The 56404-nt window shown below is 61.4% G+C and carries 53 protein-coding genes (1 of these 53 cut by a window edge); 32 read left to right on the top strand and 21 right to left on the bottom strand.

Features of this window, described 5'->3' with window-relative positions; all coding sequences use genetic code 11:
- Both BFP96_RS14120 and BFP96_RS14115 read right to left on the bottom strand, forming a co-directional pair.
- Positions 1 to 272: the 5' portion of an amidase gene (locus tag BFP96_RS14120; protein ID WP_065893436.1), read on the bottom strand. The gene continues 43 nt to the left of window position 1, outside the view; only the first 272 of its 315 coding nucleotides appear in the window; it begins with the start codon at positions 270 to 272; its stop codon lies off the left edge, out of view.
- On the bottom strand, positions 269 to 1342 hold the full coding sequence (locus tag BFP96_RS14115) for a serine hydrolase domain-containing protein (protein ID WP_065893435.1): 1074 nt from the start codon (positions 1340 to 1342) through the stop codon (positions 269 to 271). The genes BFP96_RS14120 and BFP96_RS14115 overlap by 4 nt, the downstream gene beginning before the upstream one ends.
- Before the next feature lie 185 nt (positions 1343 to 1527).
- Between BFP96_RS14115 and olsB the strand changes: the two genes are divergently transcribed.
- A complete protein-coding gene (gene olsB / locus BFP96_RS14110) occupies positions 1528 to 2283 on the top strand; it encodes an L-ornithine N(alpha)-acyltransferase (RefSeq protein ID WP_065886188.1) in 756 nt (251 codons plus the stop codon).
- Positions 2283 to 3074, top strand: coding sequence for a lysophospholipid acyltransferase family protein (locus tag BFP96_RS14105; protein ID WP_065886187.1), 792 nt, complete (start codon positions 2283 to 2285; stop codon positions 3072 to 3074). Before olsB ends, BFP96_RS14105 begins: the two co-directional genes overlap by 1 nt.
- Positions 3075 to 3186: 112 nt before the next feature.
- Here the strand turns inward: BFP96_RS14105 and BFP96_RS14100 are convergent, their stop codons facing one another.
- Complete coding sequence (locus BFP96_RS14100; RefSeq protein ID WP_065936439.1) at positions 3187 to 3771, bottom strand: acyl carrier protein phosphodiesterase; 585 nt, start codon at positions 3769 to 3771, stop codon at positions 3187 to 3189.
- A 154-nt stretch (positions 3772 to 3925) separates the two neighbouring features.
- Between BFP96_RS14100 and BFP96_RS14095 the strand changes: the two genes are divergently transcribed.
- Together BFP96_RS14095 and BFP96_RS14090 are read left to right on the top strand one after the other, a co-directional pair.
- Complete coding sequence (locus BFP96_RS14095) at positions 3926 to 4246, top strand: ArsR/SmtB family transcription factor (RefSeq protein ID WP_065897035.1); 321 nt, start codon at positions 3926 to 3928, stop codon at positions 4244 to 4246.
- A gap of 132 nt (positions 4247 to 4378) precedes the next feature.
- Positions 4379 to 5434, top strand: a complete 1056-nt coding sequence (locus BFP96_RS14090) for an alkene reductase (protein ID WP_065897033.1) — start codon at positions 4379 to 4381, stop codon at positions 5432 to 5434.
- A gap of 304 nt (positions 5435 to 5738) precedes the next feature.
- Here the strand turns inward: BFP96_RS14090 and BFP96_RS14085 are convergent, their stop codons facing one another.
- Positions 5739 to 6371 (bottom strand): TetR family transcriptional regulator, encoded by a 633-nt coding sequence (locus tag BFP96_RS14085; protein ID WP_065886175.1) that lies wholly within the window; start codon positions 6369 to 6371, stop codon positions 5739 to 5741.
- Between the two features lie 286 nt (positions 6372 to 6657).
- On the opposite strand from BFP96_RS14085, the gene BFP96_RS14080 reads away from it, so the two are divergent.
- From BFP96_RS14080 to BFP96_RS14050, 7 genes are all read left to right on the top strand, one after another.
- Positions 6658 to 7803 (top strand): efflux RND transporter periplasmic adaptor subunit, encoded by a 1146-nt coding sequence (locus tag BFP96_RS14080; RefSeq protein ID WP_065893430.1) that lies wholly within the window; start codon positions 6658 to 6660, stop codon positions 7801 to 7803.
- A gap of 3 nt (positions 7804 to 7806) precedes the next feature.
- Positions 7807 to 10968: an efflux RND transporter permease subunit gene (locus BFP96_RS14075; RefSeq protein ID WP_065886173.1), complete on the top strand. Its 3162-nt coding sequence runs from the start codon at positions 7807 to 7809 to the stop codon at positions 10966 to 10968.
- Complete coding sequence (gene adeC, locus BFP96_RS14070) at positions 10965 to 12422, top strand: AdeC/AdeK/OprM family multidrug efflux complex outer membrane factor (protein WP_065893429.1); 1458 nt, start codon at positions 10965 to 10967, stop codon at positions 12420 to 12422. The genes BFP96_RS14075 and adeC overlap by 4 nt, the downstream gene beginning before the upstream one ends.
- Before the next feature lie 164 nt (positions 12423 to 12586).
- Positions 12587 to 14284 carry a molecular chaperone HscC gene (locus tag BFP96_RS14065; protein WP_065886171.1) on the top strand — a complete coding sequence of 566 codons (1698 nt, stop codon included), beginning with the start codon at positions 12587 to 12589 and terminating at the stop codon, positions 14282 to 14284.
- Positions 14285 to 14295: 11 nt separating this feature from the next.
- A complete protein-coding gene (locus BFP96_RS14060; RefSeq protein ID WP_065936438.1) occupies positions 14296 to 15903 on the top strand; it encodes a J domain-containing protein in 1608 nt (535 codons plus the stop codon).
- 150 nt (positions 15904 to 16053) lie between these two features.
- Positions 16054 to 17304 (top strand): OprD family porin, encoded by a 1251-nt coding sequence (locus BFP96_RS14055; protein ID WP_065893427.1) that lies wholly within the window; start codon positions 16054 to 16056, stop codon positions 17302 to 17304.
- Between the two features lie 84 nt (positions 17305 to 17388).
- Complete coding sequence (locus BFP96_RS14050) at positions 17389 to 18288, top strand: polysaccharide deacetylase family protein (protein WP_065936437.1); 900 nt, start codon at positions 17389 to 17391, stop codon at positions 18286 to 18288.
- Positions 18289 to 18456: 168 nt separating this feature from the next.
- Here BFP96_RS14050 and pcaC read toward each other — a convergent pair whose 3' ends face one another.
- The 11 genes from pcaC to pcaR all read right to left on the bottom strand — a co-directional run bounded on the left by pcaC (position 18457) and on the right by pcaR (position 29246).
- Positions 18457 to 18852 (bottom strand): 4-carboxymuconolactone decarboxylase, encoded by a 396-nt coding sequence (gene pcaC, locus BFP96_RS14045; protein ID WP_065893425.1) that lies wholly within the window; start codon positions 18850 to 18852, stop codon positions 18457 to 18459.
- A 10-nt stretch (positions 18853 to 18862) separates the two neighbouring features.
- A complete protein-coding gene (pcaD, locus tag BFP96_RS14040) occupies positions 18863 to 19654 on the bottom strand; it encodes a 3-oxoadipate enol-lactonase (RefSeq protein ID WP_065893424.1) in 792 nt (263 codons plus the stop codon).
- Positions 19655 to 19664: 10 nt separating this feature from the next.
- Entirely contained in the window at positions 19665 to 21029 is a 1365-nt protein-coding gene (locus tag BFP96_RS14035) for a 3-carboxy-cis,cis-muconate cycloisomerase (protein WP_065897023.1), read from the bottom strand.
- A gap of 10 nt (positions 21030 to 21039) precedes the next feature.
- Entirely contained in the window at positions 21040 to 22335 is a 1296-nt protein-coding gene (locus tag BFP96_RS14030; RefSeq protein ID WP_065886164.1) for an MFS family transporter, read from the bottom strand.
- Between the two features lie 187 nt (positions 22336 to 22522).
- Positions 22523 to 23089 (bottom strand): protocatechuate 3,4-dioxygenase subunit alpha, encoded by a 567-nt coding sequence (gene pcaG / locus BFP96_RS14025; RefSeq protein WP_065936436.1) that lies wholly within the window; start codon positions 23087 to 23089, stop codon positions 22523 to 22525.
- Between the two features lies 1 nt (position 23090).
- Entirely contained in the window at positions 23091 to 23795 is a 705-nt protein-coding gene (gene pcaH, locus BFP96_RS14020; protein ID WP_065886162.1) for a protocatechuate 3,4-dioxygenase subunit beta, read from the bottom strand.
- Positions 23796 to 23812: 17 nt separating this feature from the next.
- Complete coding sequence (gene pcaF / locus BFP96_RS14015) at positions 23813 to 25015, bottom strand: 3-oxoadipyl-CoA thiolase (protein WP_170876010.1); 1203 nt, start codon at positions 25013 to 25015, stop codon at positions 23813 to 23815.
- Positions 25012 to 25791: a CoA-transferase subunit beta gene (locus BFP96_RS14010; protein WP_065936434.1), complete on the bottom strand. Its 780-nt coding sequence runs from the start codon at positions 25789 to 25791 to the stop codon at positions 25012 to 25014. Before BFP96_RS14010 ends, pcaF begins: the two co-directional genes overlap by 4 nt.
- Positions 25791 to 26648, bottom strand: coding sequence for a CoA transferase subunit A (locus BFP96_RS14005; RefSeq protein WP_065936433.1), 858 nt, complete (start codon positions 26646 to 26648; stop codon positions 25791 to 25793). The genes BFP96_RS14010 and BFP96_RS14005 overlap by 1 nt, the downstream gene beginning before the upstream one ends.
- Before the next feature lie 270 nt (positions 26649 to 26918).
- Entirely contained in the window at positions 26919 to 28259 is a 1341-nt protein-coding gene (locus BFP96_RS14000) for an MFS transporter (RefSeq protein ID WP_065936432.1), read from the bottom strand.
- A gap of 144 nt (positions 28260 to 28403) precedes the next feature.
- Positions 28404 to 29246: a pca regulon transcriptional regulator PcaR gene (pcaR, locus tag BFP96_RS13995; RefSeq protein WP_065886157.1), complete on the bottom strand. Its 843-nt coding sequence runs from the start codon at positions 29244 to 29246 to the stop codon at positions 28404 to 28406.
- A 17-nt stretch (positions 29247 to 29263) separates the two neighbouring features.
- On the opposite strand from pcaR, the gene BFP96_RS30365 reads away from it, so the two are divergent.
- The 3 genes from BFP96_RS30365 (at position 29264) to BFP96_RS13985 (ending at position 31758) form a co-directional block, all read left to right on the top strand.
- Positions 29264 to 29500: a D-alanyl-D-alanine carboxypeptidase family protein gene (locus BFP96_RS30365; RefSeq protein ID WP_139113401.1), complete on the top strand. Its 237-nt coding sequence runs from the start codon at positions 29264 to 29266 to the stop codon at positions 29498 to 29500.
- A gap of 255 nt (positions 29501 to 29755) precedes the next feature.
- Positions 29756 to 29956, top strand: a complete 201-nt coding sequence (locus tag BFP96_RS13990) for a hypothetical protein (protein ID WP_003172389.1) — start codon at positions 29756 to 29758, stop codon at positions 29954 to 29956.
- A 326-nt stretch (positions 29957 to 30282) separates the two neighbouring features.
- Positions 30283 to 31758, top strand: a complete 1476-nt coding sequence (locus BFP96_RS13985; protein WP_057723136.1) for an inorganic phosphate transporter — start codon at positions 30283 to 30285, stop codon at positions 31756 to 31758.
- A 187-nt stretch (positions 31759 to 31945) separates the two neighbouring features.
- Here the strand turns inward: BFP96_RS13985 and ccoM are convergent, their stop codons facing one another.
- Together ccoM and BFP96_RS30890 are read right to left on the bottom strand one after the other, a co-directional pair.
- Positions 31946 to 32062, bottom strand: coding sequence for a cytochrome c oxidase subunit CcoM (gene ccoM / locus BFP96_RS31580; RefSeq protein ID WP_017530457.1), 117 nt, complete (start codon positions 32060 to 32062; stop codon positions 31946 to 31948).
- A 143-nt stretch (positions 32063 to 32205) separates the two neighbouring features.
- Positions 32206 to 32367, bottom strand: a complete 162-nt coding sequence (locus BFP96_RS30890) for a hypothetical protein (RefSeq protein ID WP_090408332.1) — start codon at positions 32365 to 32367, stop codon at positions 32206 to 32208.
- Between the two features lie 132 nt (positions 32368 to 32499).
- Here BFP96_RS30890 and BFP96_RS13975 point away from each other — a divergent pair, with 132 nt between their 5' ends.
- From BFP96_RS13975 to BFP96_RS13965, 3 genes are all read left to right on the top strand, one after another.
- A complete protein-coding gene (locus BFP96_RS13975) occupies positions 32500 to 33372 on the top strand; it encodes a LysR substrate-binding domain-containing protein (RefSeq protein ID WP_065936431.1) in 873 nt (290 codons plus the stop codon).
- A gap of 90 nt (positions 33373 to 33462) precedes the next feature.
- Positions 33463 to 33933 carry a RidA family protein gene (locus BFP96_RS13970; protein ID WP_065897017.1) on the top strand — a complete coding sequence of 157 codons (471 nt, stop codon included), beginning with the start codon at positions 33463 to 33465 and terminating at the stop codon, positions 33931 to 33933.
- Positions 33930 to 35111, top strand: a complete 1182-nt coding sequence (locus tag BFP96_RS13965) for an aminotransferase class V-fold PLP-dependent enzyme (RefSeq protein WP_065936430.1) — start codon at positions 33930 to 33932, stop codon at positions 35109 to 35111. The genes BFP96_RS13970 and BFP96_RS13965 overlap by 4 nt, the downstream gene beginning before the upstream one ends.
- Here BFP96_RS13965 and BFP96_RS13960 read toward each other — a convergent pair.
- Positions 35108 to 35449: an aspartate-semialdehyde dehydrogenase gene (locus BFP96_RS13960; RefSeq protein WP_065893415.1), complete on the bottom strand. Its 342-nt coding sequence runs from the start codon at positions 35447 to 35449 to the stop codon at positions 35108 to 35110. The genes BFP96_RS13965 and BFP96_RS13960 overlap by 4 nt on opposite strands.
- 219 nt (positions 35450 to 35668) lie before the next feature.
- On the opposite strand from BFP96_RS13960, the gene rapA reads away from it, so the two are divergent.
- Positions 35669 to 38515, top strand: a complete 2847-nt coding sequence (gene rapA, locus BFP96_RS13955) for an RNA polymerase-associated protein RapA (RefSeq protein ID WP_065886151.1) — start codon at positions 35669 to 35671, stop codon at positions 38513 to 38515.
- 725 nt (positions 38516 to 39240) lie between these two features.
- On the opposite strand, the gene BFP96_RS13950 is transcribed toward rapA, so the two are convergent.
- Complete coding sequence (locus BFP96_RS13950) at positions 39241 to 40587, bottom strand: spinster family MFS transporter (RefSeq protein ID WP_065893414.1); 1347 nt, start codon at positions 40585 to 40587, stop codon at positions 39241 to 39243.
- 248 nt (positions 40588 to 40835) lie between these two features.
- Here BFP96_RS13950 and BFP96_RS13945 point away from each other — a divergent pair, with 248 nt between their 5' ends.
- The gene (locus BFP96_RS13945) at positions 40836 to 41204 is read left to right on the top strand and encodes a YkgJ family cysteine cluster protein (RefSeq protein ID WP_065886149.1); all 369 of its coding nucleotides are present in this window, start codon (positions 40836 to 40838) and stop codon (positions 41202 to 41204) included.
- A 137-nt stretch (positions 41205 to 41341) separates the two neighbouring features.
- Positions 41342 to 43606 (top strand): putative bifunctional diguanylate cyclase/phosphodiesterase, encoded by a 2265-nt coding sequence (locus tag BFP96_RS13940; RefSeq protein WP_065886148.1) that lies wholly within the window; start codon positions 41342 to 41344, stop codon positions 43604 to 43606.
- 190 nt (positions 43607 to 43796) lie between these two features.
- On the opposite strand, the gene BFP96_RS13935 is transcribed toward BFP96_RS13940, so the two are convergent.
- A complete protein-coding gene (locus BFP96_RS13935; protein ID WP_065936429.1) occupies positions 43797 to 44099 on the bottom strand; it encodes a DUF2288 domain-containing protein in 303 nt (100 codons plus the stop codon).
- Between the two features lie 341 nt (positions 44100 to 44440).
- On the opposite strand from BFP96_RS13935, the gene BFP96_RS13930 reads away from it, so the two are divergent.
- The 9 genes from BFP96_RS13930 to BFP96_RS13890 all read left to right on the top strand — a co-directional run bounded on the left by BFP96_RS13930 (position 44441) and on the right by BFP96_RS13890 (position 52061).
- Positions 44441 to 45568 carry a branched-chain amino acid ABC transporter substrate-binding protein gene (locus BFP96_RS13930; RefSeq protein ID WP_065886146.1) on the top strand — a complete coding sequence of 376 codons (1128 nt, stop codon included), beginning with the start codon at positions 44441 to 44443 and terminating at the stop codon, positions 45566 to 45568.
- A 229-nt stretch (positions 45569 to 45797) separates the two neighbouring features.
- Complete coding sequence (livH, locus tag BFP96_RS13925; protein WP_065886145.1) at positions 45798 to 46721, top strand: high-affinity branched-chain amino acid ABC transporter permease LivH; 924 nt, start codon at positions 45798 to 45800, stop codon at positions 46719 to 46721.
- Positions 46718 to 47971: a high-affinity branched-chain amino acid ABC transporter permease LivM gene (locus BFP96_RS13920; protein ID WP_065886144.1), complete on the top strand. Its 1254-nt coding sequence runs from the start codon at positions 46718 to 46720 to the stop codon at positions 47969 to 47971. Before livH ends, BFP96_RS13920 begins: the two co-directional genes overlap by 4 nt.
- The gene (livG, locus tag BFP96_RS13915; RefSeq protein WP_065893410.1) at positions 47968 to 48735 is read left to right on the top strand and encodes a high-affinity branched-chain amino acid ABC transporter ATP-binding protein LivG; all 768 of its coding nucleotides are present in this window, start codon (positions 47968 to 47970) and stop codon (positions 48733 to 48735) included. Before BFP96_RS13920 ends, livG begins: the two co-directional genes overlap by 4 nt.
- Before the next feature lies 1 nt (position 48736).
- Entirely contained in the window at positions 48737 to 49438 is a 702-nt protein-coding gene (locus tag BFP96_RS13910) for an ABC transporter ATP-binding protein (RefSeq protein WP_010212366.1), read from the top strand.
- A gap of 169 nt (positions 49439 to 49607) precedes the next feature.
- Complete coding sequence (locus BFP96_RS13905) at positions 49608 to 49904, top strand: BufA1 family periplasmic bufferin-type metallophore (protein WP_065893409.1); 297 nt, start codon at positions 49608 to 49610, stop codon at positions 49902 to 49904.
- Between the two features lie 23 nt (positions 49905 to 49927).
- Positions 49928 to 50806 (top strand): MNIO family bufferin maturase, encoded by an 879-nt coding sequence (locus BFP96_RS13900; protein WP_065936428.1) that lies wholly within the window; start codon positions 49928 to 49930, stop codon positions 50804 to 50806.
- Positions 50803 to 51564 carry an HvfC/BufC N-terminal domain-containing protein gene (locus BFP96_RS13895; protein ID WP_065936427.1) on the top strand — a complete coding sequence of 254 codons (762 nt, stop codon included), beginning with the start codon at positions 50803 to 50805 and terminating at the stop codon, positions 51562 to 51564. The genes BFP96_RS13900 and BFP96_RS13895 overlap by 4 nt, the downstream gene beginning before the upstream one ends.
- 11 nt (positions 51565 to 51575) lie before the next feature.
- Positions 51576 to 52061 (top strand): DoxX family protein, encoded by a 486-nt coding sequence (locus tag BFP96_RS13890; RefSeq protein ID WP_065893406.1) that lies wholly within the window; start codon positions 51576 to 51578, stop codon positions 52059 to 52061.
- Here the strand turns inward: BFP96_RS13890 and BFP96_RS13885 are convergent.
- On the bottom strand, positions 52052 to 52966 hold the full coding sequence (locus BFP96_RS13885; protein ID WP_065893405.1) for a LysR family transcriptional regulator: 915 nt from the start codon (positions 52964 to 52966) through the stop codon (positions 52052 to 52054). The genes BFP96_RS13890 and BFP96_RS13885 overlap by 10 nt on opposite strands.
- Before the next feature lie 104 nt (positions 52967 to 53070).
- Here BFP96_RS13885 and BFP96_RS13880 point away from each other — a divergent pair, with 104 nt between their 5' ends.
- The 3 genes from BFP96_RS13880 (at position 53071) to BFP96_RS13870 (ending at position 56157) form a co-directional block, all read left to right on the top strand.
- Complete coding sequence (locus tag BFP96_RS13880) at positions 53071 to 53670, top strand: short chain dehydrogenase (RefSeq protein WP_065886136.1); 600 nt, start codon at positions 53071 to 53073, stop codon at positions 53668 to 53670.
- Between the two features lie 95 nt (positions 53671 to 53765).
- The gene (locus BFP96_RS13875; protein WP_065886135.1) at positions 53766 to 54437 is read left to right on the top strand and encodes a COG3650 family protein; all 672 of its coding nucleotides are present in this window, start codon (positions 53766 to 53768) and stop codon (positions 54435 to 54437) included.
- Between the two features lie 106 nt (positions 54438 to 54543).
- A complete protein-coding gene (locus BFP96_RS13870) occupies positions 54544 to 56157 on the top strand; it encodes an NAD(P)/FAD-dependent oxidoreductase (RefSeq protein ID WP_065893403.1) in 1614 nt (537 codons plus the stop codon).
- Positions 56158 to 56404: the final 247 nt, after the last annotated feature.

Raw genomic sequence — 56404 nt, 5'->3', positions numbered from 1 at the left:
GCCGTGTGCGTACGCCCCAACCCACTCGCCGTCACTTCACTGCGTTCCGGCGTGTCGGTAAACGCACTGGTCGGCACGTACTGCTTCACATACCCCAGGCAATACTGCGCCGGGTTGTTCTGCACGTACCGGCACGAGCAATACTCCTTGGCCGTGTACGCCGCGATGATGTCGGGGAAGGCTTGCAGGTTGACGCGCTCGTGCCAGATCCAGCCCAACACTGCGAGCAGGAGCACCAGCAAAACGCTGACAAACGGATGACGGCGGATCATGACCGCACCGCCGCCAGCACGCGCTTGAGCAGTTCGTTATGCCGGTAGCTGCCGTCGCGGTCATCGCCGTAGCGCACGATCACCAGGTGTTCGTCGGGCAGCACAAACAGTGCCTGGCCCCAATGCCCCAGTGCAGCGAAGGTGTCGGCCGGCGCGTCGGGCCAGGGCTGGGGCGCGCCCTTGTTGAGCCACCATTGGCCGCCGGGCACAGCGTCATCCTGGCCCGCTTTGTATTTGTCGAATGGCTGCCGATTGAAGGCCACCCACGCTTTGGGCAGCAACTGTTGCTCACCCCAGCGTCCGTCCCGGGCCATCAGCAAGCCGACCCGCGCCAGGTCGCGAGCGGTGAGGTAGGCGTAGGACGAGGCGACGAAGGTTTCGTCGGCATCGGTTTCCCACGTCGCGTTGCGAATGCCCAATGGCTTGAACAGCGCATCCCACGGATAGCTCATGTACGCCTTGTGGCCGAGCATCCCTTTAAGCGCAGCGGACAGAATGTTGCTGTCGCCGCTGGAATAGCGAAACGCCTGGCCGGGTTCGGCGGCTGCCTCGGTATCGGCGGCAAATTGCGCCATATCCCCACGCCCACGGGTGTAAAGCATCGCCACGACAGAAGACTTCAACGGGGCGTATTCATAGTCCTCCTGCCAATCCAACCCCGAAGCCCAATGCAGCAAGTCGGCCATGCTGACCTTGGGGTGCTGTTTCATCGGCGAATAGAAGCGCGCGACGGGGTCGGTGAGCTTGAAGCGCCCTTCACCGTAGGCCACGCCGAGCACCGTGGCCATCAGGCTTTTGCTCACCGACCAGGTCAGGTGCGGGGTGCTGACGGTGGTGGGTGCGGCGTAGCGTTCATAGATGATCACGCCGTCACGAATAACCAGCAGCGCGTCGGTGCGAATGCCTTGGCGGGTGGTGTCGTCACGGGGCGGGAAAGCGTAGGCGTTCAGCGCATCGAAGGCGGGACCTGCCAGGGGTGTGCCCAGGGCCCACTCCTTTTCGGGCCAGACTTCGGCGCGGGCAGTAACGGTGACGAACAGCACAACAACGCACAACAGGCCTCGGACCATGGGCACAAACTCAAGGGGGGCATTCAAGCCCGCGAGCCTAGCGCAGGCCCATGACAGATTTGCGACATGAGGCTTGTCACCCAACCGTCACCGTAACTTCATGGAGATGACACCGAGGCTACATAGCCTGACTTTGGACAACAAAGTCGACTGGCCGCAACCTGGCCGGCACTCGGAGACTCGCTATGACTCAGATCGCCCGCATCAGCGACAAAGGCAATGAACGCCGCCTGCAAGCCGAACGCCTGGTAGGCGCACAGGCCTTGCAGGAAGCCCAGGCCCTGCGGTTCAACGTGTTCAGCGGCGAGTTCAACGCCAAGCTGAAAGGCGCGGAACTGGGTCTGGACATGGATGACTATGATGTTCACTGCAGCCACATTGGCGTGCGGGATTTGAACAGCGGTCGGCTCGTCGCTACCACGCGTTTGCTCGACCACCAGGCCGCCAGCACCCTGGGCCGGTTCTACAGCGAGGAAGAGTTCAGCCTGCATGGCTTGCTGCACTTGCAGGGCCCGATCCTGGAAATCGGCCGCACCTGCGTCGACCCGGCCTATCGCAACGGCGGCACCATCGCGGTGTTGTGGGGGGAGTTGGCCGAGGTACTCAACCAGGGTGGCTACAGCTACCTGATGGGCTGCGCGAGCATCCCGATGCACGATGGCGGCATCCAGGCCCACGCGATCATGCAGCGTCTGCGCGAGCGCTACCTGTGCAACGAGCACCTGCGCGCCGAACCGAAGAAACCCCTGCCGGCCCTGGACCTGCCCTCCAACGTCATCGCCGAAATGCCGCCGCTGCTCAAGGCCTATATGCGCCTGGGCGCGAAGATCTGCGGCGAACCGTGCTGGGACGAAGATTTCCAGGTGGCCGATGTGTTCATCCTGCTCAAGCGCGATCAGCTGTGCCCGCGCTACGCGCGCCACTTCAAGGCGGCGATGTGATGGATCGCCTGCGCGTGTACGGGCGCATTGCCCGCGTCCTGCTGGTGGTGGCGCTGGGCCTGAGCATGGCCAGTGTGTTTGGCCTGTTCGAGCGCCTGGGGGTGGCCAACTCAATGGTGCGGCGCCAGCGATGGTCGCGGTTCTTCATGGCCCGGCTGACCAATGCCCTGCCCTTTCGCGTGACGGTGCACGGCGAGCTGCCGCAAACGCCGATGCTGTGGGTGAGCAATCATGTGTCCTGGACGGATATTCCGCTGCTGGGCATGGTCACGCCATTGTCGTTTCTGTCCAAAGCCGAAGTGCGCACCTGGCCGGTGGCCGGCTGGCTGGCGGCCAAGGCCGGCAGCCTGTTCATTCGTCGCGGTTCGGGCGACAGCCAGTTGATCCGCAAGCAGATGACCCGTCATCTGGAACAACGTCACCCGCTGCTGATGTTTCCAGAAGGCACCACCACCGACGGACGCAGCCTGCGCACGTTTCACGGGCGCTTGCTGGCCAGTGCGATCGATGCGGATGTGTCGCTGCAACCGGTGGCGATACGGTATCTGCGCGACGGTCAGGTGGACTCACTGGCGCCGTTCATCGGTGATGATGACTTGCTGTCGCACCTGATGCGGCTGTTCGCCAATGACCAGGGCGATGTGGAGATTCATCTGCTCAAGCCGATTGCCTGCGCCGGGCAGGAGCGCGCCGCACTGGCGTATCAGGCGCAGCAGGCGGTGCAGAAGGCCTTGTTCGGGCCGTTGCCGGAGAGTGAGCAGGCGCATGTGCGACCAGCGTTTGCTGCCTGAACTCTGTGAACACACTCCAAATGTGGGAGGGGGCTTGCCCCCGATAGCAGTGATTCAGTCACTACATACAGTGACTGACACACCGCTATCGGGGGCAAGCCCCCTCCCACATTTAGACCTCAGTGGTCAGCTGGATACGTGCAAAGCTCTGTAATTCAGGGTAGAAAACCCGGAAATCTTCACTCAAAGGCTCATAGAGCTCGCGCAACTCCTGCATCGCAAATCCCAGCGCCTCTGGGTCCGTCAGCCGCCGCGAAATCCCGCGCAGCACCGGCTCCATCACCGCAAACTCACGATAAGACCCCAGCCAGTCATCCGCCGCCATATACGGCGCAATCAGCGCCAGCCGCCCCGGCAACGCAGGTTCTGCGGCGAGCACGCGGTACACCTGTGCGGTGAAGCGTTCCAGCGGCTGATCGGCATACAGCGCCCAATCCCGCGCCAGGCAATGGTCGAAAAACACATCGAGCACGATCCCGGCATAGCGCCTGCGGGTCAGGCTGAAGCGCGACAACGCAGCCCCTACCAACGGGTGGCTGTCCGTGAACCGGTCAATGGAGCGATGCAACTGGATCGCCGCTTCGATTTGCGGGTTGAACTGGCCCTGCAGGCGGCCTTTGACGAAGTCGCCATACAGGCTGCCCAGCAATTGCGCAGGCCGTTGGCCGCCCAGGTGCAGATGTGCGAGATAATTCATGGCGCGCAGTCTACCACTGCGACCAACATATCGTTATAACCCGATATACCGATTCGTGCAGATATCAGATCAAAATCATATTTGTATATCGGGATATGACGATTTAAAGTTCGCCTCATCGCGATATAACGTTTTACGACACCGAGCCCCTGCCATGTCCATCGACCTCGACGAAATAATAAAAGCCCTGGCCCACCCAGTACGACGAGACATCCTTACCTGGCTGAAAGACCCGAAAGTGCAGTTTCCCGAACAACTGCACAACCACGAATACGGCATCTGCGCCGGGCAGATCGACCAGCGCTGCGGCTTGTCCCAGTCGACCGTGTCGGCCCACTTGGCGACCTTGCAACGGGCGGGCCTGATCACCAGCCAGAAAGCCGGACAGTGGCACTTTTTCAGACGCAACGAAGAAACGATCCAAGCCTTCCTCGCAGCGCTCATCAGCGAACTCAGCGCCCCTGCGCCGCAATAAGGAGCCGCAAATGCCGCTCTCATTGCTCATGATTTTCGCGCTGCTGGTGACCCTGATTACTTTCCGCCAGAACGGCAATGCCGACCTGGCCCCCGCGACCAACTGATCAACTTGAAGAGAAGGTACTTTCCCATGACGACTATTTTTGATCCGATAAAACTGGGCGACCTGGAACTGTCGAACCGCATCATCATGGCGCCGCTGACCCGCTGCCGTGCCGACGCCGGCCGCGTGCCCAATGCGCTGATGGCCGAGTATTATGTGCAGCGCGCATCCGCCGGGCTGATCCTCAGCGAAGCCACCTCCGTGACGCCCATGGGCGTGGGTTACCCGGACACGCCGGGCATCTGGTCCAACGACCAGGTGCGCGGCTGGGCCAACATCACCAAGGCCGTGCACGGCGCAGGCGGCAAGATCTTCCTGCAACTGTGGCACGTCGGCCGCATCTCCCATGAGTCATACCTCAATGGCGAGGCCCCGGTGGCACCGAGCGCGGTCCAGGCCAAAGGCCACGTCAGCCTGGTGCGCCCGCTGGCCGACTACCCCACCCCGCGCGCCCTGGAAACCGCTGAAATCGCCGACATCATCGACGCTTACCGCACCGGCGCCGAAAACGCCAAGGCGGCCGGTTTCGACGGCGTGGAAATCCACGGTGCCAACGGCTACCTGCTCGACCAGTTCCTGCAAAGCAGCACCAACCAGCGCACCGACCAATACGGCGGCTCCCTGGAAAACCGTGCGCGCCTGTTGCTGGAAGTGACCGATGCCGCCATCGAAGTGTGGGGCGCCGGCCGCGTGGGCGTGCATCTGGCACCGCGTGCCGACGCCCACGACATGGGCGATGACAACCTGGCGGAAACCTTCACCTACGTCGCCAGCGAACTGGGCAAACGTGGCATCGCCTTCATCTGTTCCCGTGAAAAAGAAGGCGCCGACAGCCTCGGCCCGCAACTGAAAAAAGCCTTCGGCGGCATGTACATCGCCAACGAACGCTTCACCAAAGACAGCGCCAACGCCTGGCTGGCCGCCGGCAAGGCCGATGCGGTGGCCTTCGGCATACCGTTCATTGCCAACCCGGACCTGCCGGCACGCCTGAAGGCCGATGCGCCGCTGAACGAGCCGCACCCGGAAACCTTCTATGGCAAAGGCCCGGTGGGTTATATCGATTATCCAACGCTGCCGATCTAACTGACCGAAACACAAAGCAATGTGGGAGGGGGCTTGCTCCCGATAGCGGAGCTTCAGTCAACACATCAGTGACTGACACACTGCTATCGGGAGCAAGCCCCCTCCTACATTTTTGACCGCATGTTTCGTCTTGGAAACATCACTTCACAGAACCGCAACAATATCGCTACAAAATACTTAGGCGGCTACCTATCAACCGCCCGCCAGCCCGTATATAAAGTCACCCCACAAATCAGGCAAAAGGACGATTGACCGTCCTTGGGCTTTACTGTTGACACAACTGGTCGCAATTACGCATTTTGTCTCAATTGCGCAGGCTCGGACTCAGGCGCAGCATGTCCAGCCCCGCGTCCACCCAGCGCTCGGCGTCCTGATGCAGTTGAAAGCTTTCAGGCACCAGCAGCCACTGGCCGATAAGGCCGTGGATGTAGGCATGAATGCACACCGCAGCACGGTTGGTATCAAGGCTTTCCGGTAATTGCCCGCGATGCACCGCGTTACGCAACGTCAGGCCGATACGCAGGTTGCACTCCAGGCTATGGGCCTGGCGCTGGCGGCGCATGTCACACATTTCATCGGTGAACTCGCACTTATGAAACAGGATCTCGTTGATGCGCCGGGTTTTCGGGTCCAGGGCCACTTGATGATAGAGATGAATCAGCAGTTTGCGCATGCACCCCAACGGATCGACCTCATCCTCGCTTTCACTGGCCCGGGCCAATTCATCCAGGGGTTCGTGCAGCGTGTCGAGCAGGGCTTGCAGCAAATCGGACTTGTTACTGAAATGCCAGTAGATGGCACCGCGCGTCACGCCGGCCAGGGCGGCGATGTCCGCCAGCGTGGTCCGTGCAACGCCACGTTCATAAAAGGCTTGCTCGGCGGCTTGGAGGATCTGGCTGCGCGTTTCCTGAGCTTCCTCTTTGGTGCGACGAACCATGGCAGTAAAACCTCAATCAGAACACTGGGGACTATCGTTAACGCAACGTTAATAGACGTGAACGATCATCTGAATAATTGTGGGACGACACCGTCATGGGCGCCGAACGTACTAAAATCGAGGCTTTGGGCGCTGCTTTGTCAACATTCCGCCCTGCCTGTCAAGAGTTTACAAACAACCATGAACGTAAGTATATTGCGTAGCAAGCTACTTATCTACTCACGGCTTGTTTTTTACCCTTCCACACTTCTTGTGCGCACTCTGCGCGCCTGACCCGAGGATCTTCATGCAACTTAAGCCAGCTGTTACCGCTCTGGTCACTGCCGTCGCCCTGGCATCGCTGCTCAGCGGATGTAAAAAGGAAGAAGCGGCTCCGCCCGCTCAAACCCCTCAGGTCGGCGTGGTCACCATTCAACCGCAAGCCTTTACCCTGACCACCGAGCTGCCGGGCCGCACCACGGCCTTCCGCATTGCCGAAGTGCGCCCGCAGGTGAACGGCATCATTCTCAAGCGCCTGTTCAAGGAAGGCGCCGACGTGAAGGAAGGGCAGCAGCTCTACCAGATCGATCCATCGGTGTATGAAGCCACGCTCAAGAGCGCCCAGGCCAAGCTGACGCAGACCAAATCGATCACCGATCGCTACAAGCAACTGGTCGATGAGCAAGCCGTCAGCCGCCAGGAATACGACACCGCCGTCGCCAACCGCATGACGGCCGAGGCCGACCTGCAGAATGCGCAGATCAATGTGCGCTACACCAAAGTGTTCGCGCCGATCTCCGGGCGCATCGGCCGTTCCGCGGTCACCGAAGGCGCACTGGTCAGCAACGGCCAAGCCGATGCCATGGCTGTGATCCAGCAGTTGGACCCGATCTACGTTGACGTCACCCAGTCCTCGGCCGAAATGCTGAAACTGCGTCGTGACCTGGAAAGCGGCCAACTGCAAAAATCCGGCGACAACGCCGCCATGGTCAAGCTGACCCTGGAAGACGGCAGCGACTACGGCCAGCAAGGCAAACTGGAGTTCTCTGAAGTGTCGGTCGACCAGACCACCGGTTCCGTGACCCTGCGCGCCGTGTTCCCCAACCCCAACCATGTGCTGCTGCCGGGTATGTTCGTGCACGCCCAACTGCAAGCCGGTGTGAACAGCAAGGCCATTCTCGCGCCGCAACAGGGCGTGACCCGTGACCTCAAGGGCACTCCGACGGCCCTGATCGTCAACGCCGACAACAAGGTCGAGCAGCGTGAACTGGTGGCCAACCGTACCGCCGGCGCCTATTGGCTGGTGGAGAAAGGCCTCAACGCGGGCGATCGCGTCATCACCGAAGGCTTGCAGTACGTCAAGCCGGGCGCCGAGGTGAAAGTCACCGAAGCCGGCAACGCCAAGCCCGCCGGTTCTGCCGCTCCTGCTGCCGCTGCCGGCAAAGGGGAGTAATCCATGTCGAAATTTTTTATCGACCGTCCCATTTTCGCCTGGGTAATTGCCCTGGTGATCATGCTGGTCGGGGCACTGTCGATCCTGAAGCTGCCCATCAACCAATACCCGGCCATCGCGCCAACCGCCATTGATATCCAGGTGACCTACCCAGGCGCGTCCGCACAAACCGTGCAGGACACCGTGGTGCAGGTGATCGAGCAACAACTCAATGGTATCGACAACCTGCGCTATGTGGCCTCGGACAGTAACTCCGACGGCAGCATGACTATTACCGCGACGTTCAACCAGGGTACCAACCCGGACATCGCCCAGGTTCAGGTGCAGAACAAGCTGAACCTGGCGACCCCACTGCTGCCGCAGGAAGTGCAGCAGCAGGGTATCCGCGTGACCAAGTCGGTGAAGAACTTCCTGATGGTGATCGGTCTGGTGTCGGAAGACGGCAGCATGACCAAGGACGACCTCTCCAACTACATCGTGTCCAACATCCAGGACCCGATTTCCCGTACCTCGGGTGTGGGTGACTTCCAGGTCTTCGGTTCGCAGTACGCCATGCGTATCTGGCTCGACCCGGCCAAGCTGAACAACTTCCAGCTCACCCCGGTGGATGTCAGCAACGCCATCAAGGCTCAGAACGTGCAGGTGGCCACCGGCCAACTGGGCGGTCTGCCTGCCCTGCCCGGCACTCAATTGAACGCCACCATCATCGGCAAGACGCGTCTGCAAAGCGCCGAAGAATTCGCCAAGATCCTGATGAAAGTGAATCCCGACGGCTCGCAAGTGCGCCTGGGCGACGTTTCGCGTATTGAACTGGGCGGCCAGAACTACAGCATCAGCGCGCAATTCAACGGTAAGCCGGCGTCCGGTATGGCGATCAAGCTGGCCGCCGGGGCGAACGCCCTGGACACCGGTAAAGCGATCCGCGCCACCGTGGCGTCCCTGGAACCGTTCTTCCCGCCCGGCATGAAAGCCGTGGTGCCGTACGACACGACCCCGGTAGTGACCGAATCGATCTCCGGTGTGGTGCACACCCTGGTCGAAGCGATCGTGCTGGTGTTCCTGGTGATGTTCCTGTTCCTGCAGAACTTCCGCGCCACCATCATCACCACCATGACCGTACCGGTGGTATTGCTGGGTACGTTCGGGATCCTGGCGGCGTTCGGTTTCACCATCAACACCCTGACCATGTTCGGCATGATCCTGGCCATCGGCTTGCTGGTGGACGATGCCATCGTCGTGGTGGAAAACGTCGAACGGGTCATGGCCGAGGAGCACCTGTCGCCCAAGGAAGCGACCATCAAGTCCATGGGCCAGATCCAGGGCGCCCTGGTGGGTATTGCCCTGGTACTCTCGGCGGTATTGCTGCCGATGGCCTTCTTCGGCGGCTCCACCGGCGTGATCTACCGGCAGTTCTCCATCACCATCGTGTCGGCGATGGCGTTGTCGGTACTGGTTGCCCTGATCTTCACCCCGGCCCTGTGCGCCACCATGCTCAAGGCGATCGATCCGGAGAAGCACGGCCAACCCAAGCGCGGCTTCTTCGGCTGGTTCAACCGCACTTTCGACAGCGGCGTACTCAAGTACGAGCGCGGCGTGGGCGGGATGATCAAGCACAAGATCCCGGCTTTCATCGTGTATGCGCTGATCCTGGCCGGCATGATCTGGATGTTCACCCGTATCCCGAGCGCGTTCCTGCCTGAAGAAGACCAGGGCGTGATCTTTGCCCAGGTACAGACCCCCGTGGGCGCCTCGGCCGAGCGTACGCAAAAAGTCATCGACGACATGCGCGCCTTCCTGCTGCATGACAAGGAAGGCGAGCCAGGCGAAGGCAAGGCCGTGAAGTCGGTATTTACCGTGAACGGTTTCAACTTCGCCGGTCGCGGCCAGAGCTCGGGCCTTGCATTCGTGATGCTCAAGCCGTGGGACGAGCGTGATTCGTCGCAGTCGGTATTCGAAGTGGCCAAGCGGGCCCAGGGTTACTTCTTCGGGGCCTTCAAGGACGCCATGGTATTTGCCATCGTGCCGCCTTCGGTTCTGGAACTGGGTAACGCCACCGGCTTCGACGTGTTCCTGCAAGACCAGGGTGGTGTCGGCCACGACAAGCTGATGGCAGCGCGTAACCAGTTCCTCGGTGCGGCGGCCCAAAGCAAGATACTGGCAGGCGTGCGCCCCAACGGCGTGAACGATGAGCCGCAGTACGAACTGACCGTCGATGACGAGAAAGCCAGCGCCCAGGGCATCAGCCTGTCGGACATCCAGCAGACCCTGGCCATCGCGCTGGGCGGCAGCTACATCAACGACTTCATCGACCGTGGTCGGGTGAAGAAGGTGTATGTGCAGGGTGATGCGGCCAGCCGTATGTCGCCGGAAGACCTGGACAAATGGTTCGTGCGCGCCGACTCCGGGAAGATGGTGCCACTGTCGGCCATCTCGTCGGGCAAGTGGATCTACGGCTCGCCCAAGCTCTCGCGTTATAACGGTGTAGCGGCCATGGAAATCCTCGGCACCCCGGCGCCTGGCTACAGTACCGGTGACGCGATGGCGGAAGTCGAGCGCATTGCCAAGGAACTGCCGGCCGGCGTCGGCTATGCCTGGACGGGCCTGTCGTACGAAGAACGTCTGTCCGGCTCCCAGGCGCCTGCGTTGTATGCCTTGTCGCTGCTGGTGGTGTTCCTGTGTCTCGCGGCACTGTATGAAAGCTGGTCGATCCCGATTGCGGTGATCCTGGTGGTACCGCTGGGTGTGATCGGTGCACTGATCGCCACCAGCATGCGCGGCTTGTCCAACGACGTGTTCTTCCAGGTGGGCTTGCTGGTCACGGTGGGCCTGGCGGCGAAAAACGCGATCCTGATCGTGGAGTTCGCCAAGGAGTTGCACGAGCAAGGCAAGGGCATTGTCGAGGCGGCCATCGAGGCGTCCCGCATGCGTCTGCGCCCGATCATCATGACGTCCATGGCGTTCGTGCTCGGCGTACTGCCGCTGGCGATTTCCAGCGGCGCAGGCTCGGGCAGCCAGCATGCAATCGGTACCGGTGTGATCGGCGGTATGATCACCGCAACGGTTCTGGCGATCTTCTGGGTGCCGCTGTTCTACGCAACCGTGTCTTCGGCCGGCGAACGCAAAAAGAAACACACCACTGAAACTCCTAAAGAGGCTGGCCAATGAGCAAGTCGCTACTTTCCTTAGCCGTCACCGCCTTCGTGCTCAGTGGCTGCTCGCTTATCCCTGACTACCAGCGCCCCGAAGCGCCGGTAGCGGCGCAGTTCCCGCAGGGGCCGGCGTACTCGTCGGCCCAGGCGCCGGGCCAGGCTGCCGCCGAGCAGGGCTGGAAGCAGTTTTTCCATGACCCTGCCCTGCAGCAACTGATCCAGACCGCGCTGGTGAACAACCGTGACCTGCGCGTCGCGGCCCTGAACATCGACGCTTATGCGGCGCAGTACCAGATCCAGCGTGCCGACCTGTTCCCGGCCGTCTCGGCCACCGGCAGCGGCAGCCGCTCGCGTACTCCGGCGCGGTTGTCGCAGACCGGCGAATCGAGCATCTCCAGCCAATACTCGGCGGGCCTGGGGATCAGCGCTTATGAGCTGGACCTGTTTGGTCGCGTGCGCAGCCTGAGCGAAGAAGCATTGCAGAAGTACTTCGCCACCGAAGAAGCGCGGCGCAGCACCCAGATCAGCCTGGTGGCCAGTGTGGCCAATGCCTACCTGACCTGGCAGGCCGACAAGGAACTGCTCAAGCTGACCCAGGACACGCTCGGCGCGTTCGAGCAAAGCTTCAAGCTGACCTCGCGCAGCAACGAAGTCGGCGTGGCTTCGGCCCTCGACCTCAGCCAGGCGCGCACCTCGGTGGAAAACGCCCGGGTGCAGCTTGCCCGCTATACGCGCCAGGTGGCCCAGGATGAAAACAGCCTGACCCTGCTGCTGGGCACCGGCCTGCCGGCGAATATCGCCAGCAAGCCACTGTCCGATGACCTGCTCAGCGAAGTCCCCGCCGGCCTGCCGTCGGACCTGCTGCAACGGCGTCCCGACATCGTTCAGGCCGAGTACAACCTCAAGGCCGCCAACGCCAATATCGGTGCGGCCCGCGCGGCGTTCTTCCCGAGCATCAGCCTGACCGCCAGCGCCGGTACCGCCAGCCCGAACCTGGGTGGCCTGTTCAAGGGCGGCTCGGGCACCTGGTCGTTCGCACCGCAGATCAACATCCCGATCTTCAACGCCGGTAGCCTGCGCGCCAGCCTGGACTACTCGAAGATCCAGAAAGAGATCAACGTGGCCAACTACGAGAAGGCGATCCAGACCGGCTTCCAGGAAGTCTCCGACGGCCTCGCTGCGCGTCAGACCTACAAGCAGCAACTGGACGCCCAACGTGGCTTCGTCGCCGCCAACCAAGATTACTACCGCCTGGCCGAGCGTCGCTACCGCATTGGTGTCGACAGTAACCTGACCTTCCTGGACGCCCAGCGCCAACTGTTCAGCGCCCAGCAATCGCTGATCACCGACCGCCTGGCGCAGCTGACCAGCGAGGTCAACCTGTACAAGGCCCTCGGCGGTGGCTGGAACGAGCAGACGGCCAAGAACGAGCCGGTGAAAGAAGAAGCACCGGCGCTGAAGTTGTTCTGATCGCGCTGATGCAGATGAAACCGCTTCCCTTACCGGAAGCGGTTTTTTTTTGCCATGTCACTAACCCTTGCGAACCAAAGGTGGGCGCTGGCTTGCCTTCCCTTCAACCTTTCAGGGTAAGATTGGTAACAGATTCTTACAGACCACAGAGGGAGCTTGTCGTAATGATCGTAGGCATTGACCTGGGCACGACCAATAGCCTGGCCGCCGTGTGGCGCGGCGATGCCGCCGAAATGGTGCCCAATGCCCTTGGCCAGTTGCTGACCCCAAGCGTGGTAGGCCTGGATGATCAAGGCCGTATCCTGGTGGGCCAAGCCGCCAAGGAACGCCTGCATACTCACCCGCACCTGACCACGTCGCTGTTCAAGCGCTACATGGGCAGTGCCACCGAAGTGCGCCTGGGCGACCGCTCGTTCCGCCCCGAAGAGCTGTCGGCGCTGGTCCTCAAAAGCCTCAAGGAAGACATCGAGCGCACCTATGGCCAAACCGTCACCGAAGCGGTGATCAGCGTGCCCGCCTACTTTAGCGACGGCCAACGCAAAGCCACGCGCATTGCCGGTGAACTGGCGGGGCTCAATGTTGAAAAACTGATCAACGAACCCACCGCCGCCGCCTTGGCTTATGGCTTGCACCAGCGTGACAAGGAAACCTCGTTCCTGGTTTTCGATCTCGGCGGCGGCACCTTTGACGTGTCGATCATCGAGCTGTTCGACGGTGTGATGGAAGTACGCGCCAGCGCCGGCGACAACTTCCTGGGCGGCGAAGACTTCGACACGTTGTTGCTGGAACACTTCGTCGACAGCCAGCGCAATGCCCAGGGTTTCCCGCCCACCCGCAGTGTGTTGCAAGCCCTGCGTCGCGAAGCCGAGCGCGTGCGCAAAGCCTTGGGCCAGGACGACAGCGCCGAGTTCGCCCTGCGTATCGATGGCCAGCAGTGGGTCACAACCATCACCCAGGCCGAACTCGCCAAGCTCTACACGCCCTTGTTGGAACGCCTGCGCGCACCGATTGAACGCGCCCTGCGAGACGCACGCATTCGGGTCGGTGACCTGGATGAAATCCTGCTGGTCGGCGGCACCACGCGCATGCCGCTGGTGCGCAAACTGGCCGCGGGTTTGTTCGGGCGTTTCCCGTCCATCAGCCTCGACCCGGACCAGGTGGTCGCCCACGGCGCGGCGATCCAGGCCGCGCTCAAGGCCCGCTCGGCGGCACTGGAAGAAATCGTGCTGACCGACGTCTGCCCCTACACCCTCGGTATCGAAACCTCGAACCAGTACGGCGGCCATATCGAAAGCGGGCATTATCTGCCGCTGATCGAACGCAACAGCAGCGTGCCGGTGAGCCGGGTCAAAAGCGTGGTCACGCTCTACGACGACCAGCCCCGCGTGCTGCTGAAAATCTACCAGGGCGAAAGCCGTCTGGTGAAAGACAACATCGAACTGGGCCAGTTGGAAATCCCCGTGCCCAAGCGCAAGGCTGGCGAAGTCTCACTGGACGTGCGCTTCACCTACGACAACAACGGTTTGCTCGAAGCTCAGGTGAACATTCCGCTGACCGGCGAGCAGCACTCGCTGGTGATCGAAAACAATCCTGGCGTGCTCAGCCCGCAAGAGATCCAGCAACGCCTGCAAGCGTTGGCATTGTTGAAAATTCACCCGCGCGACCAGCAGGTCAACACCGTGCTGACCGCCCGCCTCGAACGGCTCTACCAGGAAAGCCTGGGCGAGCTGCGCGAGCAACTCGGACACTGGGCCGCGCAGTTTCAGCAAGTGCTCGACACCCAGGACGAGCGCCGCATCCGTGAGGCCCGCAGCGAACTGACCCGACAACTTGAGCAACTCGATAACGGGTTCTGGCGCTGAAGGAAATCCACATGGACTGTTGGACAGTGTTGCAATTGGCGGACGATGCCGACGAACGGACCATCAAGCGAACCTACGCGCGACTGCTGAAAAGCTGCCGCCCGGACGATGATCCCGAAGGGTTCCAGCGTCTGCGCGAAGGCTATGAGGCTGCATTGGGGTACGCACGCTGGCGTGCAGACAACGAAGAGGAAGAGCGCGCAACTGCCGTTGTCGAACAGACCGACAGCCACCTCAAGGATTTGGCCGAGCTGATAGATGTCCGTCCCTTGAGCCCCGCGCCCTTTGAAGCGCCAAAACCTGACCCGGTCCACGGGTTGCTCACCGGCCTCAACGCCGACAACCTCGATGAACGCTGGGCCCAGGCCCGGCAACAGGACTGCAGCGACGCCTTCCAGGCCGGCCTGCTGCGCCACTGCTTTGAAGCCCCCGGCGAGCGCAGTGCAATTACCCGTTGGGCGATGCAACATCTGGAATGGCTGACACCCTGGCAACGGGTGGCCATGACGCCATGGCAGCACGATGCACTGACCAGTGAGCTGTTGCAGGACTATCGCCTCAACTTGCAGGAACTGCTGGAGCAAAAGGCCGAGCGCGAGTTCATCATCCAACTGACGCACTACAACGAGCAAGCCTGGCTGCGGGTGTTCGATCAGCAGCAACAGTGGCAACACATTATTCTGCAACTGCTGCACGACACCCAATGGAGCGTGCCGCTGTTTGAACGCGTATGCCAGGCCTTTGGCTGGGACGACCAGAAAGGCGTGTTTGCGGAACCCGCGTGGATGTGGCGCAGCCTGGTGTCGCGTTGCGAGCAGGAAAGCTTTTATATCAGCCTCCAAGACAAAGCCCAGGACACCCGGCGCACCTGCGCCGATGCCCTGGCCGCGCGCTTGTTGCTTACGCCCATGACCGCAACCCAACAGATGCGCATCATCGGCAGGTTTGGCCAAAACGAATGGAACGCTTGCCAGCATCTGGGCGAAACCCTGACCTGGCGTTATCCGCAGTTGATCGAACGCCTGCCCCAAAGCGACCTGTTCTTCTGGCGCAAATTCGTCCCACGACCGATTTACGCCCATGTGCTTATCCGGCTCTGGGCGATCTTTGCCTTGGCCGCTGTCCTGAACCTCGTTCACGTTGAAGCCGAAAAGCTGGACTTCGGGGTTGTACTCATCTTAGTGGTATTGGCGATCTTGCCGGCCGCGGTCTTCTTTCGGATCACGCAGATGTGGGCCGGGATGAGTGCGTCCTTTGTAGTTGCGGACGTGTGGCTGAGCCAGTATTTGATCCCTAAACGCGTCAACCCCAACCAGTATTGGCTGGTGTTACGCCACGGCATCCCGCAATTGGCCATGCTCGCGGTGTGCGGGCTGGCACTGGGCATTCTGGGAGCGATTACGTATGCCGGGATGCTGCTGATCAACCTGCTGCACAGCAAACGCATCGGCCACATGGGTGAGAAAAGTCTGAAATTTCCGTGGCTCAATGGCCTGCATTGGGCCTTCTGGAGCCCGCTGCAAGTGGTATTCCTGGTGGTGATGGTGGCGGTGATCATCGCCGCGCAGCATTACCTGCCAGCGGTGCCATGGTCCCATATCGACCTGCCCAAACGGTAACGAGACGCTCGGGCCTGAGCGTATTGCGCAGGCCCGCAACTTGCGTTCGATCATCGCACACAACCCGCTCTCCCCCACTTTCATCGCCCCCGTACCGCCCCGCACCATGGCCCGCACCTGCATAACCCCAATAACAACAGGTCCAACACCATGAGCACGTTCCGCCCGCGCCAGCTATTGCTGGCAACCGCTGTCGCCAGCCTTGCCCTGCCCGTCGTCGCCGAAGAACACGGCTTTCTCGAGGACGCCAGCGCCAACCTCAACCTGCGCAATTTCTTCTTCAACCGCAATTACACCAACCCGACCAAAACCCAGGGCGGCGCGCAGGAGTGGACGCAAAGTTTCATCCTCGACGCCAAGTCCGGGTTCACTCAAGGCACGGTCGGTTTCGGTGTCGACGTGCTGGGTTTGTACTCGCTCAAGCTCGATGGCGGGCGTGGCACCGGTGGCACGCAGTTATTGCCGCTGGACCACGACGGCCGCCCAGCCGATGCGTTCGGTCGCCTGGGCGTGGCCTTCAAGGCGCGGGTTTCCAGGACTGAAGTGAAAGTCGGCGAATGGATGCCGGTGCTGCCGATTTTGCGCTCGGACGATGGTCGCTCATTGCCGCAGACCCTGCGCGGCGGGCAGATCACGTCAAAGGAAATCGATGGCCTGACCCTGTATGGCGGTCAGTTCCGTGCCAACAGCCCGCGGGACGACAGCAGCATGCGCGACATGTCGATGACCGGCAAAACCGCGTTCACGTCCGATCGCTTCAACTTCCAGGGTGCCGAATACGCCTTCAACGACAAACGCACGCAAGTCGGAGTGTGGAATGCCCAGCTCAAGGACATCTACCGCCAGCAGTTCGTCAATCTGATTCACAGCCAGCCCGTGGGCGACTGGACCCTGGGCGCCAACCTGGGGTTCTTCTACGGCAAGGACGACGGCAGCGCCCGGGCAGGTGAGCTGGACAACAAGACCTGGTCAGGCCTGCTCTCCGCCCGTTACGGCGGCAACACCTTCTATGTCGGCCTGCAAAAACTCACCGGCAACAGCGCCTGGATGCGTGTTAACGGCACCAGCGGCGGCACTCTGGCCAACGACAGCTATAACTCGAGCTACGACAACGCCGAGGAAAAATCCTGGCAGGTTCGCCACGACTACAACTTCGCCGCCCTTGGCGTACCGGGCCTTACCCTGATGAACCGCTATATCAGCGGCAGCAACGTGCACACCGGCACGGTGACCGACGGCAAGGAATGGGGGCGCGAAAGCGAATTGGGCTACACCGTACAAAGCGGCAGCCTGAAAAACCTGACCCTGCGCTGGCGCAACTCCAGCATGCGGCGTGACTACAGCAACAATGAGTTCGATGAAAACCGGTTGATCGTCAGCTACCCGATAAGTCTGCTGTAAACCGGCGCCGCAGTTACTGTATGGTGCGCGCCTGCCGCTGCTGATCGCCCCAGCAGCGGCCTCTCATTCGAGCCCGCGCACAGCATGAAAACCTTCGCCTCCGCTATCGCAGTGTTCGCCCTGGCCCTGAGCCTGGGCGGCTGTATCGGCTCGCCCATCGCCCTGACGCCGCAGACCGAGCATCGCCTGCAGGCCCGGGCGCCAATCCGTTTCCTGCTGACCTTCGATGACGGCCCCAGCGCCTCGGGCTACAACAACCCGAGCCGTTCAGTGGTGGCCGATTTGGCCGATAACCCGGTATCGCCAGGGATCAAGGCGGTGTTCTTTCTACAGACCCAAGCCGCCCGTTCAGGTGGCAGCGCGCGGGGCCGCAAGACCATGGTGCGTGAGTATGCCGCCGGCCATGTGCTGGCCTTCCACACGGCGACGACGTTTCATACCAATCATCGCTGGCTCAGTGACGCCGAGCTGGAACGCACCCTGACCCAGGGCGCGGCGGACATCGCCGCCATCACCGGCACGCCGCCCCTGCTGGTGCGACCACCGTTCTGGAACTACGATCACCGCACATTCGCCGCCTACCGACGCCACGGCATGCAGGTGCTGTTGACCGACCTGAGTGCCAACGACGGCAAGATCTGGGGCTTCAACGGCAGCCCACGCCGTCGCGCCAACCTGTACCGCCAGCTGTCAGTGGTGCGTGAGCGCATCGCATTGGGTGAGTTGCCGACGGTGGACGGCGTGATACCGGTGGTGGTGACCTTCCATGACATCAACCGCTACACCGCACGGCATCTGCAGGAGTACCTGCAGATCCTGATGGACAGCGCCCGCATCAACGGCCTGAAGACCGCCGCCGAGCCCTTCTACACCGACACCGCCACCCTGCAACGCGCGGCGCTGGCCCGCACGGTCAGGGAGGTGAACGAGCCGGTGCATCTGCCGGGGGTGTGGAATTGGCTGTGGGATGCCGATACCAACTGACCTCCACAGTCAATGAAGCCCTGTAGGAGCGAGCTTGCTCGCGAAAAACGTCAACGATAACGCGTACTTTCTGAATGAACGCGGTGCCTGTGAGTTTTTCGCGAGCAAGCTCGCTCCTACAGACGGCATCAGGGCAAGCCCCCTCCCACATTTTGAACGCATTTCAACTCAGGGTTGGCGCGACTCGATACCCAACTCATCCCACACCGACTCGGCCAGATGAAACGTCGCATTCGCCGCCGGTATCCCGCAATAAATCGCGCTTTGCATCAGCACTTCCTTGATCTCGGCGCGGGTCACGCCGTTGCTGGCGGCGGCACGTAAATGCAGCTTCAACTCTTCGGTGCGGTTCATGCCGATCAGCATCGCGATGGTGATCAGGCTGCGGGTATGCCGTGGCAAACCCGGGCGGGTCCAGATATCGCCCCACGCATGGCGAGTGATCATCTCCTGAAACTCGCTGTTGAACTCGGTCAGGGCATTGAGGCTGCGCTCCACATGGGCGTCGCCCAGCACTTCACGGCGCACTTGCAGCCCCTCGGCATAACGTTGTTTCTCGTCCACGAAAAGCTCCTCAGCGACCCAGCAGAAATTCAATCACGCGGTCGCTGAACGCAGCGCCGGCTTGTACATTGGACAGATGCGCCGCATAGAACTCGGCGTATTCGGCGCCCTTCACATGGTTCTGGATAAAGTGACCGCCGGCGGGTGGTGTCACCGCGTCTTCCGTGCCGGCAATCACCAGGGTGGGCACTTTGATCGACGCCAACTGATGACGGAAATCCGCATCGCGCACCGCCGCGCAGTTGGCGGCATAGCCTTGGGGCGAGGTGGCCGCGAGCATGTCGGTGATCTGCTCGGCCTGGTGGGGGTTGGCCGCGGCAAAATCGGCGGTGAACCAGCGTGCAATCGAGGCATCACGCAGTGCAACCATCGCCGCCGCGCCATCGCGCAACACCGTTTCGATACGCGGGTTCCACACCTCAGGCGTGCCGATCCTGGCAGCGGTGTTGCAGACCACCAGGCGATCGAGCCGCGTGCCGGCGTTGATGCCCAGCCATTGGCCGATCAGCCCGCCCATGGACAACCCACAGAAATGGGCACGTTGGATGCCCAGCGTATCCAACAGCGCCAGCACATCCTGGCCCAACTGTTCGATGCTGTAGGGCCCCTCGGTGACCAGGGATTTGCCATGGCCGCGGGTATCGAAGCGCAGCACGCGAAAATGCTGGGTGAATGCCGGCACCTGGATGTCCCACATATGCAGGTCAGTACCCAGGGAGTTGGACAGCACCAGTACCGGTGCATCGGCGGGCCCATCGAGTTGGTAATGCAGGTCGCCCTCGGCGAGTTGTACGAAAGCCACAGCGTTCTCCTTACGCAGTCAATGCAAAGTGTTCAGTCACGGCGCGGCTGACCCAGGTAGAGGCCTGCCCCAGGTAGTTGGCCGGGTCGAGCAGACGGTCCAGTTCGGCCGACGACAACTGGGCGGTGACCTGCGGCTGGTCCGCCAGCACGGCACGCAAATGCCGCTGCTCGGCGACCGCGCGTTTGCAGCACTGCTCCAGCAAGTGGTGCGCGGTTTCACGGCCCAGGCGCTGAGCCAGCACGCTGCTGACGGCTTCGGCCAGCACCAGGCCCTGGGTCAGCTCGAGATTGCGGGCCATGCGCTCGGCATCCACCTCCAGCCCTTCGCTGACCAGCAGCGCCTGTTCAAGTGCCCCCGAGACCAATCGGCAGATCTGCGGCAAGGTTTCCCATTCGGCGTGCCACAGTCCCAGGCTACGCTCGTGCTCCTGGGGCATGGCACTGAACATCGTCGCCACCAGGCCGGGCACGCGGGTCGCGGCGCTGATCAGCACGGCGGCGCCGACCGGGTTGCGCTTGTGCGGCATGGTCGAAGAGCCGCCCTTGCCCGGCGCCGAGGGCTCGAACACTTCCGCCTCTTCGGTTTGCATCAACAGGCTGATGTCGCGACCCAGCTTGCCAAGGCTGCCGGCGATCAGGCCAAGCACGCTGGCAAACTCCACCAGACGATCACGTTGGGTGTGCCACGGCTGCTCGGGCAAGTTCAGTTGCAACTCGGCAGCCAAGGCTTGCGCCACCGGCATGGCCTGCTCGCCCAGCGCAGCCAGGGTGCCCGACGCACCGCCAAACTGCAGCACCAGCAAACGCGGTTTCAATTCCACCAGGCGCTGGCGACTGCGCGTCACCGCGCCCAGCCAGCCGGCGATCTTCATGCCCAGGGTGACGGGCGTAGCGTGTTGCAGCCAGGTGCGCCCGACCAGAGGGGTCGATGCATGCCGCTGCGCCTGGGCCGCCAATACATCGCCCAGGCGCGCCAGGTCCGCTTCGATCAGCTCCAGCGCGCGGCGCAATTGCACCACCAGGCCGGTGTCCATCACATCCTGGCTGGTTGCCCCCAGGTGCACATAGCGCTCGGCCCCGGCGTCTTCAGCGGCAATCAACTTGCCCAGCGCCTTGACCACTGGAATCGCCGAATTGCCCGCCGTGGCAATCGCCACACTGAGCGCATCCACGTCATACAGCGACGCCAGGCAGGCCTGGGCAATCGGCGCCACGGCGGCCTGCGGGATCAACCCGACCTGGGCCTCGGCCCGGGCCAGCGCGGCCTCGAAATCCAGCATGCCCTGCAGGCGGCCCTGGTCACAGAACACCTCGGCCATGCTGTCAGCGGTGAAGTAGGCGTCGAACAGTTGGTTGCTCGTGCGCAGTGTCATAACTCATCCCTTACAAATCGTGATGCAGGTACGCCGCCTGTTTCGGCAGGCGCAAGCTGAACAGGAACGCCACGGCCATCATTGCGGTGACGTACCAGTAGAAGGTGTTTTCCATACCGATGGACTTCAGGCTCAACGCAACCACTTCCGCCGAACCGCCGAACACCGCGTTGGCCACGGCATACGCCAGGCCCACGCCCAATGCACGCACCTGGGGTGGGAACATCTCGGCTTTGACCAGGCCACTGATGGAGGTATAGAAGCTGACGATCGCCAGTGCCAGCGTGATCAGCACAAAAGCCAGGAACGGACTGGTGACGGTTTTCAGGGTAAGCAGGATCGGCACCGTGAACAGCGTGCCGAGGCCGGCGAACCAGAGCATGGAATTGCGCCGGCCGATCTTGTCGGCGAGCATGCCGAACAGCGGCTGCATGCACATGTACAGAAACAGCGCGCCGGTCATGATGTAGCTGGAGGTCTTGGCGTGCATGCCGACGGTGTTCACCAGGTATTTCTGCATGTAGGTGGTGAAGGTATAGAAAATCAGCGAGCCGCCGGCGGTGTAGCCCAGCACGGTGATGAAGGCTTTGCCGTGGTCACGGAACAGCGCGACGATACTGCCGGCGTCCTTGTCCTCGCGCATTTCCTTGCTGGTGGTTTCCTTGAGGGTGCGGCGCAGCAACAGGGAGATCACCGCCGCGATGGCGCCGATCACGAACGGAATACGCCAGCCCCAGGCACGCAATTCTTCTTCGGTGAGGATCTGTTGCAGGATCACCACCACCAGCACCGCCAGCAGTTGCCCGCCGATCAGGGTCACGTACTGGAACGAGGCGAAGAAACCGCGCTGGCCCTTGAGCGCAACTTCGCTCATGTAGGTCGCGGTGGTGCCGTATTCGCCCCCCACCGACAACCCCTGGAACAGCCGCGCCACCAGCAGCAACGCCGGGGCCCAGGCGCCGATATCCTTGTAGGTCGGCAGGAAAGCGATGACCAGGGAACCGGCGCACATCATCAGCACCGAGATCATCATGGAATTCTTGCGGCCATGTTTGTCGGCCACCCGGCCAAACAGCCAGCCGCCGATCGGACGCATCAGGAACCCGGCGGCGAACACGCCGGCGGTGTTGAGCAGTTGGACGGTGGGGTCGTCCGAGGGGAAAAAGGCCGGCGCAAAGTAAATGGCGCAGAAGGCATAGACGTAGAAGTCGAACCATTCGACCAGGTTGCCGGAGGAAGCACCGACAATCGCAAAAATCCTTTTGCTGCGTTCTTCTCCGGTGTAGTGACTGGTTTTTGTTGTCATGGTTTTTACTCAGTGGGAACGGTTATAGCCTAGACATACTTTGCAACAACCGTGTCATGCAAGCAGACTTTTGGCTATGGAGTGCTTGTAAGGGCCCCATCAGGGGCAAGCCCCCTCCCACACTTGGACTTGTGAATACATTCAGATATGGGAGGGGGCTTGCCCCCGATAGGGCCCTAAAGCCAGCTCAATAATCGAAAAACACCGTTTCCCTGTCTGTCCCTTGCAAAACCACATCCCACTGATAAACCCCAGCCGTATCCTGCCTGGCAATCAACGTACCGCGACGCTGCGCCGGCACACACGCCAGCAAGGGGTCATCCCCATTCAACGCCTCACCGTCAAAATAAATCCGCGTCAGCAAGTGCTTCACCAACCCGCGCGCAAACACCAGCACCACCAGATGCGGTGCCTGGGTCGTGCCTTGAAGCCCCGGCACACTGCCCGGCTTGATCGTAGTAAAGCGGAAGCGCCCTTGGGCATCCACCGGCACGCGGCCAAAGCCTTCGAAGTTGGGATCCAGCGCTTTGTCCTGTTCGTCTTCCGGGTGGTCGTACTTGCCGGCGGCGTTGGCCTGCCAGACCTCAAGCATGGCGTCGTTGACCACATCGCCGTTGCCGTCCACCACCTGCCCGCTGATCGCCACGCGTTCGCCCAGGGTGGCGGCGACCGTCAGGTCTTCGCGGTTCAGCCAGGTCAGGCCGATGTGGTAATACGGCCCGACGGTGTGGGACGTGGTTGCGTAAAGGCTCATCTCATTTCTCCATCGGCGTGGCGTCGCGGCCGCGCAGGACGATGTCCCAGCGGTAGCCGAGGGCATAGGAAGGAATGGTTTTTTCCAGATCGAAGCTTGCGATCAGGCGTTGCTTGGCACTGGTGTCCGGCACGCAGTTGTAGATCGGGTCGTATTCGAGCAGCGGGTCGCCGGGGAAATACATTTGCGTGACCAGCCGCGTCAGCACGCTGGGTCCGAACAGCGAAAAGTGGATATGCGCCGGGCGCCAGGCGTTGTGGTGATTGCCCCACGGGTAGGCGCCGGGCTTGATGGTCTGGAATTGGTACCAGCCCTCGGCGTCGGTGACGGTGCGCCCGGTGCCGGTGAAGTTCGGGTCCAGCGGCGCATCGTGCAGGTCGCGCTCGTGGTTGTAGCGACCGGCGGCGTTGGCCTGCCAGATCTCCACGAGGATGCCCGGGACCGGCAGGCCGTTCTCGTCCAGCACCCGCCCGTGAATGATGATGCGTTCGCCCTGGGGCTCGCCCTCGTGCTGGGCGGTCAGGTCGTTGTCTTTCTCGCTGACGCGCTCGGCGCCGATGGTCGGGCCGGTGATTTCCGACAACGAATGGGGCAGGAACACCAACGGCTGCGAGGGCGAACGCAAGTTCGTCGACTGGTAGGCCGGGTGCAGGTAGTCAGGTTGAGTGCCCGCGTGCGGGCGCCGGTAACCGGGCTTGTCATTCATGCAGCAATCCTCTCTTATCAGACGCGTTCAATCGCCAGGGCCAGGCCTTGGCCCACGCCCACGCACATGGTCGCCAGGCCTTTGCGCCCGCCGGTTTTTTCCAACTGGTGCAGGGCTGTCAGTACCAGCCGCGCACCGCTCATGCCCAGGGGGTGACCCAGGGCGATGGCGCCGCCGTTGGGGTTGACCTGCGGCGCGTCGTCGGCGATCCCCAACTCGCGCAGCACGGCCAGGCCTTGGCTGGCGAAGGCTTCGTTGAGTTCGATCACGTCAAAATCGGTGACCGCCAGACCGAGGCGCTCCACCAGCTTGCGCACCGCCGGCACCGGGCCGATCCCCATCACGCGCGGGGCGACGCCGGCACTGGCCATGCCCAACACCCTGGCGCGGGCGGTGAGCCCGTGTTTTTTCACCGCGTCGGCCGAGGCCAGAATCAGCGCAGCAGCGCCATCGTTGACGCCCGACGCGTTGCCGGCGGTGACGGTCTTGTCCGGGCCGTTGACCGGCTTGAGTTTGGCCAGGGCCTCAAGGGTGGTGTCCCGTGGATGCTCATCATGCTCCACCACGGTTTCGCCTTTTTTATGGGCCACCCGCACCGGCACAATCTCTTCGGCAAAGAAGCCGGCGGCCTGCGCGGCAGCGGTACGTTGCTGGCTGCGCAGGGCAAAGGCGTCCTGGTCGGCGCGCGAAACATTGTAGTCGTCGGCGACGTTATCGGCGGTCTGCGGCATCGCGTCGACGCCGTATTGGGCTTTCATCAAGGGGTTGATAAAGCGCCAGCCGATGGTGGTGTCTTCAAGCTTCATGGTGCGTGAAAACGCAGCATCAGCCTTGCCCATCACGAACGGCGCGCGGGACATCGACTCGACGCCGCCGGCAATCGCCAGCTCCATTTCGCCGCTGGCAATCGCGCGAAAGGCCGTGCCGATGGCGTCCATCCCCGAAGCGCACAGGCGATTGAGGGTCACGCCGGGAATACTCTCCGGCAGGCCCGCCAGCAGCAGCGCCATGCGTGCCACGTTGCGGTTGTCTTCGCCGGCCTGGTTGGCGCAGCCGAGGAACACTTCATCCACGGCGCTCCACTCCACCGTTGGGTTGCGTTCGATCAACGCCTTGATCGGCAGGGCTGCCAGGTCATCGGCGCGCACCGTAGACAGGCCGCCGCCGAAGCGGCCGATGGGGGTGCGAATGGCGTCACAGATAAAGACATCGCGCATCAGGCTTCTCCCGGTGCTTGGCCATGGGCGGCTGCGGTGCGTGCTTCGAGGTCACGCAGGGCGCTCAGCTCAACCTCAGTCGGTTCGGCGGTCACCTCGACCTGGTCGGCAAAACGAATGGCCCAGCCGGTCGCCGCGACCACTTGCTCGCGGGTCACCCCAGGGTGCAAGGCAGTGACTACGAACTCATGGCTGCCCGCTTCCGGCTCCATGATGCACAGGTCGGTAATGATGCCGACCGGACCGGCGCCCGGCAGGCCCAGGCGTTTGCGTGAATCGCCGCCTTCGCCGTGGCCGACCGAGGTGATGAAATCCAGCTTGTCGACAAACGAACGGGACGACTGTTTAAGGATGATCAACACGCTTTTGGCGGAACCGGCAATTTCCGGCGCTCCGCCGGCACCCGGCAGACGTACCTTGGGCTGGTGATAATCGCCGACCACGGTGGTGTTGATGTTGCCGAAACGGTCGACCTGAGCCGCGCCGAGAAAGCCGACGTCGATGCGCCCGCCTTGCAGCCAGTAACGGAAGATTTCGCCGGTGGGCACCACGGTATCGGCGGTTTCCGCCAACTCACCGTCACCGATGGACAGCGGCAACACCGAGGGCTTGGCGCCAATCGGGCCGGACTCGTAGATCAGCACCACGTCAGGCGAGGAGGTCAGGCGCGCCAGGTTGGCCGCCTTGGACGGCAGGCCGATGCCGACGAAGCACACCGAGCCATTCTTGAGGCGGCGCGCGGCGGCGACGGTCATCATTTCATTGGTGGAGTAGGTCATTACTTGGCCTCCTGCGCGCTGGCCAGCTTGGCCTGGAACTCGCTGAAACCAGCAGTGCCGTGGACGTATTCGTCGATCCAGGCGGTAAAGGTCCCACGGTCGCGGGCAATCGGGTCCCACGCCTGGTAGAAACGGTTATCCCGCTCGTTGTAGCCATGGGCGTAGGACGGATGCGCGCCACCGGGCACATGGCACACGGCGGTCAGGGCCCAGGTCGGCAATACGCAGCTGTTCATCGGCGCGTTCAGGTCGTCGACGATTTCCTCGACGGTGACGATGCAGCGCTTGGCCGCCAGGGCCGCTTCCTTCTGCACGCCAAGAATGCCCCATAGCAGCACGTTGCCCTTGCGGTCGGCCTTCTGCGCATGGATTACCGTCACATCCGGGCGTACCGACGGGACCGCCGCCAGCACTTCGCCAGTAAACGGGCACGTGACGGTCTTGATCAGCGGGTTGACCTTGGGCAAGTCGGAACCGGCGTAGGCCCGCAGCACCGCAAACGGCAGGCCGGAGGCGCCGGCGACGTAGGCGTTGGCCAGGTCGGCATGGCTGTGTTCTTCGATCTCCAGCGGCTGCGGCCACTGTTTTTCCACCGCGTCGCGCAGACGATGCAGGGAACCCACGCCCGGGTTGCCGCCCCAGGAGAAAATCAACTTGCGCGCACAGCCGGCGCCGATCAACTGGTCGTAGATCAGGTCAGGCGTCATACGCACCAACGTCAGGTCTTTCTTGCCCTGACGAATGATTTCATGACCTGCGGCGGTGGGGATCAGGTGAGTGAAGCCTTCGAGGGCGACGGTATCGCCGTCGTTCACGAAGCGCTTGACCGCATCGCGCAGGGTGAGAATTTCAGCCATGGGGTTGGGCTCCCGGTGTTGATCGAAAAAGGCGCTGAGGGGGGCGCCGAAGTGTTTGAAGATTAAGCCGGGGGAATGGGTGGAACAATCCGATAATCGACTCAGCGTTCGATTATCGAACGCATTGTTGCCTGGCTAATTTCTTGACCGCAGATGATCCAATGTGGGAGGGGGCTTGCCCCCGATAGCGGTGTATCAGCCAGCAATTATCAGGCTGACCCACCGCAATCGGGGGCAAGCCCCCTCCCACACTTTTAACCTCGCCAGAGGTCAGGTCGCGTCGGCGTGGCTGACCATGCCCTTGATCAGCACCGCTGCCGTGGCCAACCCCGCCGGAATCACCAGCGCCGTCAGCACCTGCTCGAAGTTCCAGCCCAGGCCCAGCAAGGTAGCGCCCATCCACGCACCGAGAATCGCGCCGAAACGGCCAATGCCGAGCATCCACGACACGCCGGTGGCGCGGCCCTGGGTCGGGTAGAAGCGCGCAGCCAGGGAGGGCATCGCCGATTGCGCACCGTTGACGCACATCCCGGCAATCAGCACCAGGGTCGCCAACAGGGTGATATTGCCCAGGCTCTGCCCGACCGCGTAGGCAAATACTCCCGCCAACAGGTAGAAGGTGCCAATCACCTTGTGCGGGTTGAACCGGTCCATCGCCCAGCCCACGCCGACGGCGCTCAATACGCCGCCAAACTGGAACAAGGCTCCGATAAAGGCGGCCTGCTCCATGCTGGCGCCACTGTCGCGCATCAGGGTTGGCAGCCAACTGGTGAGCAGGTACACAATCACCAGGCCCATGAAATAGGTGAGCCACAGCAGCAGCGTGCCGGCGCTGTAGGTACCGGAAAAAATCACCGCGAACACGTTGCGCGCCTTGACGGTCTTTTGCTCCGGCACGCTGAAGTGAGTGGCCTGGGCGACAATGGCCGGTTCAATCGGGGACAGGGCCCTGCGTACCTTGTCGGTGCCACGGTTGCGCACCACCAGGTAACGCGCCGACTCCGGCAACCACACCAACAGCACCGCGCCCAGGATCAACGGCAGGATGCCACCGATCAGCAACAGGCTGTGCCAGCCGAAAGCCGGGATCAACTTGGCCGAAATAAACCCGCCACCGGCCATGCCCAGGTTGAAGCCACAAAACATGCTGGTCACCAGCAGCGACTTGTGCCGCTCGGGGGTGTATTCGGAGAGCAGCGTGGTGGCGTTGGGCATGCCCGCGCCCAGCCCCAGGCCCGTCAGGAAACGCAACACCAGCAGTTGATCGACATTGCTGCTGTACGCCGAAGCCAGGCTGAAGGCACCGAACACCAGCACCGCGCCCACCAGCACCCCTTTGCGCCCGAAGCGGTCGGCCAGCGGGCCGGAACCCAGCGCGCCGAAGACCATGCCGATCAACGCGGCGCTCATCACCGGGCCGAGGCTCGCGCGGTCGATGCCCCAGTCCTGGGACAGCGCGGGTGCGATAAAGCCCATGGCGGCGGTGTCGAGGCCGTCGAGGAAGACAATCAGGAAGCACAGGATCACCACGCGCCACTGGTAACGTGACAAGGGCTGGGCATTGATGAAGGACTGCACGTCCAGGGTAGAACCGACAGATGGCTGATTCATTATTTTTATTCCACACCGATGGCGGGCCAGCGACCTGGGGTCGCCATTATTATTGGAGCGCGCCCTTAAGCGCTGCCGCACATTAATAAGCCAGGGGAAACAGCGTCAATTGATCACGCCGGGTTCTGTGCGGTCACCGAACACTCAGGCAAACAGTTGCATGCTCAGCTCGCGACTGGCGCTGAGCATGCTCGGCAGGAACCGCTGCTCCAACTCGCTGCGGCTGACTCGTCCGGCATGGGTGCTGACATTGAGCGCGGCCAACACCTGGCCGGATGCGTCGTAAACCGGTACGGCGATCGAACGCAGGCCCTGCTCCAGTTCCTGATCGACGATGCACCAGCCCTGCTGACGCACTTGTTGCAGGCATTCGAACAACGCTTCGGGCGTGGTCAAGGTGCGACTGGTCTTGGTTTGCAGGTCGGCGTGGTCAAGGTAATCCTGCAACGAGGCATCATCCAGGGCGGCCAGCAGGATGCGGCCCATGGAGGTGCAGTACGCCGGCAAGCGCCCGCCCACGGAAAGGTCAACGGAAATCAGGCGCTGAGTGGTGGCCGAGCGGGCGATGTAAAGAATGTCGTCGCCTTCAAGGGTCGCCATGTTGCAGGCCTCGTGAAGCTGTTCGCTCATGCGATCCAGGTAGGGCTGGGCCGACACGGCCAGGGGGGTCGACGATAAATAGGCGTGGCCCAGGGTCAGCACCTTGGGCAGCAACGAGTAGGTACGGCCATCGGTGGTGGCATACCCCAGCTTGATCAAGGTATGCAGGCAGCGGCGCACGGCGGCACGCGGAATTTCGGTGCGATGGCTGATCTGGGCGATGGTCAGGTGACGCTTGCGCTCCTGAAACGCCTGCACCACGGCCAGGCCACGGGCCAGGGAGGTCATGAAGTCCGGATCACCAGTGAACGCCTGGATGCGCTTGGCCGGTGATGCCACGATCGGCGGCGCCACCGACGCGAAGGAGTTGCGCAATTGATCGTTCATTTCAGGGATCCTTTTTCTTGTTTTCAACCACAGAAGGGCTGGCTGCTATTACAAGCCGCACGGTGAGCGATGCACAAGGCAAGGGCGGCAACATTGGGCGATTATCGGACGATGATTCGATTATCGCAATTCTCGGCTGCCGAACCCGCTATAGCGCGTTGCCCGGTAAAAAACGGCTGTCCTGGGGGTATATGTTCAGCCAACACTTACGTTGTGATGTAACAAAACTCGCACATGAAGTTGAGGCTTTTTAAATTTATGCCGATAGCGTTCTTCAAATGCGTCGCTATAATGCAGCGTGTACAGAGGTCAGCCCAATTCGGTTATTGGGATCGGAGCTCGCCCGGCGCCGCATCCCGTGCGCAGGGTCGATTAAAGCAGTGGATTGAAAAAGCGATCTCAGGTCCCTACTTAAACTTGAACAGGGCGTCGGTTCAAGTATGTACACCCGAGGCGCCTTTTGGCATGAAGTTGTACCCTTATTAAACCCAACTCAATTAGGTAACACTGTGACGAAAGATGAACTGCGCGCGGAACTTGAGCGCCAGGAGCAACGTTACAAGGACGTTTACGGCGGGGAAGTCACCACCTACGCCGCCCAGCCTGAGCCGGAACGTAAGCCCTGGCGCAAGCGCGCCAGCCTGCTGGACCAGGCTTTCGCCCAGGAAATCCAGAAGATCGAGCAAGAACTCAAGGCCGAAGAGCCCTAGGGCGAGTTGAGCCTCCAGGCTTTACGGTCGGTGCCGATCTTCACCTGCGAAGGGCAGCGACCTTCAAAACCACTGGTCGGCGCCCTACTGCCGCTAACGAAATTTCATACAAATGTTTCACACATGACATTTTTGTGTCGAAACCGTGTTTTTTCGCGCCCTGGCTTTACAAATCAAGCACTTGCCAAAGCCCCGAAAACCCTGGGATGCGCCTGTGCAGGCCGGTTTTTTTCACGCTAGATTGTTACCGATGAGCAGCTAATGCATCGATTACCGAGGTTTTCTGGCATAATCGCGCCCCCTTACGACCGGGTCAGAAAACCTTCATGATCGATTTATTCAGCGGACTGGATGCTTGGGTTCTAGTGAGCCTGTTGCTCGCCCTGGCCTTTGTCCTCGCCTTCGAGTTCATCAATGGCTTTCATGACACCGCTAACGCGGTGGCCACAGTCATCTATACCAAGGCCATGCCGCCGCACCTGGCGGTGTTCTTCTCCGGGGTGTTCAACTTCCTCGGCGTGTTGCTCGGCGGTGTGGGTGTCGCCTACGCCATCGTGCATCTGCTGCCGGTGGAGTTGCTGATCAATGTGAACACCGGCCATGGTTTGGCGATGGTCTTCTCATTGTTGGCGGCGGCAATCACCTGGAACCTGGGCACCTGGTACTTCGGTATCCCGGCCTCCAGCTCCCACACGCTGATCGGCTCGATCCTCGGTGTGGGCCTGGCCAACGCCCTGATCAACGATATTCCCCTGGCTGACGGTGTGAACTGGCAGAAAGCGATCGATATCGGTGCGTCCCTGGTGTTCTCGCCGATGGCCGGCTTTCTCGTCGCAGCCCTGGTGCTGATTGGCCTGAAGTGGTGGCGCCCGCTGTCGAAGATGCACAAGACCCCGGATCAGCGCCGCAAGCTTGACGACAAGAAGCACCCGCCGTTCTGGAACCGCCTGGTGCTGGTGATTTCGGCCATGGCGGTGAGCTTCGTGCACGGCTCCAACGATGGGCAAAAAGGTATCGGCCTGATCATGCTCGTGCTGATCGGTATCGTGCCGGCGCAGTTCGTGCTCGACCTGGGCAGCACTACCTACCAGATCGAACGTACCCGCGATGCCACCGTGCATTTGAGCCAGTTCTACCAGCGCAACAATGCCACGCTCGGCGAGTTCCTGGCCCTGGGCAAAAGTGTGAAGGACGATCTGCCGGGCAAGTTCCAATGCAACCCGCAGCAGACCGAGCCGACCATCAACGCGCTGGTTGATACGCTCAAAGGTGTTTCCGACTACCACGCGTTGAGTGCCGACCAGCGCATCGAAGTACGTCGTTACCTGCTCTGCCTGGACGATACCGCCAAGAAAGTCGGCAAGCTGCCTGGCCTGGATGCGCGTGAAAAGTCCGACCTCGACAAGCTGCGCAAGGACCTGACCGCCACGACCGAGTACGCGCCGTTCTGGGTGATTCTCGCGGTCGCACTGGCCCTGGGCCTGGGCACCATGGTCGGCTGGAAACGCGTGGTGCTGACCATCGGCGAGAAGATCGGCAAGCAAGGCATGACCTATGCCCAAGGCATGTCGGCGCAGATCACCACCGCCACCATGATCGGCTTCGCCAATATCTTCGCCCTGCCGGTGTCCACCACCCACGTGTTGTCTTCCGGCGTGGCCGGTACCATGGTCGCGAACAAAAGCGGCCTGCAAGGCGGCACGGTCAAGACCATCCTGATGGCCTGGGTGTTGACCTTGCCGGCAACCGTAGGCCTCTCCGCCGGGTTGTTCTGGCTGGCGTCCTGGGCGCTGGGCAGTTGATGATCGTTCCCACGCTCTGCGTGGGAATGCATTCCGTGACGCTCCGCGTCACCCATGCGCGGGCCTCAACAGCGGCACGCGGAGCGGCCGAGGCGGCGTTCCCACGCAGAGCGTGGGAACGATAGGCAAAAAAAAGGGCGACCGAAGTCGCCCAAAATGCCTTGCGTGCCCTGTCATCCGGAAAAACCTAAGGTTTTTTACGCTTGTTTGCGTCTTTCCAGATAAAAAATCCGAATCCAACAAAAAACAGCACCATGAGGCTTACGGTCAGCACTCCGGCAAATACCACATTATCGATAAACATGACCGGCCTCCTGCACTTGCCCTGTTGCGATAGGGCTAAGTTAATGGAGAAGGCGGAATGGAAAATTGACGGGGATCAATGTCGCCCGCGACGGGGCGTAAAGAAGGGCAATAACTGACCTGGATCAATCAAGGCCAGTTGATTCAACGTTTTTTCGGCTTGTTCTTCGACTTCTTCTTGGCTTTACCCAAGGGCATCGCCTGTTCAAACGCCTGGCGCACTTCGTTCAGGCGTTTGTCATTAAGGTCATGCACGCGCTTGGCGCGTTCGGCATTCAGGTCGATCAGCTTGTCGTCGTCACTCATGGCTTGGCTTACGTTATGGCGGGAATGCCCAATAATGCGGTCTCCCGCGCCCGACGGCAAATCAGCGGGCGACAAAATGCAGGGCATCGACCAGAATCGGCACCTTCCTTCCTCCCCAGGAGACGCAACCCGGTGGCACTGCACAAGGACCTTCCTCCGTTGCTGGCCCTGCGCGCCTTTGAGGCTGTGGCGCGGCACTTGAGCTTTATCAAGGCGGCACATGAGTTGTCGGTAACCCAAAGCGCCCTGAGCCACCACGTGCAGAAACTTGAGCAACACTTGGGCAAGCCGCTGTTTATCCGGCGCACACGTGCAATAGATCTGACTGTGGACGGCGAGCATTACTACAACGAAATCCGCCCGGCCCTGGATGCCATTGCAACCGCCACCCGCCACCAGAAAGCAGTACCCGGCCCCAGCCTGCTGCGCGTCGGCTTGCTGGCGTCCTTCGCCACGCTGTGGCTGGCGCCGCGTCTGGCCGAGTTTCTCAATCGCTACCCGCATATCCAGGTTGAATTGCTGCCCGCCATTCAATTGGCCAACGTCGCCGGTGCCGAGGTTGACCTGGCCATCCGTTACGGCAAGGGCGACTGGCCCGACGTGCACGCCACGCGACTGATGACCGAAACCCTGTCACCGGTATGCAGCCCGGCCTTCAAGGCGGGCCAATCGCAGGATAGCCCGTTGTTGATGGCCACCTCACACCGCCCGTTCGAGTGGACGGATTGGTCGCAGCATTATCAGGTCGACCTCGAGCGCCACCCTCGCGTGATGCTGCATGACTACAACATCGTGGTCGAAGCCACCGTGGCCGGCCAGGGAATCGCCATGGGCCGCCATCGCCTGATCCAGCGCAAGCTTCGCGACGGCAGCCTGGTGGAGGCGTTCGACTGGCCGCATTATCACAGTGAGATCGGCTACTGGCTGATCACGCCCCACAGTCCGCCGAGCGAAGCAGCGGCATGTTTTATTCAGTGGCTGCAGGAAACCTGCGCCGACGCATGATTTTTTTCGATGCGTCGGTTGAGATCTATCCGTTTGTCGACCACCCGTGCAGCCAACATGCTGGAACCTCACCCCTCAAGAGGTTGCATCATGAGCGACTCCATCCGTCAACGCGTTCACGCCCTTGGCCTGACACTGCCGACTGCCAGCCAACCGGCGGCCAACTACATCAACCATGTCGTCAGCGGCAACCAACTCTTCATTTCCGGGCAAATTCCCCTGCTCGATGGCACGCCCGCCTACGTCGGCCGCGTGGGCGACACGCTGGATGATCAACAAGGCGCGCAGGCGGCAGAACTCGCGGCACTCGGCCTGCTCGGGCAACTGAGCGATGCCCTCGGCGATGACTTGTCGCGCGTGGTGCGCATCGTGAAGCTGGGGGTATTCATCGCCTGCACCGCCGATTTCCAGCGCCAGAGCGCGGTCGCCAATGGCGCGTCGAACCTGTTGGTCAACGCCCTCGGTGACAAAGGCCAGCATGTGCGCACCGCCGTCGGCGTGAGCAGTTTGCCGGCGGGCGTGGCCGTGGAAGTCGACGCCATTGTCGAGTTGCAACCGTGACCCCGCTGGCCATCCGACAACTGCGAGCGGCCACGCCCGGCTGCCAGGCCGGCACCGTGCACTTCAATCATGCCGGTGCTTCTCTGCCCAGCCAGGCCACCCTCGACGCCATCGTCGCGCAACTGCAACGCGAAGCCCAGGACGGTCCGATGGAGGCTGGCGAACATGGCGCCGTGCTGGTGGAGCAGGCCCGTCACGCCGCCGCGCAATTGCTCAATGCGCCCGCGTCCTCGATTGCCTTCGCCAGCAGTGGCTCGACGGCCTGGAACCTGGCGTTCCAGGCCCTGGGCCCATGGCAGCCAGGTGACCGCATCCTGGTCGGCCGGCATGAATGGGGCGGTAACCTGGCGAGCATGGCAATGGCCGTGCAAGCAGGTGCCCGAATCGACGTCATCCCCTGCGACGCGGCCGGCGCAGTGTGCCCGGTGGCGCTGGAGGCGATGATCGACGCCGACGTGAAGTTGATCAACCTCACTTGGCTGCCGGCCAACGGTGGCCTGATCAACCCTGCCCAGGCCATCGGCGAAGTGGCGCGGCGTCACGCCATCCCCTACTTTATCGACGCTGGCCAAGCGCTTGGCCAGGTGCCTGTGGATGTACAGGCGCTGCACTGCGATGTGCTCAAGTGCGCCGGCCGCAAGCACCTGCGCGGGCCACGGGGCACGGCACTGTTGTATGTAAGGCCGGCGTTTTTGCAGCGCCTGAATCCTGCCCAGCGCGATGTGTTTTCAGCCCCCTGGACCGCCGCAGGTTTCGATGTGCGCAACGACGCGCGGCGCTTCGAAACCAGCGAAGCGTCCTTTGCCTTGCTGGCCGGACTCGGCAATGCCTTGCAGGAGATCAATCAACTGGGGATCGAGCAGGTATGGGAAGGCGTCTCGCGCACCAGCGCGCGAATCCGCGAAGGGCTGCGCCAGATACCGGGGATTTCCTTGCATGACATGGGCACGCTGCAGTCCGGACTGATCGCCTTCAACCTGACCGGTTGGGACGCCTTCGAACTCAAGCAGCGCCTGGGCTTGCAGCGCATCAACATCGGCGCCAATGGTGTTGCCTACACACCACTGGACATGCAGGCGCGCGGGCTGAACAGCATTGCGCGAATCTCCGTCAGCCCACTCAACGACGACCGGGACTGCGCGTTACTGCTGGAGGCCTTGCGAGCACTGCGCGACTAAACCTCGATGTCGACCCACAAGCCCTGGCGTGGCGCGTCTTCAATCAGCGGCGCCACGGGCACGGTGTTGTCGGCGTTGAGCAGATCGCCGGGAATCGGCAGGTGCTGCTCAGGGTCGTCGCCGGCTTCACGCTGACGTTTTTGCTGCTCTTGCTGGCGGCGTTGTTCTTCGCGCAGCAGAAAGGTCGACTGCTCCGCATCGCCCTTTTTCAAGTCGATGGTGCTCTCGTTGGAGCCCGGTTGAACCGGCACGACGGGCGGGATATCCGGCTTCTGGCGCACCGGATCGAGTTGCGACGTGACCGGCACGACACTGACGGGCAGCATGGGTGGCAACATAATCTTGATTCTCCTGATCAACAGGCTGTCGGCGCGCCCCAGGGCGACTTGAGCGCGCGCTCGCCAAGCTGTGACCCAGTCGACAGTTGTGAGTGCCCGCCACCCGTCGATTTAGCCGGCGGGCGTACGCACCAACCCAGTAGTTTTCGTCAGAGTCCTTGGGCGTGGGGCCTTGTTCCGTTAAGATAGTCGGCTTTTTCACGGCGGGAGTCAGGCAGCATGGCGCAGCAGTATCAACCGGGGCAACGCTGGATTAGTGACAGCGAAGCAGAGCTGGGGTTAGGCACCGTTCTGGCACAGGACGGCCGCTTGTTGACCGTGCTCTATCCGGCCACTGGCGACACTCGCCAGTATGCGCTACGGAATGCGCCCCTCACCCGCGTGAGGTTTTCGCCGGGCGACAGCATCACCCATTTCGAAGGCTGGAAAATGACCGTACAGGAAGTCGACGACGTCGACGGCCTGCTGGTCTACCACGGCCTCAACGGGCAGAACGAGCAGGTCACGCTGCCGGAAACCCAACTGTCCAACTTCATCCAGTTCCGCCTTGCCAGCGACCGCCTGTTCGCCGGGCAGATCGACCCGCTGGCCTGGTTCTCGCTGCGCTACCACACCCTGGAACATACCAGCCGCCAACTGCAGTCCTCGCTGTGGGGCCTGGGCGGCGTGCGTGCGCAACCGATCGCGCACCAACTGCACATCGCCCGTGAAGTCGCCGACCGTATCGCGCCACGGGTATTGCTGGCCGACGAAGTGGGCCTGGGCAAGACCATCGAAGCGGGCCTGGTGATCCATCGCCAGTTGCTCTCGGGCCGCGCCAGCCGCGTGTTGATCCTGGTCCCGGAGAACCTGCAGCACCAGTGGCTGGTGGAAATGCGCCGCCGCTTCAACCTGCAGGTTGCACTGTTTGACGAAGAACGCTTTATCGAAAGCGATGCCACCAACCCGTTCGAAGACACTCAGCTGGCGCTGGTCGCCCTGGAATGGCTGGTAGACGACGAGAAGGCCCAGGACGCGCTGTTCGCGGCCGGTTGGGACCTGTTGGTGGTCGACGAAGCCCACCACCTGGTGTGGCATGAAGACAAGGCCAGCGCCGAATATTCACTGGTGGAACAACTCGCCGAAGTGATTCCCGGCGTGCTGCTGCTCACCGCCACCCCGGAACAACTCGGCCAGGACAGCCACTTCGCGCGCCTGCGCCTGCTCGACCCGAACCGTTTCCACGACCTGCACGCCTTCCGCGCCGAGAGCGAGAACTACCGCCCGGTGGCCGAAGCCGTGCAGGAGCTGCTCGACAAGGGCCGCTTGTCGCCTGCCGCGCACAAGACCATCCAGGGTTTCCTTGGTAACGAAGGCGAAGCCTTGCTGACCGCCGTCAACGATGGCGACACCGAAGCCAGCGCGCGCCTGGTGCGTGAGCTGCTCGACCGCCACGGCACCGGCCGCGTGCTGTTTCGCAACACCCGCGCCGCCGTACAAGGCTTCCCGGAGCGCAAACTGCACGCCTACCCGCTGCCGAACCCGGACGAATACATGGAGTTGCCGCTGGGCGAACATGCCGAGCTGTACCCCGAAGTCAGCTTCCAGGCGCAACCGGACATCGAGGAAGAGCACCGCTGGTGGCGCTTCGACCCGCGTGTCGAGTGGCTGATCGACCAACTGAAAATGCTCAAGCGCACCAAGGTCCTGGTGATCTGCGCCCACGCCGAAACCGCCATGGACCTGGAAGACGCCCTGCGCGTACGTTCCGGCATCCCGGCCACGGTGTTCCACGAAGGCATGAACATCCTCGAACGCGACCGCGCCGCAGCGTACTTCGCCGATGAAGAATTTGGCGCCCAGGTGCTGATCTGCTCGGAAATCGGCAGTGAAGGCCGCAACTTCCAGTTCTCCCACCACCTGGTGCTGTTCGACCTGCCGTCCCACCCCGACCTGCTGGAACAGCGCATCGGCCGTCTGGACCGGATCGGCCAGAAACACGTGATCGAACTGCACGTGCCGTACCTGGAAACCAGCCCGCAAGAGCGCCTGTTCCAGTGGTACCACGAAGCGCTGAACGCGTTCCTCAATACCTGCCCGACCGGCAACGCCTTGCAGCATCAGTTCGGCCCACGCCTGCTGCCGCTGCTGGAGAACGCCGACGACGGCGAGTGGCAAGCGCTGATCGACGAGGCCCGTGCCGAGCGTGAGCGTCTGGAACAAGAACTGCACACCGGCCGCGACCGCTTGCTGGAACTCAACTCCGGCGGCGCCGGTGAAGGCGATGCGCTGGTCGAGGACATCCTCGAGCAGGACGACCAGTTCGCCCTGCCGATCTACATGGAAACCCTGTTCGACGCCTTCGGCATCGACAGCGAAGACCATTCGGAAAACGCGCTGATCTTGAAACCCAGCGAAAAGATGCTCGACGCCAGCTTCCCCTTGGGCGACGACGAAGGCGTGACCATCACCTACGACCGCAACCAGGCGCTGTCGCGTGAAGACATGCAGTTCATCACCTGGGAACACCCGATGGTGCAAGGCGGCATGGACCTGGTGCTGTCCGGCTCCATGGGCAACACCGCCGTGGCGCTGATCAAGAACAAGGCGCTCAAGCCGGGCACCGTCTTGCTGGAACTGCTGTATGTCAGCGAAGTGGTTGCCCCGCGCTCGCTGCAACTGGGTCGCTACCTGCCCCCGGCGGCCCTGCGCTGCCTGCTGGATGCCAACGGCAATGACCTGTCCGGCCGCGTGTCGTTCGTGACCTTGAACGACCAGTTGGAAAGCGTGCCGCGTGCCAGCGCCAACAAATTCGTGCAGGCCCAGCGCGACCAGTTGACGCCGCGCATCAACGCCGGCGAAGAGAAAATCGCCCCGCGTCACGCCGAGCGCGTGGCCGAGGCCAAGCGTCGCCTGGCAGCCGACACCGACGAAGAACTGGCGCGCTTGACCGCCCTGCAAGCGGTCAACCCAACCGTACGCGACAGCGAGTTGGTGGCCCTGCGCAACCAGCGCGAGCAAGGCCTGGCCATGCTCGACAAGGCCGCGTTGCGACTGGAAGCGATTCGAGTGCTGGTGGCGGGTTGATCACTGACTGCTGAAAAAGAAAGGCCCGCACACAATGCGTAATGCCGTTCAGTTAAGGCTTTTTGTAGGAGCGAGGGGGCGCCTAGCTCTTGCTCGCGAAAAACCACAGGCGCCGCGTTCAATCAGGAAACACGCGTTATCGTTGACGTTTTTCGCGAGCAAGCTCGCTCCTACAGAGGGCGATGTACGCTTAACTGAACACGGGGTTTTTTTATAAGCCTTCAGCGCCTCATCGGGGCATCTACACAACTTTGTAGGCTATAGAAGCCTGCAGTAACCACGATGCGAAGCGAGCCGCTCTTGCTCTTGATCTGCTTTTGATCTTGATCTTAGGCGCCCCGTTAAACCACGCTGGCCGAACGCAGGCTTGAATCCGTGGGCAACCCGGCAGGACGCCGGGTTAGCCGCACTGGGCCATGGATGGCCCATTGCGGCGGCCCACGGATTCAAGCCGGAGAGAGGGCACACCGAGCCTAGGCGAGGTGCCGAGTGGTGGGGCAAGAGCGTTTTGCTTACTTTTGCGCTTTTCAAAAGTGAGCCGCTGTAAAAGCGGAACCATTAGCAGCCGTGACCGCAGAAACGGATATGTACTCGGTCTGATCCAACATCCTGGTCGGCCCAGAGGCCGCCATCGGGGGCAAGTCGAATCGTCGCACCGTCCCTCCCACACTTGACTGTGTTCACAAATCAAAATGTGGGGGGAGCCCGATAGCCTCACCTCGGTCTCAAGCAGTCGCCGCAGCAGCTGGCACCTGCACCGCACTCAACCCTTCCTTCATCCGCCTGGCATCACGCACAAAACTGCGCGAAGCCTGAAACAAAAACAGCATAGTCAGAAACAACGCCACCGGGATCAGATACATGGCGTCATGCAACCCCACCGCCTTATAAGCCTCGGTCATCTGCTCAGCCCCCGCCGCGTACATCGCCGCATGCGCAAAATGATCAGACAACCCGCCCACCACGATCGGCCCCATCCCCCCACCCAGCAGATACAAACCGGCAAAGAACAACGCCATCGCCGTGGCCCGCAGACGCGGTTCAACCACGTCCTGAATCGCCGTGTACACGCAGGTATAGAAGTTGTACGCAAACAGCCAGCCCACGCTGAACAGCAAGACGAACACCCCGATCTCGATACGCCCGGCATGCAAGGCCCAGGCGGTGGTGACCGTGGAGATGATCAGGCTGCACGCGGCGAACAGCAGCCGGCCATTGGCGACCCGCTGGTGGATCTTGTCGGCAATCCAGCCCCCCAGGGTCAGACCCACCAGACCGGTCAGGCCGACGATCACACCGGTGGCCACCGCCGCCTCCTGCAAAGGCATCAGGAAGTAGCGTTGCAGCATCGGCACCAGGAATGAGTTGCACGCGTAGGTGGCGAAGTTGAAGCACAGCCCGGCCAGCACCAGCCACAGGAAAGTCGGCACCGTCAGCACACGGCGGATCGGACGGTCGACGCGTTCCTGGGACACTTGCACCGATTCCGCCGCGCCGCGTTTGGGCTCCTTGATGTAGAACATGAACACCGCGAGGATCAGCCCCGGCACCGCGGCAATAAAGAACGGCGCGCGCCAGCTGTCGAACGCCTTGACCATCGCGCCGATGGTGAAGAATGCCAGCAACAAGCCCAACGGCAGGCCGAGCATGAAGATCCCCATGGCACGCGCGCGGCGGTGGGCGGGAAACAGATCGCCGATCAACGAATTGGCGGCGGGGGCATAGCTGGCTTCCCCGATGCCGATGCCCATGCGCACCAGCAGGAAGCTCCAGAAACTGCCGACCAGGCCATTGACCGCCGTCAGCCCGCTCCAGGCAAACAGGCCCCAGCCCATCAGTTTGCTGCGCGAACCCGTGTCGGCCAGGCGCCCCAGCGGCAGTCCGGCGATGGCATAAACGATGGTGAAAGAGGTACCGATGATGCCGAGCTGGAAGTCGCTCAGATGCCACTCCATGCGGATCGGCTCGATGATGATCGCGGGAATGGTGCGGTCAAAGAAGTTGAACAGGTTGGCGAGGAACAGCAGGAACAGAATGCGCCAGGCATTCGCCGCTTGGGTCGAGTTCTGCATGGGTCCGTCTCTTTATTGTTATGAGAGCTGCGATGCCCACTGCATCCTGCTCAGTAGCTGCAACATAGTCAGGCCGGCGGCGCTTGTCTGTAATGATTCGTAAAGCTGATAGGGCGTGATATCCCCGAAATTACGGGACTTTCCCTACGAAAATATATCTGTGCGCCCCCCTTCCCAACGGCCACGGCCCAGATAGAATGGCGAGCCTTCCCGCAGTTCCCCTTCCCTACTCTTAATCGATGACGCCCATGTCCGAAGCCAGTCCGTGTCTGAATTGCGGTGCCTGCTGTTCACACTTTCGCGTGTCTTTCTTCTGGGGCGAATGCGCCTCATCGGGCGGTACGGTGCCCGACGACCTGGTGGTGCAGATCAATCCCACGCGCGTGGCAATGATCGGCACCGACCAGAAGCCCGCACGCTGCTGCAGCCTCGAGGGTGAAGTGGGCAAAGGCACGCGCTGTTCCATTTATGAACAGCGCTCAAGCCCCTGTCGCGAATTCGACGCCTCGTGGAGCCAGGGCGTGCACAACGTCGACTGCGATACCGCCCGCGCCGCTTTCGGTCTGGCGCCCCTCCAGGAACGACCTTTCGAACTGGATCTGCCCATCAGCGCTTAGCATCAAACGCTATGGGCGCCATGCAAAAAGAATTGAATCAAAGTGCCATTATTCATGGCAAATCCCGCGAGGCTTCTATACTCGATCTCATAGGTCACCGCCTGAGGCAGTGACGGGACGCTATGACGGGACACGCTATGGAATGGCTGGGGCTGCACTTTTTCACCGAGCTTCCAGACAACGGGCACTTATTACTCAATTGCAGTCATAACCCCTTTCTGGTGCTGCTGGCTTATCTGGTCGCCTGCGCGGCGGGCTTCGGCACGCTGGATATGGCCGAACGCGTCGGCCATGTGGAAGACCCCACCGCCCGCCGCCGCTGGCGTTGGTTGGGCGCGGGTTGCCTGGCGGGCGGTATCTGGTCGACGCATTTCATCAGCATGCTGGCATTCCAGGCGCCCATCGCCATTCATTACGAATTGCTCATGACCTTCGTCTCGCTGGTCATCGCTCTGATCGCTTCGCTGTTCGCCATGCAGACCCTCAGTCACGCGCGCCTGCGCTTGCACCAGTACGTGCTGGCCTCAGTGTGGATGGGACTGGGCATCGCGCTGATGCACTACGTCGGCATGTCGTCCATGCGCTCACAGGCCCAGGTGTACTTCGAATCCGGGCTGTTCATGGCGTCGGTGGCGATTGCCATCGGCGCGAGCCTGGCGGCGTTGTTGCTGTCGAGCTACCTGCGCAACGGTGCCGGCGTGTTTCACCAACTGCTCAAATACGCCGCCAGCCTGGTGCTGGGCGCCGGTATCCTGAGCATGCATTTCACCGGCATGGCGGCCATGCAATTGCTGGTACCCAACGGCGTGAATCTGTCACTGCCGGTGGACAACAACCCCATGCAACTGGGCCTGTCGGTGGCGGTGATTACCTTGCTGGTGATCGGCAGCAGCATCAGCGCCGCCCTGGCGGACAAAAAACTGCAGCACAAGGAACGCGATCTGCGCCGGGTCAACGCGCTGCTCAGCGAACTGGACCAGGCTCGGGCCTCATTGCAGCAGGTCGCCCATTACGACGCGCTGACCAGCTTGCTCAACCGGCGCGGCTTCAACCAGATCTTTGCGGAAAAGGTCGCTGAAAAAACCGCCTCCAACGGCATGATGGCGGTGATCTTCCTCGACATTGACCATTTCAAGCGTATCAACGACAGCCTCGGGCACGATGCCGGCGATCAACTGCTCACCGTGCTGGCCAGCCATATCAAAAGCTCGGTGCGCAGCCATGCCGACGTGGTGGCGCGCTTTGGCGGGGATGAGTTCTGCATCCTGATCAACATCCATCATCGCGACGAAGCGCGGCACATGGCCCAGCGCATCATGCAAAAGATGAAAGAACCCATCGAGCTGGCCGGCCGGCGCATGGTCATGACCACCAGCATCGGCATCAGCCTGTTTCCCGACGATGGCCAGACCTGTGAAGAACTGCTGAAAACCGCTGACCTTGCGCTTTACCAATCCAAGGACGCCGGGCGCAACAGCCTGCACTTCTTCAGTTCCAACCTCAAAACCCGCGCCTTCCTGGAGCTGCAACTGGAAGAAGAACTGCGCGCCGCCCTGCGCACGCGTAACGAGCTGGTGCTGTTCTATCAGCCGATCTTCGACATGAAGCTCGGCAAGGTCACGCGCCTGGAGGCCCTGGTGCGCTGGCAGCATCCGCAACACGGCCTGCTGGCGCCGGACCGGTTTATCGGGATTGCCGAGAGCAACGGGCTGATTGCCGAACTGGACCACTGGGTCTTGCGCCAGGCCTGTCATGACCTGAGCCTGCTGTCTGATCGCGGCTACACCGAGCTGACCATGTCCGTGAACTGCTCGGCCCTGAACCTGGCCCGGGATGAACTGGCGGACGAAATCGAAGCCGCCCTGCGCTTTGCCAGCATTGCCGCCAATCGCCTGGAGCTGGAAGTCACCGAAAACGCGTTGATGGGCAATATCAGCAGCACCCTGGCCTTGTTGCGGCAGATCCGCGCCCTGGGCGTGTCCCTGGCCATCGATGACTTCGGCACTGGCTATTCATCGCTGGCCTATCTCAAGCGCCTGCCCCTCACCACCTTGAAGATCGACCGCTCGTTTATCCAGGATGTTCCCAAGTCCACCGCCGACAGCGAAATCGTCCAGGCGATTATCGGCATGGCCCATACGCTGCATCTGGAAGTGGTGACCGAAGGGGTGGAAACCCAGGCGCAATTCGAACTGTTGCTGCAGCATGGCTGCGATTTCATTCAGGGTTATCTGCTGAGCCCGGCGGTGGCCTTCAGCGAAATCATCGGCGTCATGCAGGGCATGCAGATACGCAACCCGCTGCACACGTTCAGCGCAGCCGCCAATAAAGACGCGGCTTCGCCCAAGGCACCTGCACCGGCGCGCGTGAGCCCGCCTTCCACGGTGAGGCCCATTCGCTGAAGCGGCCACGCCCAATACCTTGAAACAATTTCCCGGCACTTACCCCGGCTCCCCAACTGTTCCCGTGACGTTAACGTCACCGTCAGGCTGTGACCTTTCTCTACGGCAAGGTGCCATCACTGGCCAAGCGGTTACTCCGCTACACACTTGCCCAAGCGCGAGCAGTGCACCCTTTTTGACCACGACTTTCTTATGCCGCCCTTTCCTGGATCAAAATCCACGGCGAGACCACCACCGCCCACAGGCCCGGGTCACGCTCGACCAGGTCCAACGCCCGCGTCGCAGACACTTCGCCAACGCTCCCCGCAGCCAGCCAGGCAGCGACTTTATCGCGATTGTCTTCGGCCATCGCCTCGGCCGCGTCGATCAAATCCAGCCCGGCGTCGACCCACAATAGGGCACCCTTGGCAAAGAACGGTTCGAGCTCCTTCCAGGAAATTTCGGCGGTTTCACCGAGCAGCTTGGCATAGAGGGTGCTAGGTTCTTGCGTCATGGGAGTTCACCTGAGTAAAAAATCGGCGCAATCATAGCGTCGTGGCTCAGTCAGAAAAACCCAGTAGCAAATGAGGTAGCGATTGAAAGCGTCGGAAAAGCCAGGGAATGCTTGAAAGGCTGGTATAACCCCGGCGCAATTCTGTCTTTTTCTTTCATTTAAGCGACACAACCCGGTTTTGCCCCCGACAGCCAGCTTTTCAAGCGATCAACCGGCGCTCTACACTGTACCGGTACAGTTGCCAGGGCAATGCCGGGGGGATATCCGCGATATCCGATCCGGTTCTGCAGCTCACAAGGCAGCTAGAACTATAAAAAATACAACAGTAAGAGTGGAGCACTATGAATAAGGCTACTAAGCAGATTTCCAAACTGTTTGCCGCTATGGTCCTGGCTGGGGTTGCCGGCCATTCGTTCGCAGCCGATACCATCAAGATCGGTATCGCGGGTCCCAAGACCGGTCCCGTAACGCAATACGGCGACATGCAATTCATGGGTGCCAAGCAGGCCATCGCCGACATCAACGCCAAGGGCGGCGTAGACGGCAAAATGCTTGAAGCCAAGGAATACGATGACGCCTGCGATCCGAAACAGGCCGTTGCCGTCGCCAACAAAGTGGTCAATGACGGCGTCAAGTTCGTGGTCGGTCACCTCTGCTCCAGCTCCACTCAGCCCGCGTCGGATATCTATGAAGACGAAGGCGTCATCATGATTACCCCGGCAGCCACCAGCCCGGAAATCACCGCCCGTGGCTACAAGCTGATCTTCCGCACCATCGGCCTGGACAGCGCACAAGGCCCGGCGGCCGGCAACTACATCGCCGACCACGTGAAGCCGAAAATCGTTGCCGTACTGCACGACAAGCAGCAATACGGTGAAGGCATCGCCAGCGCCGTGAAGAAAACCCTTGAAGAAAAAGGCGTCAAAGTTGCCGTCTTCGAAGGCCTGAACGCCGGTGACAAGGACTTCTCCTCGATCATCCAGAAACTCAAGCAAGCCAACGTCGACTTCGTCTACTACGGCGGCTACCACCCTGAGCTGGGCCTGATCCTGCGCCAAGCCAAGGAAAAAGGCCTGAACGCCAAGTTCATGGGCCCTGAAGGCGTCGGCAACGACTCCATCTCGCAAATCGCCCAGGGCGCTTCCGAAGGCCTGCTGGTGACCCTGCCGAAATCCTTCGACACCGACCCTGCCAACAAAGCCATCGTTGAAGAGTTTGCCAAGAACAAGCAGGACCCGACCGGTCCGTTCGTGTTCCCGGCCTACTCGGCCATCGAAGTGATCGCCGGCGGTATCAAGGCCGCCAAGAGCGAAGACACCGCCAAGGTGGCCGAAGCCATCCACGCCGGTACCTTCAAGACCCCTACCGGCGAACTGAGCTTCGACGCCAAGGGCGACCTGAAGGACTTCAAGTTCGTGGTCTATGAATGGCACTTCGGCAAACCAAAAACCGAAGTTTCCCCTCAGTAAGCCAGGCGTTACTGGTCCAACAAGCCCACTGTGAGAGCAGTGGGCTTTGTTTTACGAGGTTTATGGGCCTGTCACCCGCGATCCGGGCGCTGGCTCACCTGAAAATCTTAAAACCGTCACCAGCGGTTCGCTGGCAAACGCTTTGTGCAAATGTGCTCACAGAACACAGCACAGGGCCGGAACATGACTCCACCAGTGAAATGCGTATCGGGTTTTTAGGAGCGCTGTAATGCCTGAGATCTATCATTTTTTCCAACAGCTGGTTAATGGCCTGACCATTGGCAGCACCTATGCCTTGATAGCCATTGGCTACACAATGGTTTACGGCATCATTGGAATGATTAACTTCGCCCATGGCGAGGTGTACATGATTGGTTCCTACGTGGCCTTCATCGCCCTTGCCGGGCTGGCCATGATGGGTATCCACTCCCTGCCGCTGTTGATGACCGCTGCGTTCCTGGCATCGATCGTCGTGACCAGTGCCTATGGCTACAGTATCGAGCGTGTTGCCTACCGCCCCCTGCGTGGCAGCAACCGGTTGATCCCGCTGATTTCCGCCATCGGCATGTCGATTTTCCTGCAGAACACCGTATTGCTGTCCCAGGACTCCAAGGACAAGTCGATTCCCAACCTGATTCCGGGGAGCATTTCCTTCGGTCCCGGTGGTGCGGAAGAAGTGCTGATCTCCTACATGCAGATCCTGGTCTTCATCGTCACCCTGGTGGCCATGCTCGGCCTCACGCTGTTCATTTCCCGCTCCCGTCTGGGGCGCGCCTGCCGGGCCTGCGCCGAAGACATCAAGATGGCCAACCTGCTGGGCATCAACACCAACAACATCATCGCCCTGACCTTCGTGATCGGCGCCGCACTCGCAGCCGTTGCTGCCGTGTTGCTGAGCATGCAGTACGGCGTGATCAACCCCAACGCCGGCTTCCTGGTGGGCCTCAAGGCCTTTACCGCGGCGGTACTGGGCGGCATCGGCAGCATCCCGGGCGCCATGCTCGGCGGGCTGGTGCTGGGCGTGGCCGAAGCCTTCGGCGCCGATATCTTCGGTGACCAGTACAAGGACGTCGTGGCATTCGGCTTGTTGGTTCTGGTGTTGTTGTTCCGTCCGACCGGCATCCTGGGCCGTCCGGAGGTTGAGAAAGTATGAGCAGATATCTTAAATCGGCGTTTTTCAGCGCCTTGCTGGTATGGGCCGTGGCCTTTCCGGTACTCGGCCTCAAGCTGAGCATTGTCGGGATCAACCTGGAGGTGCATGGCACCGGGCCGCTGACGTTGAGCATCATCGCGGTGTGTTCGGTTCTGATGTTTTTGCGGGTACTGTTTACCCACCAGCTGGGTGGGTTATTCAAACGCAATCGTGGTCCGTTGGTTTCACCCAAGGTCAGCCAATTCCTGACCCTCCCGCGTACACAGCGTTACATCATCATCGCCCTGATCGCCGCCGCCCTCGTATGGCCATTTTTTGGCTCTCGAGGTGCGGTGGATATCGGTATCTTGATCCTGATTTACGTGATGCTTGGGCTGGGGTTGAACATTGTGGTGGGTCTGGCGGGTTTGCTCGACCTGGGTTACGTAGGCTTTTACGCTGTTGGCGCTTACACCTACGCACTGCTGTCGCACTACCTCGGCTGGGGCTTCTGGATCTGCCTGCCAATTGCCGGAATGATGGCTGCCACCTTCGGTTTCCTTCTGGGTTTCCCAGTGTTGCGACTGCGCGGCGACTACCTGGCAATCGTGACGCTCGGCTTCGGGGAAATAATTCGTCTGTTTCTTCGCAACCTGACTGACCTCACCGGTGGGCCGAACGGCATAAGCAACATTCCCAAGCCAACGTTTTTCGGTCTTCCGCTCGATAAAACTGCGCCTGATGGCGGACAAACGTTTCATGAGTACTTCGGTTTGGTTTACAGCGGATCTGACAAGATAGTGTTCCTCTATCTGATTGCGCTGTTGCTGGTGCTTGCGACCTTGTTCGTGATCAATCGCTTACTGCGCATGCCGATCGGCCGAGCCTGGGAGGCATTACGTGAAGACGAGATCGCCTGCCGTGCTTTGGGCATGAACCCGACAGTGATCAAACTCTCGGCATTTACCCTCGGGGCGACATTCGCCGGTTTTGCCGGCAGCTTCTTTGCTGCCCGTCAGGGGCTGGTTACACCTGAGTCGTTTACCTTCCTCGAGTCGGCGATCATTCTGGCGATTGTCGTATTGGGCGGAATGGGTTCACAACTGGGCGTTATTCTGGCTGCCGTGGTAATGACGCTGCTCCCGGAACTGATGCGCGACTTCAGTGAATACCGCATGTTGATGTTCGGTGCACTCATGGTGCTGATGATGATCTGGCGCCCTCAAGGCCTGCTGCCCATGCAACGTCCACACATGGAGCTGCGCAAATGAGCCGCGAGATCCTGAAAGTCGAAAATCTGAGCATGCGCTTCGGCGGCTTGCTGGCGGTCAATGGCGTTGCCCTGACCGTCAAGGAGAAACAGGTTGTGGCGCTGATCGGCCCGAACGGCGCCGGCAAGACCACGGTGTTCAACTGCCTCACCGGTTTCTACAAGCCGAGCGGCGGCAATATCCTGCTGGACGGTCAGCCGATCCAGGGCCTGGCCGGTCACGAAATCGCCCGCAAGGGTGTGGTGCGAACCTTCCAGAACGTGCGTTTGTTCAAGGACATGACGGCGGTCGAGAACCTGCTGATCGCCCAGCACCGTCACCTGAACACCAACTTCTTCGCAGGCCTGTTCAAGACCCCGGCGTTCCGCAAGAGCGAGCGCGAGGCCATGGAGTACGCGGAATACTGGCTGGACAAGGTCAATCTCACCGAGTTCGCCAACCGTCCGGCCGGCACCCTCGCCTACGGCCAGCAACGCCGCCTGGAAATCGCCCGCTGCATGATGACCCGCCCGCGGATCCTGATGCTCGACGAACCGGCGGCCGGCCTGAACCCCAAGGAAACCGAAGACCTCAAGGCGCTGATCGGCGTGTTGCGTGAGGAAAACAACGCCACCGTGCTGTTGATCGAACACGACATGAAACTGGTCATGAGCATTTCCGACCATATCGTGGTGATCAACCAGGGCACGCCGCTGGCCGACGGGACGCCGGAGCAGATCCGCGACAATCCCGAAGTGATCAAAGCCTATCTGGGGGAAGCGTAAAATGCTGCAATTCGAAAACGTTTCCACTTTCTACGGCAAGATCCAGGCCCTGCACAGCGTCAACGTGGAAGTGCGCCAGGGAGAGATCGTGACCCTGATCGGCGCCAACGGTGCCGGCAAGTCCACCCTGCTGATGACCCTGTGCGGCTCGCCCCAGGCTCACAGCGGCAGCATCCGCTACATGGGTGAAGAGCTGGTGGGCCAGCAGTCGTCGCAGATCATGCGCAAGAGCATTGCGGTGGTACCGGAAGGCCGTCGCGTGTTCTCGCGCCTGACCGTGGAGGAAAACCTGGCCATGGGCGGGTTCTTTACCGACAAGGGCGACTACCAGGAGCAGATGGACAAGGTGCTGCACCTGTTCCCCCGTCTCAAGGAACGCTTCAGCCAGCGCGGCGGCACCATGTCCGGCGGCGAGCAGCAAATGCTCGCCATCGGCCGCGCGTTGATGAGCAAGCCCAAGCTGTTGCTGCTGGACGAGCCATCTTTGGGCCTGGCACCGATCATCATCCAGCAGATCTTCGACATCATCGAACAACTGCGCAAGGACGGCGTGACGGTGTTTTTGGTGGAGCAGAACGCCAACCAGGCCCTGAAAATCGCCGACCGCGCCTATGTACTGGAGAACGGCCGGGTAGTGATGCAGGGCACGGGCGAGCAATTGCTGACGGATCCGAAGGTGCGTGAAGCCTATCTGGGCGGTTGATGACTTCGCAGTGTAACGACCATGAAAGGAGCCGGGAAACCGACTCCTTTTTTATTGACGATTTAAAAAGATTTCTCCTACGCCGTTGTAACGAATTTCTCCGTACCGTCTCTAGTGGTGTGAGCAAGCAATCAAGCCTGCCACCTCAACCCGCTGCTGGAGACACACCATGACCACCAAACTGTCCGCCGCTACCCTCGTCCTTGCCCTTGGTTCAGCCCTGAGCCTGTCCGGCCTGACCACCACCGCCCATGCCGCCGACGACATGCAGAAATGCTTCGGTGTCGCCGAAGCCGGCAAGAACGACTGCGCCGCCGGCGCCGGCACTTCCTGCGCCGGCACGTCCAAAACCAAGGACCAGGCCAACGCCTGGAAACTGGTCCCAGCCGGTACCTGCCTCAAGACCCCAAGCACCACCTCGCCGACCGGTTTCGGCCAGGAAGCAGCCTTCACCGCAAAGTCCTGAAACCCCGCGTAACCTGAGTACTGATGATGACCCTTTCATCCCTGCAAGCCGTCTCCCAGGCTCAGGTACCCGGCCTGCCGCGTCGGGCCGGACTGGGACTGAAGAACGAGCACTTCACTGAGGTGCTCGGAACTTCACCCGACATTGGTTTCTTTGAAGTGCATGCCGAAAACTACATGGTTGCCGGCGGCCCCTTTCACCACTACCTGGGGTTGATTCGCGAAGGCTACCCGCTGTCGTTGCACGGCGTGGGGCTCTCCATCGGCGGCGAAGGTCCACTCGACCCTGAGCACCTGGCGCGACTGGTCAGGCTGATTGATCGCTATCAACCCCACTCGTTTTCCGAACACCTGGCCTGGTCCAGCCACGGCCCGGTATTTCTCAATGACCTGCTGCCCCTGGCCTACGATGCGCAAACCCTGGCTCGGGTATGCGCGCACATAGACCAGCTGCAAAGCACGCTCAAGCGGCCGATGCTGCTGGAGAATCCTTCAACTTACGTGCAGTTTCAGCGCTCCACCCTGGACGAAACCGACTTCATCAGCGAGATCGTCCGGCGCACCGGCTGCGGGTTGCTGCTGGACGTCAATAACGTCTACGTGTCGTGCATCAATCACCAGCGTGACCCGCTGACCTACATCGATGCACTACCGTTGCATGCCGTCGGCGAGATACATCTGGCCGGCTTTGCCGAAGATTCCGACAGCCTGGGCGATCGACTGCTCATCGATGATCACGGTGCGCCGATCGACGATGCGGTGTGGCGGCTCTACGAACAGGTGCTCACACGCACGGGGCCGGTGGCCACACTGATCGAGCGTGATAACCAGGTGCCGGCCTTCAGTGTGCTGTACGCCGAGGCACGGCAAGCCGAACGTTGCCTGGCGCAGGTGATGTCATGAGTGTTCAGAGCGCGTTCGCCGATGCGCTGCTCGCGGCACACGGTAGCTGCCCGGATGGCCTGTTCAGCAGCAACGGCGCCGAACCCGCCAGCCGCTTTGCGGTGTACCGCAACAATGTCCAGGGCTCGTTGATCAATGCGCTGGCAGCCAGTTACCCGGTGACATTGCAACTGGTGGGCGATGAATTCTTCCGCGCCATGGCCAGCCTTTTCGTCCAGGCTAACCCGCCTACCAGCCCGTTGATCAACGAGTACGGCAGCAGACTCGCCGATTTTATCCAGGCATTCGAACCGGCCGACAGCGTGCCCTACCTGGCGGATATCGCACGGCTGGAGCGCCTGCGGATACGTGCCTATCACGCAGCCGACACGCCGACGCTGTGTCAGCAGCACATTCTTCAGCACCTGCAGGGTCAAGAAAATCTGGGGCAGTTGAGCCTGCAATTGCATCCATCGCTCGCCACCTTGCGCTCTCCCTATGCGGTGGTGGCGATATGGGCCGCTCACCAGAATGACAGCGATGTCACCGGTTTCAGCCCCTGGCCTGCGCAAAATGCAGTGGTGTTGCGCCAGGGGTTAGCGGTCAAGACGTTCGCCATCGACAGCGGTTCGGTGAGCTTTATCAACTGCCTGAACCAAGGCACGGGGCTGGAAATGGCAGTGGAGCACGCCTTGCAGGCCTCATCCGAATTCGACCTGCATCAATGCCTGACGCTGTTGATCAGCCATGACGCCATCACTCATCTGCACCTCGAATAAAAGGTATCGCCATGAACCGTTCCGCTGCTGGCCTGCTGACCCAGGCCATCGCCCTTTTCGAAAAAATCCCCTACAGCCTGATCGCCTTTATCGCACGCTTCTCCATTGCGGCGGTGTTCTGGAAGTCCGGGCAAACCAAGGTTGAAGGCTTTGCCATCGACCTGATCAGCGGCACCTTCGAACTGGGTGAACCCCGGCTTGCCGCCTCGACCTTGCCCTTGTTTCGCAGCGAATACCACGTCCCACTGTTGTCCCCCGAAGTCGCCGCGCACCTGGCAGCCTTTGCCGAGCACTTCTTCCCGGTACTGATCCTGCTGGGGTTGGCCACGCGATTCTCGGCCCTGGCCTTGATTGGCATGACCCTGACCATTCAGTTGTTCGTCTATCCAGACGCCTACCCCACCCATGGCACCTGGATTGCGCTGTTATTACTGTTGGTGGCCAAGGGCCCGGGCCGGTTGTCCATCGACCACTGGATCGCTCGGCGCTACCGCTGAAGGCGATCCAGGGTTGCACCGCTGCGCTTGAACCAGTCCACCAGGTAGTCGGCCAACACCTGGGTGCGTCGCGGCAGGCCACCTTGGTAGGGATGCACCAGGTACATCGGCTGGCTGCGCGTCTGATAGTCACGCAACAGCGCGCATAATCGGCCCTCGGCCAGTTCCGTCGGCAGCAGGTACGACGGCAGCCGCGCGATACCAGCGCCCACCAATGCGGCCTTCTTCAACAGGTTGTAGTGGTTGGACGCGAAGGTGCCGCTCACCCGCACACGCAACAGCTCATGCTGCTGGTGATACAGCCATTCTTCGCGGCCGCTGTAGTGGCTGTTGAGCAGACAGGTGTGGCCCGCCAGGTCCGCCGGGCGCAGCGGTTCGCCGTGCTGTTGCAGGTAGGCCGGGCTGGCGCAGGTCATCTCGTGCCAGGCCAAAAGCGGCTTGACCACCAGGCGCTCGTTCTCGATGGCCCCCGAGCGCACGCCCAGATCGAACCCGTCCCGTGCCAGGTCTCGATAGCTGTTGTTCAGTTCCAGTTCGATCTGCACCTGCGGATACTGCCTGGAAAACTCCAGCAACAAGCCATCGAAGAACGTCTCTCCCAGGGAAACCGGAACCGTCATACGCACTGGACCGGCCAAGTCATCCTTGAGCCGCGCCAAGGCCTGACGCGCACGTTCCACCTGCACCACCAGCGCCTGTGCCTGGGGCAGCAGCGCCGCACCCGCGGCGGTAAGGCTCAGCTTGCGCGTGGTGCGATGCAACAACACCACGCCGAACTGCGCCTCCAACTGGCTGATCCGCTTGGACAATTGCCCCTTGCTGCAGCCCAGTTGCTCGGCCGCCAGGGTGAAACTGCCGGCTTCGATCAATACGGCGAAAGCCGCCAGATCGTCCATTTCGCTCATCGATTGTTTCCAATTGAAAACCAACGGTTGCCCATTAGCGCGTTTATCCACGGAAAAAGCCACTCTAGACTTAACCTTCATCTCACTCCCGGAGGAACAGCACGATGAAAATCCTTTTGATTGGTGCCGGCGGCACGATCGGTTCGGCGGTTAAGGCAGAGCTGGCGCAGCGTCACGACGTGATCGCCATCGGCCGCAACAGCGGCGACTTCCAGGTCGATATCAGCGACAGCGCCTCGATACGCAAGCTGTTCGAGCAGACCGGCACGTTCGACGCGCTGATCTGCGCGGCAGGCAGTGTGAACTTCGTGGCGTTGGGCGAGATGAGCGCAACCGACTTCGAACTGGGCTTGCGTGACAAGCTGATGGGCCAGGTCAACCTGTTGTTGATCGGCCGGGAGTTCGCCAATGACGGCGCGTCGTTTACCTTCACCAGCGGCATTCTGAACCGTGATCCGATTCGCACCGGCGCGTCGGCGGCACTGGTCAACGGCGCACTGGACGCCTTCGTCAAGGCAGCGGCCATCGAACTGCCCCGGGGGCTGCGTATCAATAGCGTGAGCCCGACGGTACTGGTGGAGGCCATGGGCAGCTACGCCCCCTATTTCCGTGGGTTCAAACCGGTGGCCGGCGCCGAAGTGGCTTTAGCCTACGCAAAAAGTGTCGAGGGCTTGCAGACCGGTCAGACGTTTATCGTGGGCTAAGTTTCAGGTTTGTAAGAATCGCCTGAAGCTGGGCTGCGGGCTTGTGATGCGGCGCGAGCCTGCGTAACGTGACGGCACTTGTCTGGAGACCGAAAATGCGTGCCGCCTCGACCCTTACCCTGCTCGCCCTGTTCCCTTTGTTCGCCGCTTGCCAGATGTTCGACAGCGAGCCGGCCAAGCTGTCCACTGTCGGACTGACCCGCATGCAGGGCGAACTGACGGCGGTTGACGGCAAGCTGTTGTTCCAGCCCTGCCAGGACCAGCGCAACTACGTGGTCAGCGATACCGCCGGCACCAGCATCCTGCAGGAAGCCGCCTCCCTGGCCGGTCAGCAAGGCACGTTGTTCGCCGACTTGCGTGGCAAGTTTTCCGGCGTCGCCAGCGGCACCCAGGGCTCGGTGGACCTGCAACAGCTGTACCGTGTCGAGCGCTCGACATCGGCCTGCAACGACCCGGACTTCAAACGCATGATCCTGCGGGCAAACGGCCATAAGCCGGCCTGGGCGATGAGCGTCACGGCCAAGGGCATGGTGCTGGAGCGCGAAGGCCAGCCGCCTCTGGCGGTGCCTTATGTCGAAGAGCAACTGGGCGATGGGCGCTTCAACCTGATGACCGACGCCAATCACCAGCACATCGAATTGTGGGTCGCCCCGCAGCGCTGCGTCGACAGCGTGAGCGGCAGCCTGCAACACATGAGCGCCGAGCTGCGTGTCAACGGCCAGGTACAGCGTGGTTGCGCGGCATTTGGCGGCTCGCGGGACGACTGATCGTCACCCGCACTGTTTTAACCTGACGGAAAAACCCTATTGGGGCTTATAATCGCCGGTTTGCAAAACAGCCGGCCTTGTTGCCCGCCGCCTACCGGATCCTGTCATGTTACGAATCACCGAACTCAAGCTGCCCATCGACCATCCCGAAGAGGACCTGCGGCCTGCCATCGTGCAGCGCCTGGGCATCGCCAGTGATGACCTGCTCGATTTCACCCTGTTCAAGCGCAGCTATGATGCCCGCAAGAAGTCCTCGGAGCTGTGCTTCATCTACACCGTCGACCTCAATGTGAAGAACGAAGCCGCCCTGCTGCTCAAGTTTGCCGATGATCGCAACGTCAATCCGGCGCCGGATGTCAGCTACCACGTGGTGGGCAAGGCACCGCAAGGCCTGGTCGAACGGCCGGTGGTGGTCGGTTTCGGCCCCTGCGGAATCTTCGCCGGGCTGCTGCTGGCACAGATGGGTTTCAAGCCGATCATCCTCGAGCGTGGCAAGGAAGTGCGCCAACGCACCAAGGACACCTGGGGCCTGTGGCGCAAAAGCGTGCTCAACCCCGAGTCCAACGTGCAGTTCGGCGAAGGCGGCGCCGGGACCTTCTCCGACGGCAAGTTGTACAGCCAGATCAAGGACCCGAAATTCCACGGGCGCAAGGTGCTGCACGAGTTCGTCAAGGCCGGTGCGCCGGAAGAGATTCTGTATGTCAGCAAACCGCATATCGGCACGTTCCGCCTGACCGGCGTGGTGGAAAACATGCGCCAGCAGATCATCGCCCTGGGCGGTGAAGTACGCTTCGAACAGCGGGTCACCGACGTACTGATCGAAGATGGCCAGTTGAATGGCGTGGTCATCGATGGCGGCGAGCACATCCTCTCCAGGCACGTGATCCTTGCCCTGGGCCACAGTGCCCGCGACACCTTCCGCATGCTTCACAGCCGTGGCGTGTACATGGAGGCCAAGCCGTTCTCGGTGGGCTTCCGGATCGAGCACCCGCAATCGTTGATCGACGCCGCACGCCTGGGCAAATACGCCGGGCACCCGAAACTCGGTGCCGCCGACTACAAATTGGTGCACCACGCCAAAAACGGTCGCTCGGTCTACAGCTTCTGCATGTGCCCCGGCGGCACCGTGGTGGCAGCGACGTCGGAGCCCAATCGTGTCGTGACCAACGGCATGAGCCAATATTCGCGTAATGAGCGCAACGCCAACTCAGGCATCGTGGTCGGCATCACACCCGAAGTGGACTACCCGGGCGGACCGCTCGCCGGTATCGAACTGCAGGAGCGCCTGGAGTCCCATGCCTACGTGCTCGGCGGCAGCAATTACGAGGCCCCGGCGCAGCTGGTCGGCGATTTCATCGCAGGCAAGCCATCCACGGCTATCGGCAGCGTGGAACCGTCCTACAAGCCGGGGGTATCCCTGGGTGACTTGGCCCTGGCCCTGCCGGACTTCGCCATCGAAGCCATCCGCGAAGCCTTGCCGGCATTCGAGAAGCAGATCAAAGGCTACTCGCTGCACGACGCGGTCTTGACCGGTATCGAGACCCGCACCTCATCGCCGCTGCGCATTACCCGCAATGAATCGATGCAGAGCCTGAACGTGAAAGGCTTGTTCCCGGCCGGTGAAGGCGCGGGTTATGCCGGGGGCATCCTGTCGGCAGGCGTCGATGGCATTCGGATTGCCGAGGCCCTGGCGCGGGACATGCTGGGCATCGAAGCCTGAGAACATGTGGGAGGGGGCCCCCGATAGCCATAGGTGTCTACACAACTCTGTAGCGCTCAACCGTAACCACGATGCGAAGCGAGTCGCTCTTGATCTTGACCTGCTTTTGATCTTGATCTCAGGCGCCCCGTTAAACCACGCTGGCCTCTCTCCGGCTTGAATCCGTGGGCAACCCGGCAGGACGCCGGGTTAGCCGCACTGGGCCATGGATGGCCCATTGCGGCGGCCCACGGATTCAAGCCGGAGA

Source organism: Pseudomonas sp. 34 E 7 (genome assembly GCF_900005715.1).
Classification (GTDB): domain Bacteria; phylum Pseudomonadota; class Gammaproteobacteria; order Pseudomonadales; family Pseudomonadaceae; genus Aquipseudomonas; species Aquipseudomonas orientalis_A.
Note: the sequence above shows the minus strand (reverse complement) of the source record. Positions and strands in the feature narration are given on the sequence as shown.

What these genes read in the sequence shown, in the direction of transcription:
- BFP96_RS13940 (WP_065886148.1), top strand. Translation starts at nt 41,342, where the DNA reads ATGGAATGGCTGGGGCTGCACTTTTTCACCGAGCTTCCAGACAACGGG.
- BFP96_RS13875 (WP_065886135.1), top strand. Translation starts at nt 53,766, where the DNA reads ATGCGTGCCGCCTCGACCCTTACCCTGCTCGCCCTGTTCCCTTTGTTC.
- adeC (WP_065893429.1), top strand. Translation starts at nt 10,965, where the DNA reads ATGAGCAAGTCGCTACTTTCCTTAGCCGTCACCGCCTTCGTGCTCAGT.
- rapA (WP_065886151.1), top strand. Translation starts at nt 35,669, where the DNA reads ATGGCGCAGCAGTATCAACCGGGGCAACGCTGGATTAGTGACAGCGAA.
- BFP96_RS13950 (WP_065893414.1), bottom strand. Translation starts at nt 40,587, where the DNA reads ATGCAGAACTCGACCCAAGCGGCGAATGCCTGGCGCATTCTGTTCCTG.
- BFP96_RS13970 (WP_065897017.1), top strand. Translation starts at nt 33,463, where the DNA reads ATGAGCGACTCCATCCGTCAACGCGTTCACGCCCTTGGCCTGACACTG.
- livH (WP_065886145.1), top strand. Translation starts at nt 45,798, where the DNA reads ATGCCTGAGATCTATCATTTTTTCCAACAGCTGGTTAATGGCCTGACC.
- BFP96_RS14100 (WP_065936439.1), bottom strand. Translation starts at nt 3,771, where the DNA reads ATGAATTATCTCGCACATCTGCACCTGGGCGGCCAACGGCCTGCGCAA.
- BFP96_RS14095 (WP_065897035.1), top strand. Translation starts at nt 3,926, where the DNA reads ATGTCCATCGACCTCGACGAAATAATAAAAGCCCTGGCCCACCCAGTA.
- BFP96_RS13985 (WP_057723136.1), top strand. Translation starts at nt 30,283, where the DNA reads ATGATCGATTTATTCAGCGGACTGGATGCTTGGGTTCTAGTGAGCCTG.
- BFP96_RS13935 (WP_065936429.1), bottom strand. Translation starts at nt 44,099, where the DNA reads ATGACGCAAGAACCTAGCACCCTCTATGCCAAGCTGCTCGGTGAAACC.
- BFP96_RS13905 (WP_065893409.1), top strand. Translation starts at nt 49,608, where the DNA reads ATGACCACCAAACTGTCCGCCGCTACCCTCGTCCTTGCCCTTGGTTCA.
- BFP96_RS13945 (WP_065886149.1), top strand. Translation starts at nt 40,836, where the DNA reads ATGTCCGAAGCCAGTCCGTGTCTGAATTGCGGTGCCTGCTGTTCACAC.
- pcaR (WP_065886157.1), bottom strand. Translation starts at nt 29,246, where the DNA reads ATGAACGATCAATTGCGCAACTCCTTCGCGTCGGTGGCGCCGCCGATC.
- BFP96_RS13895 (WP_065936427.1), top strand. Translation starts at nt 50,803, where the DNA reads ATGAGTGTTCAGAGCGCGTTCGCCGATGCGCTGCTCGCGGCACACGGT.
- BFP96_RS13880 (WP_065886136.1), top strand. Translation starts at nt 53,071, where the DNA reads ATGAAAATCCTTTTGATTGGTGCCGGCGGCACGATCGGTTCGGCGGTT.
- BFP96_RS30890 (WP_090408332.1), bottom strand. Translation starts at nt 32,367, where the DNA reads ATGAGTGACGACGACAAGCTGATCGACCTGAATGCCGAACGCGCCAAG.
- BFP96_RS14050 (WP_065936437.1), top strand. Translation starts at nt 17,389, where the DNA reads ATGAAAACCTTCGCCTCCGCTATCGCAGTGTTCGCCCTGGCCCTGAGC.
- BFP96_RS14085 (WP_065886175.1), bottom strand. Translation starts at nt 6,371, where the DNA reads ATGGTTCGTCGCACCAAAGAGGAAGCTCAGGAAACGCGCAGCCAGATC.
- BFP96_RS14090 (WP_065897033.1), top strand. Translation starts at nt 4,379, where the DNA reads ATGACGACTATTTTTGATCCGATAAAACTGGGCGACCTGGAACTGTCG.
- livG (WP_065893410.1), top strand. Translation starts at nt 47,968, where the DNA reads ATGAGCCGCGAGATCCTGAAAGTCGAAAATCTGAGCATGCGCTTCGGC.
- BFP96_RS14030 (WP_065886164.1), bottom strand. Translation starts at nt 22,335, where the DNA reads ATGACAACAAAAACCAGTCACTACACCGGAGAAGAACGCAGCAAAAGG.
- BFP96_RS14065 (WP_065886171.1), top strand. Translation starts at nt 12,587, where the DNA reads ATGATCGTAGGCATTGACCTGGGCACGACCAATAGCCTGGCCGCCGTG.
- BFP96_RS14005 (WP_065936433.1), bottom strand. Translation starts at nt 26,648, where the DNA reads ATGGCTGAAATTCTCACCCTGCGCGATGCGGTCAAGCGCTTCGTGAAC.
- BFP96_RS13900 (WP_065936428.1), top strand. Translation starts at nt 49,928, where the DNA reads ATGATGACCCTTTCATCCCTGCAAGCCGTCTCCCAGGCTCAGGTACCC.
- ccoM (WP_017530457.1), bottom strand. Translation starts at nt 32,062, where the DNA reads ATGTTTATCGATAATGTGGTATTTGCCGGAGTGCTGACCGTAAGCCTC.
- pcaG (WP_065936436.1), bottom strand. Translation starts at nt 23,089, where the DNA reads ATGAGCCTTTACGCAACCACGTCCCACACCGTCGGGCCGTATTACCAC.
- BFP96_RS13910 (WP_010212366.1), top strand. Translation starts at nt 48,737, where the DNA reads ATGCTGCAATTCGAAAACGTTTCCACTTTCTACGGCAAGATCCAGGCC.
- BFP96_RS14105 (WP_065886187.1), top strand. Translation starts at nt 2,283, where the DNA reads ATGGATCGCCTGCGCGTGTACGGGCGCATTGCCCGCGTCCTGCTGGTG.
- BFP96_RS13870 (WP_065893403.1), top strand. Translation starts at nt 54,544, where the DNA reads ATGTTACGAATCACCGAACTCAAGCTGCCCATCGACCATCCCGAAGAG.
- olsB (WP_065886188.1), top strand. Translation starts at nt 1,528, where the DNA reads ATGACTCAGATCGCCCGCATCAGCGACAAAGGCAATGAACGCCGCCTG.
- BFP96_RS13920 (WP_065886144.1), top strand. Translation starts at nt 46,718, where the DNA reads ATGAGCAGATATCTTAAATCGGCGTTTTTCAGCGCCTTGCTGGTATGG.
- BFP96_RS14035 (WP_065897023.1), bottom strand. Translation starts at nt 21,029, where the DNA reads ATGACACTGCGCACGAGCAACCAACTGTTCGACGCCTACTTCACCGCT.
- BFP96_RS13930 (WP_065886146.1), top strand. Translation starts at nt 44,441, where the DNA reads ATGAATAAGGCTACTAAGCAGATTTCCAAACTGTTTGCCGCTATGGTC.
- BFP96_RS14000 (WP_065936432.1), bottom strand. Translation starts at nt 28,259, where the DNA reads ATGAATCAGCCATCTGTCGGTTCTACCCTGGACGTGCAGTCCTTCATC.
- BFP96_RS14055 (WP_065893427.1), top strand. Translation starts at nt 16,054, where the DNA reads ATGAGCACGTTCCGCCCGCGCCAGCTATTGCTGGCAACCGCTGTCGCC.
- BFP96_RS14060 (WP_065936438.1), top strand. Translation starts at nt 14,296, where the DNA reads ATGGACTGTTGGACAGTGTTGCAATTGGCGGACGATGCCGACGAACGG.
- BFP96_RS13885 (WP_065893405.1), bottom strand. Translation starts at nt 52,966, where the DNA reads ATGAGCGAAATGGACGATCTGGCGGCTTTCGCCGTATTGATCGAAGCC.
- BFP96_RS14115 (WP_065893435.1), bottom strand. Translation starts at nt 1,342, where the DNA reads ATGGTCCGAGGCCTGTTGTGCGTTGTTGTGCTGTTCGTCACCGTTACT.
- pcaH (WP_065886162.1), bottom strand. Translation starts at nt 23,795, where the DNA reads ATGAATGACAAGCCCGGTTACCGGCGCCCGCACGCGGGCACTCAACCT.
- BFP96_RS14080 (WP_065893430.1), top strand. Translation starts at nt 6,658, where the DNA reads ATGCAACTTAAGCCAGCTGTTACCGCTCTGGTCACTGCCGTCGCCCTG.
- BFP96_RS13960 (WP_065893415.1), bottom strand. Translation starts at nt 35,449, where the DNA reads ATGTTGCCACCCATGCTGCCCGTCAGTGTCGTGCCGGTCACGTCGCAA.
- BFP96_RS14075 (WP_065886173.1), top strand. Translation starts at nt 7,807, where the DNA reads ATGTCGAAATTTTTTATCGACCGTCCCATTTTCGCCTGGGTAATTGCC.
- BFP96_RS14010 (WP_065936434.1), bottom strand. Translation starts at nt 25,791, where the DNA reads ATGACCTACTCCACCAATGAAATGATGACCGTCGCCGCCGCGCGCCGC.
- BFP96_RS13890 (WP_065893406.1), top strand. Translation starts at nt 51,576, where the DNA reads ATGAACCGTTCCGCTGCTGGCCTGCTGACCCAGGCCATCGCCCTTTTC.